Annotated in this window: 53 protein-coding genes (2 of these 53 only partly in view); 27 read left to right on the top strand and 26 right to left on the bottom strand. The window is 64.3% G+C overall.

What is annotated here, in order from left to right; all coding sequences use genetic code 11:
- Nucleotides 1-348 carry the 3' portion of a hypothetical protein gene (locus C489_RS17195; protein ID WP_006432611.1) on the top strand. The gene continues 402 nt to the left of window position 1, outside the view, so only the last 348 of its 750 coding nucleotides appear in the window; its start codon lies off the left edge, out of view; it ends in the stop codon at nt 346-348.
- A gap of 755 nt (nt 349-1,103) precedes the next feature.
- Here the strand turns inward: C489_RS17195 and C489_RS17185 are convergent.
- A complete protein-coding gene (locus C489_RS17185; RefSeq protein WP_006432610.1) occupies nt 1,104-2,684 on the bottom strand; it encodes an FAD-dependent oxidoreductase in 1,581 nt (526 codons plus the stop codon).
- A gap of 216 nt (nt 2,685-2,900) precedes the next feature.
- Here C489_RS17185 and C489_RS17180 point away from each other — a divergent pair, with 216 nt between their 5' ends.
- Nucleotides 2,901-3,503, top strand: coding sequence for an FAD-dependent oxidoreductase (locus C489_RS17180; RefSeq protein ID WP_006432609.1), 603 nt, complete (start codon nt 2,901-2,903; stop codon nt 3,501-3,503).
- A 44-nt stretch (nt 3,504-3,547) separates the two neighbouring features.
- Entirely contained in the window at nt 3,548-3,829 is a 282-nt protein-coding gene (locus tag C489_RS17175; RefSeq protein ID WP_006432608.1) for a ubiquitin-like small modifier protein 1, read from the top strand.
- Nucleotides 3,830-3,861: 32 nt separating this feature from the next.
- Here the strand turns inward: C489_RS17175 and C489_RS17170 are convergent, their stop codons facing one another.
- Nucleotides 3,862-5,529 (bottom strand): aldehyde ferredoxin oxidoreductase C-terminal domain-containing protein, encoded by a 1,668-nt coding sequence (locus C489_RS17170; RefSeq protein WP_006432607.1) that lies wholly within the window; start codon nt 5,527-5,529, stop codon nt 3,862-3,864.
- A gap of 118 nt (nt 5,530-5,647) precedes the next feature.
- On the opposite strand from C489_RS17170, the gene C489_RS17165 reads away from it, so the two are divergent.
- From C489_RS17165 to C489_RS17155, 3 genes are all read left to right on the top strand, one after another.
- The gene (locus C489_RS17165; protein ID WP_006432606.1) at nt 5,648-6,304 is read left to right on the top strand and encodes an HAD family hydrolase; all 657 of its coding nucleotides are present in this window, start codon (nt 5,648-5,650) and stop codon (nt 6,302-6,304) included.
- 86 nt (nt 6,305-6,390) lie between these two features.
- Nucleotides 6,391-7,317, top strand: coding sequence for a hypothetical protein (locus tag C489_RS17160; RefSeq protein ID WP_006432605.1), 927 nt, complete (start codon nt 6,391-6,393; stop codon nt 7,315-7,317).
- 402 nt (nt 7,318-7,719) lie between these two features.
- The gene (locus C489_RS17155) at nt 7,720-8,649 is read left to right on the top strand and encodes a M48 family metallopeptidase (protein ID WP_006432604.1); all 930 of its coding nucleotides are present in this window, start codon (nt 7,720-7,722) and stop codon (nt 8,647-8,649) included.
- A gap of 47 nt (nt 8,650-8,696) precedes the next feature.
- On the opposite strand, the gene C489_RS17150 is transcribed toward C489_RS17155, so the two are convergent.
- Nucleotides 8,697-9,419, bottom strand: coding sequence for a DICT sensory domain-containing protein (locus C489_RS17150; RefSeq protein ID WP_006432603.1), 723 nt, complete (start codon nt 9,417-9,419; stop codon nt 8,697-8,699).
- Between the two features lie 111 nt (nt 9,420-9,530).
- Nucleotides 9,531-9,800: a hypothetical protein gene (locus C489_RS17145; protein ID WP_006432602.1), complete on the bottom strand. Its 270-nt coding sequence runs from the start codon at nt 9,798-9,800 to the stop codon at nt 9,531-9,533.
- A gap of 264 nt (nt 9,801-10,064) precedes the next feature.
- Between C489_RS17145 and C489_RS17140 the strand changes: the two genes are divergently transcribed.
- Entirely contained in the window at nt 10,065-10,649 is a 585-nt protein-coding gene (locus C489_RS17140; protein ID WP_006432601.1) for a GNAT family N-acetyltransferase, read from the top strand.
- 33 nt (nt 10,650-10,682) lie between these two features.
- On the opposite strand, the gene C489_RS17135 is transcribed toward C489_RS17140, so the two are convergent.
- The gene (locus C489_RS17135; protein ID WP_006432600.1) at nt 10,683-10,955 is read right to left on the bottom strand and encodes a hypothetical protein; all 273 of its coding nucleotides are present in this window, start codon (nt 10,953-10,955) and stop codon (nt 10,683-10,685) included.
- 41 nt (nt 10,956-10,996) lie between these two features.
- Between C489_RS17135 and C489_RS17130 the strand changes: the two genes are divergently transcribed.
- The 4 genes from C489_RS17130 (at nt 10,997) to mce (ending at nt 16,117) form a co-directional block, all read left to right on the top strand.
- Nucleotides 10,997-11,341: a hypothetical protein gene (locus tag C489_RS17130; protein ID WP_006432599.1), complete on the top strand. Its 345-nt coding sequence runs from the start codon at nt 10,997-10,999 to the stop codon at nt 11,339-11,341.
- Nucleotides 11,342-11,428: 87 nt separating this feature from the next.
- A complete protein-coding gene (locus C489_RS17125) occupies nt 11,429-13,111 on the top strand; it encodes an acyl-CoA mutase large subunit family protein (RefSeq protein ID WP_006432598.1) in 1,683 nt (560 codons plus the stop codon).
- A 249-nt stretch (nt 13,112-13,360) separates the two neighbouring features.
- Entirely contained in the window at nt 13,361-15,613 is a 2,253-nt protein-coding gene (locus C489_RS17120; protein ID WP_006432597.1) for a PQQ-dependent sugar dehydrogenase, read from the top strand.
- 120 nt (nt 15,614-15,733) lie between these two features.
- On the top strand, nt 15,734-16,117 hold the full coding sequence (mce, locus tag C489_RS17115) for a methylmalonyl-CoA epimerase (RefSeq protein ID WP_006432596.1): 384 nt from the start codon (nt 15,734-15,736) through the stop codon (nt 16,115-16,117).
- Between the two features lie 45 nt (nt 16,118-16,162).
- Here the strand turns inward: mce and C489_RS17110 are convergent, their stop codons facing one another.
- Complete coding sequence (locus C489_RS17110; RefSeq protein WP_006432595.1) at nt 16,163-17,122, bottom strand: hypothetical protein; 960 nt, start codon at nt 17,120-17,122, stop codon at nt 16,163-16,165.
- Nucleotides 17,123-17,257: 135 nt separating this feature from the next.
- On the opposite strand from C489_RS17110, the gene C489_RS17105 reads away from it, so the two are divergent.
- Nucleotides 17,258-17,737 carry a DoxX family protein gene (locus C489_RS17105; protein WP_006432594.1) on the top strand — a complete coding sequence of 160 codons (480 nt, stop codon included), beginning with the start codon at nt 17,258-17,260 and terminating at the stop codon, nt 17,735-17,737.
- Between the two features lie 60 nt (nt 17,738-17,797).
- Here C489_RS17105 and C489_RS17100 read toward each other — a convergent pair whose 3' ends face one another.
- Entirely contained in the window at nt 17,798-18,436 is a 639-nt protein-coding gene (locus C489_RS17100) for a ferredoxin--NADP reductase (RefSeq protein ID WP_006432593.1), read from the bottom strand.
- Between the two features lie 273 nt (nt 18,437-18,709).
- On the opposite strand from C489_RS17100, the gene C489_RS17095 reads away from it, so the two are divergent.
- Both C489_RS17095 and C489_RS17090 read left to right on the top strand, forming a co-directional pair.
- Nucleotides 18,710-20,464, top strand: a complete 1,755-nt coding sequence (locus C489_RS17095; RefSeq protein ID WP_006432592.1) for a 2-oxoacid:acceptor oxidoreductase subunit alpha — start codon at nt 18,710-18,712, stop codon at nt 20,462-20,464.
- Nucleotides 20,464-21,327 (top strand): 2-oxoacid:ferredoxin oxidoreductase subunit beta, encoded by an 864-nt coding sequence (locus tag C489_RS17090; protein ID WP_006432591.1) that lies wholly within the window; start codon nt 20,464-20,466, stop codon nt 21,325-21,327. Before C489_RS17095 ends, C489_RS17090 begins: the two co-directional genes overlap by 1 nt.
- A gap of 148 nt (nt 21,328-21,475) precedes the next feature.
- Here C489_RS17090 and C489_RS17085 read toward each other — a convergent pair whose 3' ends face one another.
- The gene (locus C489_RS17085) at nt 21,476-22,144 is read right to left on the bottom strand and encodes a DUF6517 family protein (RefSeq protein WP_006432590.1); all 669 of its coding nucleotides are present in this window, start codon (nt 22,142-22,144) and stop codon (nt 21,476-21,478) included.
- Between the two features lie 141 nt (nt 22,145-22,285).
- Here C489_RS17085 and C489_RS17080 point away from each other — a divergent pair, with 141 nt between their 5' ends.
- Nucleotides 22,286-23,407 carry a pyridoxal phosphate-dependent aminotransferase gene (locus tag C489_RS17080; protein ID WP_006432589.1) on the top strand — a complete coding sequence of 374 codons (1,122 nt, stop codon included), beginning with the start codon at nt 22,286-22,288 and terminating at the stop codon, nt 23,405-23,407.
- Between the two features lie 593 nt (nt 23,408-24,000).
- On the opposite strand, the gene C489_RS17075 is transcribed toward C489_RS17080, so the two are convergent.
- Entirely contained in the window at nt 24,001-24,567 is a 567-nt protein-coding gene (locus C489_RS17075; RefSeq protein WP_006432588.1) for a type 1 glutamine amidotransferase domain-containing protein, read from the bottom strand.
- Nucleotides 24,568-24,732: 165 nt separating this feature from the next.
- On the opposite strand from C489_RS17075, the gene C489_RS17070 reads away from it, so the two are divergent.
- The gene (locus C489_RS17070; protein WP_006432587.1) at nt 24,733-25,698 is read left to right on the top strand and encodes an NADPH:quinone reductase; all 966 of its coding nucleotides are present in this window, start codon (nt 24,733-24,735) and stop codon (nt 25,696-25,698) included.
- Between the two features lie 109 nt (nt 25,699-25,807).
- Here the strand turns inward: C489_RS17070 and C489_RS17065 are convergent, their stop codons facing one another.
- Nucleotides 25,808-26,200, bottom strand: a complete 393-nt coding sequence (locus C489_RS17065; protein WP_006432586.1) for a DUF7344 domain-containing protein — start codon at nt 26,198-26,200, stop codon at nt 25,808-25,810.
- 129 nt (nt 26,201-26,329) lie between these two features.
- Nucleotides 26,330-27,337 (bottom strand): TIGR04024 family LLM class F420-dependent oxidoreductase, encoded by a 1,008-nt coding sequence (locus C489_RS17060; protein ID WP_006432585.1) that lies wholly within the window; start codon nt 27,335-27,337, stop codon nt 26,330-26,332.
- A gap of 298 nt (nt 27,338-27,635) precedes the next feature.
- On the opposite strand from C489_RS17060, the gene C489_RS17055 reads away from it, so the two are divergent.
- The 3 genes from C489_RS17055 (at nt 27,636) to C489_RS17045 (ending at nt 31,359) form a co-directional block, all read left to right on the top strand.
- Nucleotides 27,636-28,052 carry a hypothetical protein gene (locus tag C489_RS17055; protein WP_006432584.1) on the top strand — a complete coding sequence of 139 codons (417 nt, stop codon included), beginning with the start codon at nt 27,636-27,638 and terminating at the stop codon, nt 28,050-28,052.
- A gap of 189 nt (nt 28,053-28,241) precedes the next feature.
- Nucleotides 28,242-29,666, top strand: a complete 1,425-nt coding sequence (locus C489_RS17050; protein WP_006432583.1) for an FAD-binding oxidoreductase — start codon at nt 28,242-28,244, stop codon at nt 29,664-29,666.
- A 145-nt stretch (nt 29,667-29,811) separates the two neighbouring features.
- Nucleotides 29,812-31,359, top strand: a complete 1,548-nt coding sequence (locus C489_RS17045) for a TrkH family potassium uptake protein (protein ID WP_006432582.1) — start codon at nt 29,812-29,814, stop codon at nt 31,357-31,359.
- 14 nt (nt 31,360-31,373) lie between these two features.
- On the opposite strand, the gene C489_RS17040 is transcribed toward C489_RS17045, so the two are convergent.
- Both C489_RS17040 and C489_RS17035 read right to left on the bottom strand, forming a co-directional pair.
- Complete coding sequence (locus tag C489_RS17040) at nt 31,374-33,212, bottom strand: sensor histidine kinase (protein WP_006432580.1); 1,839 nt, start codon at nt 33,210-33,212, stop codon at nt 31,374-31,376.
- Nucleotides 33,213-33,400: 188 nt separating this feature from the next.
- Complete coding sequence (locus tag C489_RS17035; RefSeq protein WP_006432579.1) at nt 33,401-35,092, bottom strand: thiamine pyrophosphate-binding protein; 1,692 nt, start codon at nt 35,090-35,092, stop codon at nt 33,401-33,403.
- Between the two features lie 128 nt (nt 35,093-35,220).
- On the opposite strand from C489_RS17035, the gene C489_RS17030 reads away from it, so the two are divergent.
- Nucleotides 35,221-36,081 (top strand): UbiA family prenyltransferase, encoded by an 861-nt coding sequence (locus C489_RS17030; protein ID WP_006432578.1) that lies wholly within the window; start codon nt 35,221-35,223, stop codon nt 36,079-36,081.
- 42 nt (nt 36,082-36,123) lie between these two features.
- Here the strand turns inward: C489_RS17030 and C489_RS17025 are convergent, their stop codons facing one another.
- The 5 genes from C489_RS17025 to C489_RS17005 form a co-directional block, all read right to left on the bottom strand.
- Entirely contained in the window at nt 36,124-36,375 is a 252-nt protein-coding gene (locus C489_RS17025) for a hypothetical protein (RefSeq protein WP_006432577.1), read from the bottom strand.
- Between the two features lie 151 nt (nt 36,376-36,526).
- The gene (locus tag C489_RS17020) at nt 36,527-36,802 is read right to left on the bottom strand and encodes an amphi-Trp domain-containing protein (protein ID WP_006432576.1); all 276 of its coding nucleotides are present in this window, start codon (nt 36,800-36,802) and stop codon (nt 36,527-36,529) included.
- Nucleotides 36,803-36,980: 178 nt separating this feature from the next.
- Entirely contained in the window at nt 36,981-38,162 is a 1,182-nt protein-coding gene (locus tag C489_RS17015; RefSeq protein ID WP_006432575.1) for a redox-regulated ATPase YchF, read from the bottom strand.
- Between the two features lie 95 nt (nt 38,163-38,257).
- On the bottom strand, nt 38,258-39,463 hold the full coding sequence (locus tag C489_RS17010; RefSeq protein ID WP_006432574.1) for a hypothetical protein: 1,206 nt from the start codon (nt 39,461-39,463) through the stop codon (nt 38,258-38,260).
- 43 nt (nt 39,464-39,506) lie between these two features.
- Nucleotides 39,507-40,238 carry a GNAT family N-acetyltransferase gene (locus C489_RS17005; RefSeq protein ID WP_006432573.1) on the bottom strand — a complete coding sequence of 244 codons (732 nt, stop codon included), beginning with the start codon at nt 40,236-40,238 and terminating at the stop codon, nt 39,507-39,509.
- A gap of 311 nt (nt 40,239-40,549) precedes the next feature.
- Here C489_RS17005 and C489_RS17000 point away from each other — a divergent pair, with 311 nt between their 5' ends.
- Nucleotides 40,550-40,999, top strand: a complete 450-nt coding sequence (locus C489_RS17000) for a hypothetical protein (protein ID WP_006432572.1) — start codon at nt 40,550-40,552, stop codon at nt 40,997-40,999.
- Nucleotides 41,000-41,070: 71 nt separating this feature from the next.
- Here the strand turns inward: C489_RS17000 and C489_RS16995 are convergent, their stop codons facing one another.
- The 3 genes from C489_RS16995 to C489_RS16985 all read right to left on the bottom strand — a co-directional run bounded on the left by C489_RS16995 (nt 41,071) and on the right by C489_RS16985 (nt 44,117).
- Nucleotides 41,071-41,640: a DUF7344 domain-containing protein gene (locus C489_RS16995; RefSeq protein ID WP_006432571.1), complete on the bottom strand. Its 570-nt coding sequence runs from the start codon at nt 41,638-41,640 to the stop codon at nt 41,071-41,073.
- Between the two features lie 464 nt (nt 41,641-42,104).
- A complete protein-coding gene (locus C489_RS16990) occupies nt 42,105-42,803 on the bottom strand; it encodes a helix-turn-helix domain-containing protein (protein ID WP_006432570.1) in 699 nt (232 codons plus the stop codon).
- Between the two features lie 390 nt (nt 42,804-43,193).
- Nucleotides 43,194-44,117: an HhH-GPD family protein gene (locus C489_RS16985; protein WP_006432569.1), complete on the bottom strand. Its 924-nt coding sequence runs from the start codon at nt 44,115-44,117 to the stop codon at nt 43,194-43,196.
- 141 nt (nt 44,118-44,258) lie between these two features.
- Here C489_RS16985 and C489_RS16980 point away from each other — a divergent pair, with 141 nt between their 5' ends.
- Both C489_RS16980 and C489_RS20960 read left to right on the top strand, forming a co-directional pair.
- Complete coding sequence (locus tag C489_RS16980; protein WP_006432568.1) at nt 44,259-44,582, top strand: hypothetical protein; 324 nt, start codon at nt 44,259-44,261, stop codon at nt 44,580-44,582.
- 70 nt (nt 44,583-44,652) lie between these two features.
- Nucleotides 44,653-47,607 carry a P-loop NTPase fold protein gene (locus tag C489_RS20960; protein ID WP_152423177.1) on the top strand — a complete coding sequence of 985 codons (2,955 nt, stop codon included), beginning with the start codon at nt 44,653-44,655 and terminating at the stop codon, nt 47,605-47,607.
- Here the strand turns inward: C489_RS20960 and C489_RS16975 are convergent.
- Both C489_RS16975 and C489_RS16970 read right to left on the bottom strand, forming a co-directional pair.
- Nucleotides 47,604-49,508: a DHH family phosphoesterase gene (locus C489_RS16975; RefSeq protein ID WP_006432567.1), complete on the bottom strand. Its 1,905-nt coding sequence runs from the start codon at nt 49,506-49,508 to the stop codon at nt 47,604-47,606. The two genes, C489_RS20960 and C489_RS16975, sit on opposite strands and share 4 nt — an antisense overlap.
- A gap of 127 nt (nt 49,509-49,635) precedes the next feature.
- Nucleotides 49,636-50,754 carry an outer membrane protein assembly factor BamB family protein gene (locus tag C489_RS16970; protein WP_049890978.1) on the bottom strand — a complete coding sequence of 373 codons (1,119 nt, stop codon included), beginning with the start codon at nt 50,752-50,754 and terminating at the stop codon, nt 49,636-49,638.
- A gap of 170 nt (nt 50,755-50,924) precedes the next feature.
- Between C489_RS16970 and C489_RS16965 the strand changes: the two genes are divergently transcribed.
- The 3 genes from C489_RS16965 (at nt 50,925) to C489_RS16955 (ending at nt 52,439) form a co-directional block, all read left to right on the top strand.
- Nucleotides 50,925-51,332, top strand: a complete 408-nt coding sequence (locus tag C489_RS16965) for an FAS1-like dehydratase domain-containing protein (protein WP_006432565.1) — start codon at nt 50,925-50,927, stop codon at nt 51,330-51,332.
- A gap of 71 nt (nt 51,333-51,403) precedes the next feature.
- On the top strand, nt 51,404-51,898 hold the full coding sequence (locus C489_RS16960) for a Mov34/MPN/PAD-1 family protein (RefSeq protein ID WP_006432564.1): 495 nt from the start codon (nt 51,404-51,406) through the stop codon (nt 51,896-51,898).
- 103 nt (nt 51,899-52,001) lie between these two features.
- The gene (locus tag C489_RS16955) at nt 52,002-52,439 is read left to right on the top strand and encodes an adenylyltransferase/cytidyltransferase family protein (RefSeq protein ID WP_006432563.1); all 438 of its coding nucleotides are present in this window, start codon (nt 52,002-52,004) and stop codon (nt 52,437-52,439) included.
- A gap of 96 nt (nt 52,440-52,535) precedes the next feature.
- Here C489_RS16955 and C489_RS22280 read toward each other — a convergent pair whose 3' ends face one another.
- The 3 genes from C489_RS22280 to C489_RS16945 all read right to left on the bottom strand — a co-directional run bounded on the left by C489_RS22280 (nt 52,536) and on the right by C489_RS16945 (nt 55,365).
- A complete protein-coding gene (locus tag C489_RS22280; RefSeq protein ID WP_006432562.1) occupies nt 52,536-52,691 on the bottom strand; it encodes a hypothetical protein in 156 nt (51 codons plus the stop codon).
- 125 nt (nt 52,692-52,816) lie between these two features.
- A complete protein-coding gene (gene ilvD, locus C489_RS16950; RefSeq protein ID WP_006432561.1) occupies nt 52,817-54,544 on the bottom strand; it encodes a dihydroxy-acid dehydratase in 1,728 nt (575 codons plus the stop codon).
- Nucleotides 54,545-54,657: 113 nt separating this feature from the next.
- Nucleotides 54,658-55,365 carry a glycosyltransferase gene (locus tag C489_RS16945; protein WP_006432560.1) on the bottom strand — a complete coding sequence of 236 codons (708 nt, stop codon included), beginning with the start codon at nt 55,363-55,365 and terminating at the stop codon, nt 54,658-54,660.
- A gap of 225 nt (nt 55,366-55,590) precedes the next feature.
- Here C489_RS16945 and C489_RS16940 point away from each other — a divergent pair, with 225 nt between their 5' ends.
- Nucleotides 55,591-56,005 carry the beginning of a beta-ribofuranosylaminobenzene 5'-phosphate synthase family protein gene (locus C489_RS16940; protein WP_006432559.1) on the top strand. Its footprint extends 566 nt past the window's final position, so only the first 415 of its 981 coding nucleotides appear in the window; it begins with the start codon at nt 55,591-55,593; its stop codon lies off the right edge, out of view.

The following is a 56,005-nucleotide window of genomic DNA, read 5'->3' as shown; positions in this document are numbered from 1 at the left end:
AGCGAGAACCCGTCGTTCCCGCCGCTGGCGATCGACCCCGACACTGCAATCCTGACCGACGGCGAGCGGACCGTGACCCACGAGGCGGTGCTCGAGGCCGCACGCGGCGTCGTCGAAGCCACCGGCCTCGAGGCGGACGACCGCGTGGTCGTTCGCGCGCCGCTGTCGGACCCCCGCACCGTCGTTGCCGGTGTGATCGCGCCGCTGCTCGCCAAGGGCGTGATCGTGCTCTCGGGCGACGAGGACGAGAGCGACGGCGAACGCGGAACGTACGCCGTCTCGAGCGAAGGAGTTGGGTCGGTTCCGGAACCGAACCGCATTGACCTCGAGTCAGTATCATTCCAGTAGATAGTAGACAGTTTCTTTATTTGGAGCGGTTTCTGAAAGCCGTGATAAGTACAGGGCGTACAAGTATCGCCTATTCCGCTCCCTCACACAGAAAGTCTATACAAATGTGTTGTACATCTCACTACATGCCCTCTCGTCGTGCTATCCTCCGAGCTACGCCCTCTCTACTCGCTGGTGCGTTTTCTGGATGTACCGCCTCAGTTCTTTCTAACCGACATCCTCGTCTCAACTGTATCGAACTGATTAATTTAGACACCCAAGCGCATACCGTTCACCTGCGTGTCGAGTATGAGGATGAAGAAATCCTCTCTGATTCCTATACTATTGATGGCCGTGAAGAAGATGGGCGAACTCAACAACGATGGATCCCACAGGAGTGGCCCGATGAGACGAGACAATTCCGTGTCTATTTTCGGATGGACATGCATTCAGAGTGGGTAACAATCGAATCTGAGGAAGAATTGGGCGAGTATGCTATCCAGATAGCGTATCGGATTGGTTCAGATGGCCACGGTATACCCTTTTGGGAAACACGCGATTCTGATGACGACGAGCGAGATTGTAGCGAATCGCTCGCGAACCCAATCGAAACTGACGGGTGAACCAGTGGTTCGGACTATGTGGTTTCCGTGCGCTATCCACCTATAGCCGGTCATTCGCATCCCAACTTGCCGGATCGGACGATTCGGTTTCGCACCGCCGCCTGAGTGAAGAGAGAATTCAAAACTACTGGTGACGACGACTCGTTCTGGGACTCAAAGCCGTCGATACAGCAGTCCCTCGACGGCGGGCCCCGACAGCACCTCGCCGTCGTGGGTGAACCGCGAGCCGTGGCAGGGACAGTCCCACGTCCGTTCGGCGTCGTTCCACCGGACGAGACAGCCCATGTGCGGACAGGTCGCTGACACGGCGTGGGTCGTCCCGTCCTCGTCGCGGTAGACTCCCAGCGGCTGGTCCGTTCGCCGAACGACACGACCGTCCCCGGGGTCGGGGAACCCGTCCGAACCGCGCGCCTCGAGCGACGCCAGCAGCGACTTGATCCGGTCGCCGACGAAACTGCCGCCGACTTTGGCGTTCTCCTCGAGGAAGCGCTTCGCGGAGGCCGTCGGCGTGAACCGCTGGGGATCGAAGACGTCGGCCCACGGGTTCTCGCCCTCGGTAATGAGGTCGGCGAGGATCATCCCCGCGGCGGTGCCGGCGGTCATCCCCCAGCCCTTGAATCCGGTGCCGACGTAGACGTGCTCGGAGAGCGGATCGATCCGACCGATAAAAGGCACGTCGTCGACCGGCGAGTAGTCCATGGTCGACCAGCGGTACTCGATCGATTCGACATCGAAGTGCGCTCGGGCGAACGCCTCGCAGCGCCGGTAGCGTTCGGAGGTCGCCACCCCGTCGACGCTTGGCTTGTGGCTCTGGCCGCCGACGATCAGGAGTTCCTCCGATTCCCCCGCCTCGTCCGGTTCCGCCGACTCGGTCACCGGATACCGCCGTATCGTCGCCGGCGGCGAGGCGGTGTTGTAGTACATGCCCGCCGGCGGTGAACCGTCGATGCGAACGGCGAGCAGATAGGCTCGGTGGGGATGCATCCGCGCGAAGTAGCCGGCCCGATCGAAGAACGGGAAGTGCGTCGCGACGACCACGTCGTCGGCGACGACCTCTCCCCGCTCCGTTTTGACCCGACACGGCGAGCCGGGTTCGATCTCGAGCGCGCGGGTCTCCTCGAAGACGTAGCTATCCTCGCCGTGGATCTCATCCGCGATCGACAGGAGGTACTTCCGCGGGTGGAACGCCGCCTGCTCGTCGAAGCGGACCGCGCCGTCGACGTCGTACGGCAGCGGCGTCTCCTCGACGTACGAGGCGGGGAGCCCGAGCCGCTGGGCCGCGTCGACCTCGTCGCGAACCTTCGAAACGTCGTCGAGCGAGGCCGCGTAGGTGTAGGCCTCGGTGCGCCGGAAGTCACAGTCGATGTCGAACTCCTCGACGCGCCGCTCGACGGTATCGATCGCCGCCTCGTTGGCCTCGGCGTACTGTCTCGCCCGTTCCTCGCCGAACTCGGAGACGAGCGTGTCGTAGCACAGCCCGTGCTGGGAGGTGAGCTTGGCCGTCGTGTGTCCGGTCGTGCTCTCGATGATCCGATCCGACTCGAGGACCGCGACGGACCGACCGGCCTCTTTGAGTTCGATCGCCGTGCTCAGTCCGGTGATGCCGCCACCGACGACAGCCACGTCGACGTCGAGCCCGTCCTCGAAGGGGTCGTAGTCGGTCGTCGGCGTCGTGGCCAGCCACAGCGACTCCGGATCCGGGGATTCGGGTGCAGGTGCGGTATCGTCCGACATTGGAATCACCGCGTCGAGCTATCCACACTCGGCCCAAAAGGGGTCGGGGGTGAAATCGCTCGCTCGAGCGACCCGCCCAGTCCAGCGATTGGAACCAACTGACGACCGCTGCGGGGGAGCTGACGTGACGAGAAGCGAGAACCGACGAGCAGCGATTCGAGACTGTCTCGATCGCTGTCGGAATTTTTTATCCCGTCGTTCGTGGTCACTGCGCATATGCCAGATGTCGTCATCGTCGGCGGCGGCGCGGCCGGACTGAGCGCGGCGCTTTTCACCGCGAAAAACGACCTCGAGACCGTCGTCTTCGACACCGACGAGACGTGGATGCACAAGGCCCACCTGTTCAACTATCCGGGAATCCGGAGCATCAGCGGCAGCGAGTTCATGGAACTGACCCGTGGACAGGTCAGCGACCGCGGAGCAGACATCCGCGTCGGCGAGGCGGTCATTGAGGTCGAACCGGGCGACGACGGGTTCCGCGTCGAAACCAGCGTTGCGTCGGAGACGCAACGAGCAGACGGCGAAGCCGTCGACGATGACGGCGAGTACGAGGCCGACTACGTCGTGCTCGCGACGGGTGCCGATCGCTCCATGGCCGAGGACCTCGAGGTGGATTTTTCCGACGACGGTACCGTCGACGTGGACCTCGACACGGAGACGAGCATCAAGAACTTGTACGCGACGGGCGCGATGGTCCGGGACGAGGAGTGGCAAGCCGTGATCGCGGCGGGCGACGGTGCGTCGGCGGCGCTCGACATTCTGAGCAAGGAGAAAGGCGAGCACTTCCACGACTTCGACGTACCGGACGACGTGGCCTAAGCTCGCCCCTCGACTACAAGGGACGCCGCGTCGAACGTCACTGTGTGCAACTCGAGTGCGTCTTCTTCGGCCCGTTTCGCGACGCCGTCGGCGAGAAGACGGTCCGGTACGAGACGGACGCCGACACCGTCGGCGACCTCTTGGCCGAACTCGAGGCGGCGTATCCGGGCCTCGAGGGCGAACTCGTGGCCGCGGACGGCGACGGGCTGGCGGGGGACACGGTCGTCACGAAGGATGCGAAGCACGTCGTCCACATCGACGGCCTCGAGACGGCCCTCGAAGACGGTTCCGTGATCCGGCTGGTACCGTCGGTGTACGGCGGGTGAGCGGGCCAGTTCCGAACTGAGTCTCGCTCTCGTCAGTCCGCTGACGGCGCGATCGGCTCGAGGGCCGTGTCCGGAACGATGCCGTCTGCGGTCCAGCCCCGCGCCGCGTAGTACTCGTCGATCGCCGCCTCGAGGTCTGGAATCTTGTAGGGCAGCCCGTCGTCGCTCCGGTCGAACCCCCGCTGGTTGTTGAAGTGGCGCTCGCGGCGAACGGTCCGCGCGCCGATTTCCATCAGATCGGCGTAGTCGGCGTCGAACAGCGTCTCGAGTCTGTCCGGGGTGACGTAGTCGCTGCCGAACGCACAGACGATGCCGGTGTCCCGGAACGCGGAGGCGTTTTCCTCGTGGACGAGTCGCTCGGCCTTCCCGAGGGTGCCCTCCGGATCGAGTTCGCCGCTGTACTCGGGGGTCAGCATGCCGGCGTACATGTGGTCCGCACCGCGGTTCGCGACGGCGTAGGAGAGTCCCTGTCCGTGGAGGACGCGCCCGTCATGGGCGGCGAACTCGGTGCCCTTGACCGTGTAGTTGTCGACGCCGAGGTCGGCGTGACAGCGGTCGACGCCCTCCGCGAGGCGGTCGCCGATCCCCTCACGATACGCGATCTTCTCGGTGAGTTCCCGCGCGAGGTCGGCGTTACCGAACTCGTCCTCGCTCGCGAGGTAGGCCGCGACGGTGACCCCGGCGGAGATCGTGTCCATGCCGAGGGAGTCACAGAGTTCGTTGGCCTTCATCACGTCGACGATGTCCCCGACGCCCTGGCTCGAGCCGAACGCGTAGACGGTTTCGAACTCCGGGCCCTCGGTTTCGACGCCCGCCTCCTCGTCACGCGTCGGGAGCTTACAGGCGTAGGCACACGCCGAGCACGCGCGCTTCTCGTACTTTTTTGCTTCGACGGCGGCACCGCCGATCCGGTCGGCGTGCTCGAACCCGTACTCCTCGAAGTAGCGGGTCGGAAGCGCGAAGTTGTCGTTGATGAACTCAGTGCTGCCCGTCGTCCCCTGCCGTCGCAGTAGGTCGTCCGACTGGGCCGCCTCCCGGTGGATGTCCATCTCCGGCGGGTTCGGGATTTCGACCGAGGGTTCTGCCTCGCCCTCGAATGTGACGAACTTTACATGTTTCGATCCCAGCACGGCACCCAGCCCGCCGCGACCGAACGCCCGCGAATCGAAGGTCATCGCCGAGGCGAACCGGACCCGGTTCTCGCCGGCGGGGCCGATCGCGAGGCAGTTGTCCGGTCCGAGGCCGTGGCGGTCGGCCATGTACTCTGAGGTTTCGGGCACCGTCGCACCCTCGAGTTCGGGTACCTCCTCGAACTCGACGCCGCAGTCGGTGACGTGGACGGCCAGTAGCTCGTCGCTCGTGCCCGCGAGCTCGAGGACGCCGATCCCCGTTCCGACGACGTTTCGCGAGAGGTAGCCGCCGGCGTTGCTCGAGACCAGCCCGTCGGTCAGCGGCGAGAGGGCGGTCATGTTCAGCCGGCCGGTAAAGGACATCCGGGACTGCTGGAGCGGTCCCGGGGCGAGATAGGCGCGGTTCTCGGGGCCGAACGGGTCCGCGTCGAACGGGATTCGCTCGTGGGCCAGCGCCGTCGCGACCGCCCGCCCGCCGACGGCCGCCTCGAGCGTGTCGTCGATGCTCGTCTCGGTCGCCGTTCGGTCGCCCACGTCGACGGTGAGAAGCGGGCCTTTTGCGTGCAACATGGGACCATTCACCACTGGGGATGCCTTAGCTCTGGGCCCCGATCGACACGGAGATCGGGGTCCGCCGTGCCGATGATCTCAACAGAATTATAATCCCGACAGCGATATCTGTGCCAATATGACCTACGATGCGGTCCTGTTCGACTTCGACGGGGTCGTCGTCGAGAGTCCGTCGTCCCAGCGGCTGTCCGCCGCGCTCGGCCGTACGTACGAGCAACTCGGCCGGTCCGAACCGGCGACCGAGACGCTGCAGGCGCTCCTCCGGGGCGACTTCGAATCGATCGCCGAGCGCTGTCGCAGCCTCGGCATCGAGACGAACGCGTTCTGTGCCCAAGCCGCCCGCGAGATGGTTCGTGCCCAGTGTGAGGAAGTCGAGCGCGGGCTGCGTTCTGCCTACGACGATGTTACCGCCGTTCGGTCGCTCGAGTTGCCCCTCGGTATCGTCAGCGACAATCACCCGACCGTGGTCTCGACGCTGCTCGATCGATTCGGGCTGCGATCGCTGTTCGAGACCGTCTACGGCTGTCCGCTGAGCCCCGAGGGGCTCGCCCGGCGCAAGCCCGATCCGACGAACATCGAGACCGCGATGGACTCCCTTGAGGCCGAGTCCGCGCTGTACATCGGCGACCGAGCCGTCGACGTGCGGGCGGCCGACAACGCGGGCATCGATTCGGTGTTGCTCTCGCGGTCCGACGGGGACGAACGAGTCGAGGCCGACATCGACCCGACCTACCACCTCCCGTCGCTCTCGCAGCTTCCGTCCGTTCTCGAGTAGGCCGCGCTTTCTCGCCAGCGAGACCGACGTTCGACGGTGGCAGATTCGTGGCCGCGCTTTTTCCGCTCGCTCGCCGTAGCCACCCTATGGAACCCGACGACACGTGGGCGAGCATTCGGCGGCAGTGTGAGGGCCTCGAGCCGGGCACCGAACTGCTGACGCCGGTCTCCGAGCGGCCGTTCGAGGTCGAGCGGACCGACGACGACCGGATCGTCGTCCGGTTCGGCGATAGCGGCGAGACGCGACCGCTCTGGCGCGAGCAGTTCGTCGTCTTCCTCGAGCAACTCGACGACGGCGAGGTTTCGATCGACCACCTCCAGCCGGGGGTCGAGCCCTACGCTAGCGTCGTGACCCTCGCCGACGAGTACGCTGCCGACGACGAGGTGATCAGGTACGATACCGACGGGAGCGCCGGAGAAAGCCCGTTTCTCGTTCCCGCGGCGGACGCCCGAAACCCGCCCGAACGCGTCCACGACGACGCTCTGTTACTGGCCGCACTGCTCGAGGAACTCGACGCCGACGAGCCCACGGCCCTCGACACCGACTCGCTGACGGACCTCTACGTGCTCGCGTCGGACGTCCAGCACGGCTCCGATCGGGTCCGCCGCTCGGCCCGGGAACCCCTGCTCGAGCGACTCGGCCCCGACCAGGAACTCCACGGGCGCTACGGGACCGTCCGGCGGACGACTCGGGAGCGACGACAGCCCAAAGACGCCGAAACGATCTTCGCCGCCCTCGACGAGCGCGGCATCCCCCGCGAGTGGGTGACGGGCGTCGACCGGGACAAACTAGATGTCGTCCTCGCCGTGACCGACCTCGAGGAGCCCGAGGTCTACGATATCGAGGAAGACGTCTACGTCCAGAAGACCGGCGTCGACGAGGACGAGAAGTACTCGCGACTGCAGGGGATCGCCGACCGGATCGACGACCTCGAGGGTGCCGAAGGCGAGGAGCTACGCGACGAACTGGACGATATCGAAGACCGGCTCGAAGAGGCGCTGTCGGCTGACTGATCGCTCGAGCTGCGATACCGGTCTGTAGCACCCCGAAAACCCGCGGTCGATCGATTTGGTTCGCAGCGTCGGTACGGGCGAGACACATACAACCGGCCCGACCAAGCCACGGCGGTGGCGCGCGCTGTGCTGCGGTTCGCCATCGGCGAACCGCAGGACAACGTTGTGCGAGGGATGAGCGAACGCAGTGAGCGAATCGGCTGGGGAGGGCGTGGCGATTCCCCGTTGCCAGCGCGAGTCGGACACGCATCGTTGCTGGTCTCTCGTCGGCTGCTCACCCGCATCACCCGCTCTCTGACTCACAAAGCCGTCTCGAGCGCCCGTCCGATACCCGTTTCAACCGGCCGCCCGTAGGGCTGCTCGACACCGATGTCTGCTCGTCCCGCGGGGACCCGGCTCCTGATGGCACTGGTCGGCTGCCTGTTGTTGGTGTGGTACCTCGGACTGGCGGCGCTGAGCTACTGGGCGCTGTCGGTGCTCCGGGCCTCCGCGCCCGACCCTGCGACGGCGGTCCTGTTGATCATCGCGGTCGGACTCCTCGGCGGCTATCTCAGCTATCGACTCGGGACGAAACACCTCCTCTCGAGTCTCGAGGCGGTCGAACTGCCGCGTTCGCACGCACCCGGATTCTACCGGCGGATCGACGCCCTCGAGTCCCGGATGAACGTCGGTTCGCCGACGATCCTGCTCGCCCGGCTGCCGATGCCCAACGCCTTCGCGCTGGGCAGCAAGCGAAACGGCGTCGTCGTCCTCGACCGCTCGCTGCTCCGGCTGCTGACCCTCGACGAACTCGAGGCGCTCGCGGCCCACGAACTCGCCCACCTCGAGCGCTACGACGCGTTCGTTCAGACGCTCGCCTACAGCGTCTTCCGGCTCGTCGCAGGACTCGTCTTTCTGGTGTTAGCTCCGTTCTTGCTTCCGCTCGCGGGGATCGCTCGAGCGGTCGCGTGGATCCGCGGCAATCCAGCGTCGTGGTCCCGGACGGCGTTCGGCCGACTGCTGCAGGTCGTCGAGGGCGGCGTCGTGGCCGGGTTTCTCCTCGTGACCCTCGCCGTCCGCGCACACTCGCGCCGGCGGGAGTACGCCGCCGACGACCGCGCCGCAGCGGTCACCGGCAAGCCGGTCGCGCTCGCTCGCGCGCTCCGGACGATCCAGCGCGCCGCCGAGCCCTCGCAAGGATTGCTCTCGACCCTGTACGTCCACACCGAAGAGGACGACGACTTGACGCGACTCCTCTCGACCCATCCCTCGACGGACGACCGAATCGAACGGCTGCTCGAGCAATCCCGACTTGCACGCGAGCACGGGCAGAGAGGAGAGTCGAATCGGTGATATCGAGACGGGGCCACGACCGTTGCGAGTCGCTGCCGCGACGCAACTCAGGCGAGATGCTCCATGCGAGCGATGACGTCGTCGACGACAGCGGGTCGCTCCGTCCAGAACCCGTAGAACTGGTTTGGGCCGCGTTCCTGGGCGAGCAGGACGATTTTCTGCTCGTCGTCACCGTCCCCGTCGTAGGCGACCCACCAGTGGTTGCGGAGTTCCTCGCTGTCGCCGTCGTGAACCGTTAGCTCGAGGTCCGGGAGCGGCTTTCGGTCGGGTTCACCGTAGACGTGCGTCTTGACGGCCGAGGACGCGAGATTCCGGTAGACCTCGGGCTGGTAATCGAGCTTGGACAGCTGTTGGAAGCCCGCGTGAAGCTCGCCGGAACCGGCGTTCCAGGCGCGGAACTCGACGATCCGCGAGGCCATGATCATCCGCTGCTTGTCGTACGATTCGAAGGTGTTGTCCGTCAGTTCGGTGACCACGGCCGGGCGGTCGGCCTGCAGCCCGACGGCCATCGACTCCGTCCAGGCTTGAGCGTAGCGTCGAACGTTCTCGAACGGACTCGAGACGATGTGCCGGCCGTCCGCGCGGAGTTCGACGACGGCGGTCAGGGGGCCGGACGCATCGACGATCTCGAGGTCGACCTCGTGCGGATCGAAAAAGGACTCGATCGCCGCGACATCGACGTCGTCCGCAGGGGGACACACGCGAACCGTCTTCCGATCGGTTTCGGTCCTGTCGATGCGGTCGGCGAGCGACTCGGTGGTGACGTTCACGACCGCTGAATAATCAGTCGACCGGATTGTGTACCCGGGCTACGTTGTTAGGGCGATTTTCGGTTCCCGACTGGCGGAACCGCTCGATCCACGATTGCGGATCGCTCGCCGCTACCGGACGGTAGTCCACCCGCAGTCGACGCAGACGTCTGATTCGCCGTCTGGTACCGTGTATCCGGAACAGACCGGACAGTCAGTTGCGAGGGTGCCGCCGTCGGCGACGACCCGATCCGACGATCGCTCTTCCTCGAGCGAGTCGGGGAGAGACGGATGACACGCCGCACACACGTGCTGGGACCGTCTGTGCGTCATGGTCTCGGTTCGGGTTCGGTGCGTAAAGCGTCGAGCGACCTCGTCGCCGCAGCGTTCGCATTCGGCCATTGTATGATAACAACCAACACGGGGGGTCAAAAGTCTTGCCCATATATTTCCTTCTCCCTATATATTTGGCCTAGTAATGGTCTATATGGGTAGAAAGTAGAACGAATGATGGGATATTATCTCAGTAGTGGCGAAATATCCAAATAGGCATGGGGAGTGGGGCGAGACGTGATCGAAGGCACCGACAGAACGGAAGCAGCGCGCCAGTGACGAGATACTGGCAACCCACAAACCCTTTTGGCTGCACACGTCCTACGTCGAATCATGTACGTGCGGGACGCGAAAAACAGGGAAGAGGTCTGGTTGCTGGATCACATCGAGTCGATGGGACTCGACGAGACGGCGTTTCGCTCCCGCGACTACGTCGTCGCCATCGACGAGGAATCCGGCGAGAAGGCCGGGTTCGGCCGCATCCGCGTCCACAAGACCGACGACGGCGACTCCGTCTGTGAACTGACCAGCATCGGCGTCCTCGAGGGCTGGCGCGAACAGGGCGTCGGGGCCCACATCGTCGAACGGCTCGTCGAGTACGCCGGGGATCAGGGGTTCGAGACGGTCTTCGTCCTGACCGGCGCGGGTGCATACCTCGCCCAGTTCGGCTTCCAGCGGATCGACGAGTCCGAACTGCCGGCAGTCTTACAAGAGCGCCTCGAGGACAAACGGGAGGGCTCCGATCCGGACGCGGTGCCGCTGACGATCGACGTCGACGAGTTCCGGATGCCCGACCGGCTCCGGGAGGCGTTCAAGCGCGCGCCGGAGGGACGCGACGAGACGGGCGACGAGGAGTCGCCGGAGGACTTCGGTATCGACCCCGACTCGGCCACGTACAAGTACGACACGGGCCGGTAACCGATGCGGATGACACCGGTCGTTCGGTCCGCCTCACCGGTCCGACCCCGCTCCGGCGAGTCGCTGGTCGAAGCCGTGGCGGAACGCAACCCAGCCGATTCCCGAGAGGAAGAGCATCGGCGGGAGGATCGCGAAGGCCCACAGCGGGTCCAGTCCCCAGCGCAGCAGGAGTCCGAGGTTCAGCAGTCCAAGGGCCAGAAACGGCGCGACGTAGCGGGCGGCGCGGCGGCGGTCGCCCGTGTCGTCCGCCCGCCTCGACGGCTCCGGCAGCCCCGACTCCGACGGTCCCGACGAATCCCCGGTCATAGACGGGTCGTCGACGCCTCGAGACAAAAGCGGCAGTGGCGATGCGAGTGACAGTCATTACTTCGAACGAATCTGATTCGACGATCGAGGGCGGCGAATCAGCCGACGGCGAGGACGACGCGGTGCGCGTCTGGCTCGTCGAACGAACCTACGGGGACGACGAACTCAATCTCGTCATCCTCGTCTACGCGACCGCAGACGGCAGCCGGTACCACCGCCGCGAGCGAGCGCTCACGAGCTTTACCGGCCCCGCTCGAGAGACGAAGGCGAGTCTCCGGGTCTCGACGGACGCGCTCGGCACCGTCGACGATCCGGCGACGCGGGAGCGCTACGCCGAGGAGGCGTCGCGGATGGCCGACAAACACGACCCCGAGGACACCGTCTGAGACGATTTCCAACGTCCCGGCGAGGCGAACGGGAAAGCTTGACGTGTTCATCAAAGTTGAAGCCCCGGCCGGTCTACGATAACCATAATGTTCGACCCCGATGAACTCGAGGAGATCCGTGCCGGCAAGGCCGAGTGGCACGAGGCCGAAGTCGAGCCGGTCCTCGAGCGGTTCGGCGAGCGCAAGGAAACGTTCACGACTGATACAGGGGGCCAAGAGGTCGACCGGCTCTACACGCCCGACGATGTCGGCGACCTCGATTACGAGGAGGACCTTGGAAACCCGGGCGAACCGCCGTATACGCGCGGGGTCTACTCCACCGGCTACCGTGGCCGGCTCTGGACGATGCGCCAGTACGCCGGATTCTCGACGCCGGAAGATACGAACGAGCGCTATCACTACCTGCTCGACGAGGGCCAGACCGGGCTCTCGATGGCCTTCGACCTGCCGACGCAGATGGGCTATGACTCCGACGCCGCGATGGCCGCGGGCGAGGTGGGGAAAGCCGGCGTCGCGATCGACTCGCTCGACGATATGGAGACCGTTTTCGACGGCATCCCGCTCGATGAAGTCTCGACATCGATGACGATCAACGCGCCGGCGTCGGTGCTGCTGGCGATGTACATCGCGGTCGGCGACCAGCAGGGTGTCGACCGCTCGGAGCTGCGCGGGACGATTCAAAACGACATTCTCAAAGAGTACATCGCCCGCAATACGTACATCTACCCGCCCGAGCCGTCGATGCGGATCATCACGGACATCTTCGACTTTTGTGCCGCCGAGACGCCGAAGTTCAACACCATCTCGATCTCCGGCTACCACATCCGCGAGGCCGGCTCGACGGCCGCACAGGAACTGGCCTTCACGCTTGGCAACGGCATCGAGTACGTCGAGACGGCGATCGAAGCGGGGCTCGATGTCGACGACTTCGCGCCGCAGCTCTCCTTTTTCTTCAACGGGCACAACAACATCTTCGAGGAGGTCGCCAAGTTCCGCGCGGCCCGCCGGATGTGGCACGACATTATCGAGGAGCGGTTCGATCCGGACGACCCCAAGTCCAAACAGCTCAAGTTCCACACCCAGACCGCGGGCTCGATGCTGACCGCCCAGCAGATCGAGAACAACGTCGTCCGCGTCGCCTATCAGGCGCTGGCCGCGGTGCTCGGCGGCACCCAGAGCCTCCACACGAACGGGAAAGACGAGGCCCTTGCCCTGCCGACCGAGGAGTCCGTCCGTACCGCCCTGCGCACCCAGCAGATCCTCGCCCACGAGTCCGGCGCGGCCGACACTATCGATCCGCTGGCGGGCAGCTACTACGTCGAATCGCTGACCGACGACGTCGAGGAAGAGGCCTACGAGATCATGGACGAGGTCGACGACCGCGGCGGCATGCTCGAGGCCGTCGAGCAACAGTGGGTCCAGCGCCAGATCCAGGACACGGCCTTCGACCGGCAGAAGGAAATCGAGGCAAAAGAGCGGATCATCGTCGGCGTCAACGAGTTCGAGGTCGACGAGGATCCCCAGATGGACGTCGAGGAGGTCACCGAGGAAGACCAGCAGCGACAGATCGACAGCCTCGAGTCGGTCCGCGAGTCCCGCGACGACGAGGCCGTCGACGCGGCCCTCGAGGCGCTACGGGACGCGGCACAGAGCGAGCAGAACCTCATGCCGTACATCATCGACGCGGTCAAGGCCTACGCCACGGTCGGCGAGATCTGTAACGTCATGCGCGACGAGTTCGGGGAGTACCAGCCCGGCGGCGCGATGTAGCCCTCGAGGCGACCGGGGTTGGAAATGACGGATCGGCCTGGCTGCTCCCGAACGGCGGCGGCCGTCGATCGCCGGACCGTTCGGTACTGATGAACAGCATGTTAGCGTCGCGTAATATTGTTATGCGTCCCGAGTAAGATCGTTTTACGGTCGCCGCCTTCGTTCGGTTTGTGGACAAGCCACTGTTGAGCGGAGAACTCGAGGGAACGGTCGGTTCCGTTTATTCTCGTCTCACCCGACGGCGCTGTCGTGAGCGATAATCCGACCGAGCGATCGACACCCGTATCGAACGCGACCGAGAGTAATCGAGCGACGTCGCGGCGGCGCGTCCTTCAGGCGGCCGCGGCGGTGGGCGGCGTCGCCGGACTGAGCGGCCTCGGCCTCGCACAGTTCGACTCCCAATCGATCGAACTCGGCGGCGAGGTCAGCGGTTGGCAGGGCGTCGCACCCGAGCCGATCGCGGACGAGACGAACCCGACGCTGGAACTCGAGGAAGGAACCACGTACGAACTCACGTGGGAGAACTTAGACGGCTCCCCGCACAACGTCGTCATCGAGAGCGAGGACGGCGAGGAACTCGAGTCGACCGAGATCATGAGTTCGCAGGGCGAGACCCAGACGCTCGAGTTCGAGGCGACGAGCGAGATGTCGACGTACTACTGTGCGCCCCACCGGCCCTCGATGAACGGCGACATCGAAGTCAGTAGTGGCAGCGATGGCGGAGAGCAGGCGGCCGGCGGGATGGACGGGTTCTTCGAGTCCGGAACGGAGATCGGCGTCCAGACGATCGCGGAAGGCATGACCGGGCCGACGGACATGGCGGTCGCCGACCAAGAGCAAGGGGAGTACTTGGTCGCCGACCAGACCGGCGAGTTGTGGCTCGTTACCGAGGACGGGTTACAGGACGAGCCGTTCCTCGACGTCAGCGATCGGATGGTCGAACTCGGGACCTTCGAGGGCGGCTACGCGGATCAGAACCAAGACTACGACGAGCGGGGACTGCTCGGCGTAGAGCCCCATCCGGACTTCGCGGAGAACGGACGGCTGTTCGTCCACTACAGCGCGCCGCCGAACGACGAGACGCCCGACGGCTGGAGTCACGTCGAGGTCGTCTCGGAGTTTCAGGCCAGCGACGACATGAGCAGTGCGGACCCCGAGTCCGAACGGGTTCTCATGGAGTTCCAGAAGCCCCAGTACAATCACAACTCGGGGCCGATGGCGTTCGGACCCGACGGCTACCTGTACGTGCCGATGGGCGACGGTGGCGGTGCGAACGACAACATGGAGGGCCACGTCGAGGACTGGTACGACGGCAACGAGGGCGGGAACGGGCAGGACGTCAGCGAGAACCTGCTCGGCAGCGTCCTCCGAGTCGATGTCGATAGCGAGGGCGAGGATCGGCCCTACGGGATTCCCGACGACAATCCGCTCGTCGATTCCGAGGAGGCGGCCCCCGAACACTACGCGTGGGGCTTCCGGAACCCGTTCGGCGTCTCGTTCGACAGCGACGACCGGATGTACGTCGCCGACCTCGGACAGGACCTCTTCGAGGAGGTCGACATCGTCGAGTCCGGCGGCAACTACGGCTGGAACGTCAAGGAAGGGACACACTGTTTCAGTCCGGAGACGCCCGGCCAGCCGCCGGAGGAGTGTCCGAACTCGGCCCCCGACGAGCCGCCCTATGACGGACAGGAGTTCCAGGATCCAATCGTCGAGTATCCACACGTCTACGAGGACCAGATCGTCGGTATCGCGATCGTCGGCGGCCACGTCTACGAGGCCGACGGCGTCCAGGAACTGAACGGCAAGTACATCTTCGGCGACTGGACGGCCGATCCCGCCCGACAGAGCCCGCAAGGCCGACTCCTCGCCGCGACGGAGCCAAGCGGTGGCGCGCAGGAGGCAGCCGGCAACGGTGGCGGTAACCAGACCGAAGGGATGTCGCCGGAGGGGCAGGACGTCCCCGAGAACGCGACCGAGGACACGCAGGACGAGCCGATCGCCGACAACGAGACCGGCGACGCGAACGTGACCGCCGGCGAAGGCGGCATCGAGGACGAAGGCTTCGATAACGAGACCGAGGCGGCCAACGAAACGGGAATGGCTAATGAGACGGACGCGGCCAACGAAACGGCTGGCGACGACATGAGCATGGCCCAGAACGGTGGCGGTCTGGAGGTTCCCCGAGACGAACTCTGGGACATGGAGGAGCTACAGGTCGCCGGCACTGAGGACGGCTCGTTCCCCTACTTCGTCCGGCAGTTCGGCCAGGATTCCGACGGCAACGTCTACATCCTCGCGAACCAGGCGGGCGTCCCCGAAGGCGACACGGGCGCGGTCATGCAGATCGTCCCGCCGGGCGAGGGCGACTCCCTGTCGGCGCCTGGCGAGATGGAGATGGGCGGTGACGGCGAGGGCAACGAAACCGCCGGTAACGAAACCGACGCGAACGAGACGGCGACCGAGATGAACGAGACCAACGAGACCGCCGACGACGCCTGACGACTCGAGCAACGAGCGCGGACTCGAGACTTCTTTTTCCGATGCTGTCGCGAGGGGCCGACAGCGGTGCCTCACGAAAAATCACAACAATAACACGGCCGTCGGTCCGAGTAGGGGCCGATGCACTTCGATCACGCCGGCATCGCGACCGACGACGCACAGGACCTCGCGGCGCTGTACGGCGACCTCTTCGGCCTCGAGGTGGCCCACGAGGAGGAGTTCGACGGCATGCGCGTCGTCTTCCTCGACTGCGGCGACGGCTACTTCGAACTGCTCGAGCCGCTCGAGGAGGGGACGATTTCGCGCTATCTCGAGGACAACGGGGCGGGGGTCCACCACCTCGCGCTCGCGACGGACGACCTCGAGGCGGCCCTCGAGACGGTCCGCGGCCACGACGTGACGCTGATCGACGAGGAGCCGCGACCGGGCGCGTGGGGTCACTCGGTGGCGTTCCTCCATCCGCGCGATACCGGCGGGATTCTGATCGAACTCGTCGAGCACTGATTCGGGCCGCCGGAACCGCAACGATTTGCTGCCGGGTTTCGATCGTCAGTCCGCCGAATACTCGGCGACGGTAACCCGCTGCTCCTCGTCGCGGTTCCGATGGGTCACGTCGACGCGGTCGGGATAGCGCCCCGCGAGGTCGATCCGTGCCTCGTAGTCGACGACGCCGAGACAGTCGATGCAGTTCTCCGCTCCCTGTTCGCCGACGGCGACGGGCACGGTGAGCACGTCGCGGCGCTCGTCGTACGTCGCGTCCGCGAGCGATACCTCGTGGCAGGGCGTCGGCGTTCCGATCTCGCCGTCGACGATCACGGCTTCGCCCGCGAATTCGACGGTCGCGCCGTCACGGTCGGTCCGGCCCGCACATACCCCCTCGCCGGCCTCGAGCGATGTATCCGTGACTTCGGGGACCGGACAGGGGATCGAGGCCGAGGTCGATTCGGTCTGCACGCCGGTTCCGCTGAGCGAGATGCTCGTTCGCGAGCGGGTACAGTCGAACGGCCGCCGATCGACGCCGTCGGTCACGGTCGACTGACTCGCGCCGCCGTCGCTACTCGTGATCACCGTAACCGTGTACGACCGCGGCTCGACGAGGACGAGGTGGTGCGTTTCGCCCGCCGCGATGTCGAGATCGCGCTCGAGCAACGCGTCATCGCCTCGGTCGTCGTTTCCGTCGTCACTGTCACCTCTGCTGTCGTCTTCACTCCCATCGCCGCCGTCAGTCGTGATCTCGACGGAGACCGTGCGGTCCGTCTCTCCCTCGTTCCGGAACTCGAGTTCGTGTGGCGGGTGCGCGGCGGGGAACGGCACCTCCTCGGGGTCGCCGACGACGATCGACTCGTCCGCTTCCGATCCAGTGTCTTGGCCCGTTCCGCTGCTCGAGTCGGCGGACTCGTCGTCGGCGGCTGGGCGTTCGGACTGGAGCCGTTCGAACGTCGAACCCGTACAGCCGGCCAGTCCACAGATCGCACCGGTCGTGCCGGCGAGGAGGTCGCGTCGGCGCATACACCATCCCACCACGATGAGGGATAAACACCTTTGTCACAGTTTCTAACCTGTTATTTCCCGCGATTGTCACTGCTCGAGAGACACGCAAATGTCACGGCCGTACTGAAACCCGTCGCGGGCCTACGCCGCCGTATGCGTAGCTCCTTCCAGCGCGAGACGCGACAGGACAGACAGGACAGCGCGGGCGGAACGCTCCATCGAACGGCGACTGACGAGGACTCGATCGCCTCGAGCGGGCCGTTCCGACTCGGACGGGTTCTGTTCGGTGCCGTCCTCGCGTTCATGGCGGTGGACAACCTCCGGAACCTCGAGGAGCGGGTCCAGTACGCCGAGTCGAAGAACGCGCCGATGCCGTCGCTGTCGGTGCCGGCGACGAGCGGCGGGCTCCTGTTCGGCGGGATCGGCGTGGCGCTGTGGCGGGTCCCCGCCGCGTCGGCCGCCGCGGTCGCGGCCTTTTTCGTCGGCGCGACACCGCTGATGCACGACTTCTGGTCGGTCGACGATCCCGAACTGCGACAACAGGAATTCTTCCACTTCGCGAAGAACGCCGCGCTGCTGGGGGCGGCGCTCGCGTTCGTGAAACTGGGACTGTCCGAGGATCCTCGAGAGTAAGAGCGAGTCCGTCCTCGCCGACTCGAGCCCGGCCCGATAGCGGGGCCGCCGGCAGCGCCGTCAGCCGAAGTTCTCGATCAGCGCGTCGTCGGCGTCGCCGCCGTCATCCTCGATCGCGTCGGCGACGGCCGTGACGAAGCCGTCGAAGCCGAAGGCGTACAGCTGGCCGTCCTCGCGGTGGGTCGCGATCGCGTCCGCCAGTTCGTCGTCCGCATCCCCATCGACGAAGACGACCGTCGCACCCGCGTCCGCGAGCGCCTCGAGGCGCTCGGTGTGGGCCGGCTCGTCAGCCTGATAGATCACGACGGCGTCGTGTCCCGCGTCGTGGGCCGCTTCGGCGATCGCGACGGCGGGGCCGACCCCCGGGCCGCCGGCGACCGCGACGACGTCGTCCTCGCCCTCGTAGGTGATCCGACCGAACGGGCCGTCGACGTGGACGGTTTCGCCGCCCTCGAGGGCCGCGAGCCACGGCGAGAGGTCGCCGTCGGGATCGATGCCTACGGTGAGTTCGAACGTTTCACCGACCGACGGCGACGAGAGCGTGTAGTGACGAGAGAGAACCTCATCGTCCGGTGCCGCTCGGAGCAAGACGAACTGTCCCGGCAAGGCATCGAACCCGTCGGGCGTCGCGAGCTCGAGCGTAACGGTATCGGGGCCGACTTCGCTGACTGATTCGACGGTGACTGGCGTCCCTTCCATGTCGAATTCGTTCGGCGGCTGATTGAAAAGGCGTTCCGTTCCGCTACCGGGGACGGGTCGGCTTTCGTACCTATTCGGAAAGCCGAACGGTAACTCGGAAGTCAGTTACAAATTCTCCGCATCACCGTTTCTTTCTGGTAATACCACCACCTCCGCAATTAGTAACGACTAATCGTCGTGTTTGCCTCTGCCGAATATATCAGTCGTCGTCTCAATCGGCCGGTTGGGGTTTCAGAAGCCTTTTCATTTATGGGGGGTAAGGCTCAGGACAACATGGCTGAGGACCTCAACTGGGCGGTCGGAGGCGAGGCCGGGGACGGCATCGACTCCACGGGTAAGATCTTCGCTCAGGCACTCGCTCGAGCCGGACGACACGTATTCACCTCCAAAGACTTCGCGTCCCGAATCCGCGGCGGGTACACGGCCTACAAGATTCGGACCTCCGTCGACAAGGTCCAGAGCGTCGTCGACCGACTCGACATCCTGGTCGCGCTCACTCAGCGAACGATCGACGAGAACTTGGACGAACTCCACGAGGGCAGCGCCATCATCTACGACGGCGAGCGCTCGTGGGACGCCGAGATTCCCGAGGAGATGACGGCGGTTGACGTCCCGCTGAAGTCGCTGGCCGAGGAGGCCGGCGGCGCGATCATGCGCAACATCGTCGCGCTCGGTGCCGCGTGTGAGATCACCGGTTTCGACGTCGAGTACCTCGACGAGGCACTCGAGAAGCGATTCGGCGGCAAGGGCTCGAAGATCGTCGAGAACAACAAGGAAGCCGCCCGCGCGGGACAGGAATACGTCCAGGAGAACTACGACCTGGACCGCCTCGGCTATAACATCGACACGACGGACAACGATTACGTCCTCCTCAACGGGAACGAGGCGATCGGGATGGGCGCGCTCGCGGCCGGCTGTCGCTTCTACGCCGGCTATCCGATCACGCCCGCGACGTCGATCATGGAGTATCTGACCGAACGGATCGAGGACTACGGCGGCCACGTCGTCCAGGCCGAAGACGAGCTGTCGGCGATCAACATGGCACTTGGCGGCGCACGCGCTGGTGCTCGAGCCATGACCGCGACATCCGGCGCTGGGATCGACCTGATGACCGAAACCTTTGGACTGGTCGCGACCAGCGAGACGCCGCTGGTTATCGCCGACGTCCAGCGCTCGGGTCCCTCCACGGGGATGCCGACGAAACAGGAACAGGGCGACCTCAATATGGCCCTGTACGGCGGCCACGGCGAGGTCCCGCGGTTCGTCGTCGCCCCTACCTCGATCACCGAGTGTTTCTGGAAGACGGTCGAGGCCTTCAACCTCGCCGAGAAGTACCAGACGCCGGTCTTCCTGGTCTCGGATCTGGCGATGTCGGTCACCGAGCAGACGTTCCCGCCGGAAGCCTTCGACATGGACGAAGTCGAGATCGACCGCGGCAAACTCGTCGACGAAGACGAGGTCGACGAGTGGCTCGACGCACAGGGTCACTTCCGCGCCCACGCCGTCACCGAAGACGGCGTCAGCCCGCGTGCCATCCCCGGCACGACCGACGCCGCCCACATGTCCACCGGCCTCGAGCACGACGAGCTCGGCCGCCGAACCGAGGAAGAAGACGAGCGCGTCCACCAGGTCGACAAGCGAAACCGCAAGGTCGAGACCGCACGAGAGAACGAGGACTGGGACTACCGCGAGTTCGGTGACCCGGACGCAGACAACCTTATCATCTCGTGGGGGTCGAACGAGGGGGCGCTCATCGAAGCGCTCGATTACCTCAAGGACGACGGGATCGACGTTCGCGTCATCTCGGTGCCCTATATCTTCCCGCGGCCGGACCTGACCGAGGAGATCGAGGCCGCCGAGGAGACGGTCGTCGTCGAGTGTAACGCGACCGGGCAGTTCGCCGACGTGATCGAACACGACGTACTTACCCGTGTGAAACGCATTAACAAGTACACGGGCGTTCGATTCAAGGCAGACGAACTCGCAGACGACATTAGTAACAAACTCGCCGAAGAGGTGCCAGCATAATGAGCTCCGACGTACGATTTACCGACTTCAAGTCCGACAAGCAGCCAACGTGGTGTCCCGGATGCGGCGACTTCGGGACGATGAACGGCATGATGAAAGCCCTCGCGAACACCGGCAACGATCCCGACAACACCTTCGTGGTGGCCGGGATCGGCTGTTCCGGCAAGATCGGGACCTACATGCACAGCTACGCGCTGCATGGAGTCCACGGTCGCGCCCTGCCGGTCGGTACGGGTGTCAAGATGGCCCGTCCCGACGTTGAGGTCATGGTCGCCGGCGGCGACGGTGACGGCTACTCGATCGGTGCCGGTCACTTCGTCCACGCCGTCCGCCGGAACGTCGACATGACCTACGTCGTCATGGACAACCGCATCTACGGCCTGACGAAGGGCCAGGCCTCGCCAACCTCGCGCTCGGACTTCGAGACCAGCACGACCCCCGAAGGTCCCAAGCAGCCGCCGGTCAACCCGCTCGCACTGGCACTCGCCTCCGGGGCGTCCTTCATCGCGCAGTCGTTCAGTTCCGACGCGATGCGCCACGCTGAGATCGTCCAGGAAGCCATCGAGCACGACGGCTTCGGCTTCGTCAACGTCTTCAGTCCGTGTGTCACGTTCAACGACGTCGACACCTACGACTACTTCCGCGACAGCCTCGTCGACCTCGAGGAGGAGGGCCACGACCCGACCGACTACGAGGCCGCCAAGGAAGTCATCCTCGACGCCGACAAGGAGTATCAAGGCGTGTTGTATCAGGACGAAAACTCCGTGCCGTACCACGAACAGCACGGCGTGACCGAGGACATGTCCGAGATTCCCGACGGCGCACCCGAGGACGCGATGGATCTCGTTCGCGAGTTCTACTAACGCCGCTTCGCCGTTCCGCCGTTCGATCCGTCCCTTCTTTCGGCTGGTCTCTCGGATTGAGAGTCGCTGCACTGGGCAAGACGCCTTCGAGAGAACAGAACCGTTCGTCGTCACTACCGACTCGAGACGACGGCGCGCAGGGGACAGGTTAGCTATCGACCGGGTGCTCGACGGACTCCATCAGCACCTCGACGTTCGCGGATTCCTTCGTGTTCATCTTGGGGAGGGTCCCGAGCAAGACGAGCAGATCGTCCTCGTGATCGAACGACGTGATCTTGATCTCGATATCGATCGGCTCGCCCGCGAGTTCCGATTCGCCGATGAACACGTCGGTTTCGCGTGCCCCGTCCAGAATCGAGAGTTCGAACGACTCCTCGTGTTGGATGTTACGGATCTCGCCGCGCTCGCCGTCGATCTGGTTCAGGAACTCCGCGAGCAGTTCCTCGTTCGACATGTCGTCGAGCGGGTTGACCGAGCGGCCGGCGACCTCCATTCCCGGGATCGAGACGGCCGCGAAGGCGCTGCCTTCGCGCTCTTGACCCCTGTATTCGAGTTGCTTGGAGTAGACCGAGGTCCAGATCGACGCCTCCACGTCGCGTTCGATGCCGGCGGGGAGTTCGACGGTGCGATCGATCGTCTCCTCGGTGACCTCTTTCTCGTCGTAGCCGGTCTCCTCGAGGGCTCCGTCGGTGGGTGCGACGCGGTCGGAATCGAACTCGAGCGGTCCGTTGCCGAGCACGAAGTCGAGACAGCCCGCTGTCAGTGCGATCGTCCCGGTCGCGCCCGCGGCGAGCAGCGATCGTCGAGATGTCGTCATTACCCCAAAACTCGAGAGGAAGGGCATATTCCTTGTGGCACTGTTAGTCTCGTAGACAAGAGTCTCACGGCTTCTGATAGCGGATTGACGCGACTGGCGAACACATCAAGAGTTATCGGGGTCGGCAACCCCGGTGTAGCCATGACCGAATTCGCACGCCGAGTCGAGCAGGTGTCGATCAGCGGCATCCGGGAAGTGTTCGAGGCCGCGGGCGACGACGCGATCAACCTCGGGCTCGGACAGCCCGACTTCCCGACGCCGGCCCACGCTCGCCGCGGCGCGATCGAAGCGATCGAGTCCGGGCGGGCCGACGCCTACACCTCCAACAAGGGAATCCGTCAGCTCCGAGAGGCGATTGCGGCGAAGTACGACCGCGACTACGACCTCGAGGTCGACCCCGAAGACGTGATCGCCACGTCCGGCGGCAGCGAGGCGTTGCACCTCGCGCTCGAAGCCCACGTCGATCCCGGCGAGGAAGTCATCTTCCCGGACCCCGGTTTCGTCTCCTACGACGCGTTGACTCACATCGCCGACGGCACGCCGAAGCCGGTCGGGCTCCGGGAGGACCTCACCCTTGACCCGGCAACAGTCGAGGAGAACATCACCGAGGACACGGCGGCGTTCATCGTCAACAGTCCCGCGAACCCGACGGGCGCAGTCCAGAGCGAGGCCGACATGCGCGAGTTCGCCCGCATCGCGGACGAACACGATGTCCTCTGTATCTCCGACGAGGTCTACGAACATATCGTCTTCGAGGGCGAGCACCACTCGCCGCTGAAATTCGCCGAGACGGACAACGTGGTCGTCGTCAGCGCCTGCTCGAAGACCTACTCGATGACCGGCTGGCGGCTCGGCTGGGTCCTCGGCTCCAATCGCCGCATCGAGCGCATGCTCCGGGTCCATCAGTACGGCCAGGCCTGTGCTTCCGCGCCCGCGCAGTTCGCCGCCGAGGCCGCGCTGACCGGTCCCCAAGAGCCGGTCCAGGAAATGGTCGAGACGTTCGAACAGCGCCGTGATCTCGTACTCGACGGGCTGACCGATGCCGGCCTCGAGGTGCCAACTCCCGAAGGTGCCTTCTACGCGATGCCGAAGGTCCCCGACGGCTGGTGTGACGAAGTCCTCGAGCGAGGCGTCGTTGTCGTCCCCGGCGATGCCTTCGGCACGAACGGCGAGGGCTACGCGCGCCTGTCGTACGCGACCGGGACGGAGGAGTTGAAGGACGCGCTCGAGATCATGGCCGACGCGACGCAAGCGGTTCGATAGGACTCGACACGAGGTCGTTCGGTATTCGGACGTTCCGCTGACTGTTACTGCAGATTTCGGCGATCTCAGTATTGCTCCGATCAATCACTTACCATGCGGTGGCGCGCGCTATGGGCCGTCCGAGCGTAAGCGAGGACGGCCGATGATGCCGTGCGAGGTCTTCGCGAACCCGTGAGCGAATGGCCCGGAAGTCGCGACGCGTCTTCCGGTGGATGAGCGAACGAACGCTGTGAGTGAGTGAATCGGTTGGGGAGGACGTGGCGATTCCCTGTTGCCACGGTAGCAGGACACTTGATCCACACATCCCACCGGAATCCACTGCACCATTCTCAGCTGAACTGATCGATGTAGAGTGACGAGAATACTACGGAGTGCCCTCCCATTCTGGCGGCACGGAGTCTCCTCGTCCTCCCCAACCGATTGCGGTCCTCGCTCCCACGGGTCGCTGCGGTCCTCATCCCTCGCACGGCATCATCAGCCGACCTCGCTAGCGCTCGGTCAGCTGACAGCGCGCGCCACCGTCTGTCGACTGCTCAATCGAGACTGTTCCGTTACCATCCAACACTGCATGCCATTACAGATGTCCGTGGGCGTTAGCGCTGTGCTGACGCAAACTCGTCGACGATCGTTTCACAGAACGCCTCGAGGTCCCCCGGATTCCGACTCGTCACCAGTCCGTCGTCGACGACGACTGCCTCGTCGACCCATTCACCGCCGGCGTTGCGGACGTCGGTCTGCAGGCTGTGGTAGGACGTTAGCTGCCGTCCGTCGACCACGTCGGCCTCGATCAGCGTCCACGGCCCGTGACAGATCACGCCCGCCGGCTTGCCGGCCTCGAGGTGCTGTCCTAGGAGTTCGATGCCGGCCTCGTTCGTCCGGAGCGTGTCCGCGCCGACGGTCCCGCCTGGAACGATCAGCGCGTCGTAGTCGTCTACTGAAACGTCCTCGAAGGAGTTCTCGATTTCGTAGCTGTCGCTCTCCTCGAGGTCGTTGTTTACGGTCTGGGCCTCGCCGGGCTCGTCGCCGAGCACGTCGACGGTCGCGCCGGCGTCGGTGACGGTCGCCTTCGGCTCGGTGAACTCTACTTCTTCGGTGCCCTCCGCGGCGAGGAAGATGCCGACTGTGGTGTTCTCGAGCGGCTGCTGATCTGATTCGCTCATATCGACAGGAGGAGGCTCGTGCAGACAAGGATTGCACTTGCTGGTGCAACAGCGGACAGCGGAAGCCGGAATTGCGATGTGACGGGTGGGTGTCGCCTGCAGTGTGGTGTCCGCCCTGCCGTCACGTATACCATTTTACGGTCCCGCTGCGTGCCATCGAGTAGGATGCGAGCTGTACGCCTTCACGAGCACGGCGACGCGGACGTACTGCAGGTAGACGAAATCGACCGGCCGGACCCGGCCGCGGACGAACTACTGGTCGAAGTGGCTTCGGCCGGCGTCAACCCCGTCGATACCTACTTCCGCGACGGGTCGTACACGCCGGTCGACGTTCCGTTCACTCCCGGCGTCGACATCGCGGGCACCGTCGCCGAGACGGGGGCCGCCGTCGACGGCTTCGAGGCGGGCGACCGCGTCTACGGCACCGGCATCGGGAACGGTTCCTCGCAGGGGGCCTACGCGGAGTACGCGACGGTCCCGACCGACCGCGTCGTCCACCTCCCCGACGGCGCGGACCTGACCGAGGCCGGCGGCGCGGGCGTCGCCGCCGTCACCGCGTGGCGCGCGCTGGTCGATCACGCCGACCTCGAGCCCGCGGAACACTGTCTGGTCCACGGCGGCTCCGGTGGCGTCGGGCACGCGGCGGTCCAGATCGGGGCCGCCGTGAGCGCGCGAGTCACCACCACCGCCTCCGAGGAGTACCACGACGCGCTCGCCGACTACGGGGCCGAGACGGTACTCGACTACGCGCGCGACGACCTCGCCGACGCCGTCCGCGACGCCTCGGACGGCGGCGTCGATGTGGTACTCGACCACCGACTCGACGACTACCTGCAGTTCGATGCCGACGTTGCCGCGACCGGCGCACGCGTCATCGGCATCGGGGAAAACAGTCCGGATCCCGGTTTCACGAACGACGGTGCCGCCCGCTCGAAGGATGTCTCCTACCAGTTCATGAGCATGTTCAATACGCCGGACCTGCGCGTCCCGCTGCGCGGCGTCGCCCATCTCATGAACGTCGGCAATCTCTCGATCGATGTCGCACAGTCGTACGACCTCGAGGAAGCACCCGAGGCCCAGCGGGCGGTCATGAACGACAGCTTCCTCGGAAAACTCGTGATCGAGCCCTGAGCTGGACGGGAGCGAAGCCGGCCCGCGCCGAGAGATGGGGACTCACGGATGTCGCTGCCCGAAGCTTGGACTGAGCGAGTCTCCGCCGCTCGAGAAATGTGGTTTGCGATCAGCCGGAGGGCCCCTCGATCGCCTCTCGGCGCTCGAGTAGGGTCCGCCCGCGGTCGGTGAGTTCGATCGTCTCCGTCTCGGTATCGTACTCGACGACCTCGGCGTGCTGCAGCTTCGGAATGTGGGTGTGATGGAGCGAGACCTGGACCGTACGGCGGTCCCGCGAGGAGACATCGCCGTGGTCCGAGATCGCGTTCGGATCCGCGCTGGCCTCCTGGGCGGCGATCTCGACTGCCAGTTCCGTGAGCGTGGCGTCGCCGCCGGTCTCTGCGAGGTACTGCAGCGCCGCGCGGCGTCGCTTGTCGGCCAGCAGATCCATCGCCGTATCGACGGCATCGGCGTCCTCGCCGAACGCGGTGAGGCTCTCCGGCGAGCCTAACAGTGGGATCATACCTCCGATAGGGGCCGGAACGTATATATACAACATGTGAGTCCAATCGAAATACCACGCCGCATGTCACGTCGGTGGTGACAGCGGCCGCGGCCCGACGAGCCGACCGCACGAAGCGACGGCGGGCGATCAGGCGAGGTCGGCGACCGCCTCCATCGTCGTCCGCTTGTCGTCTTCGGTCATCCCGTCGACGAAGCCGACCCGAACGGCGTCGACGCCCTCGATCTCGCCGTAGTCTTCGAGCCACTCGCGGGCCTCGTCGGGGGTGCCCGCGAAGGCCAGTTCGTCGAGGACCTCGTCGGGCAGGGCCGCGGCCATCGCGTCGGTGTCCCGGTCGTCCCAGGCGGCCCGGATCTCCTCGACCACGTCGGGGTACCCCTGCTCGGCGACCGAATCGCCGTAGTAGGGGCCGTAGGCACCGAGCATGAACGCGATCGTCCCGCGGGCCTTCTCGCGTGCCGCCTCGCGGTCCTCGCTCGCGACGCCGCGGACGATCGGCGCGACCCGCAGGTCCGACAGGTCCTTGCCGGCGAGTTCGGCACCCCGCTCTAAGTCCTCGAGCCGCTCCCGAAGCCCGTCTTTCGTGAACAGTTGCGGGGCCCAGCCGTCGCCGAAGCGGCCGGCCATCTCGGTGGCCTTGGGGCCGAGGGTGCCGACGTCGATCGGCGGCGGATTCTCCGAGGGGCCGCGCTCGTAACCCAGCCCGGCGATATCGAAGATCTCGCCCTCGTAGGCCGGATTCCCCTCCTCGTAGACGTTTCGCATGATCTCGATCACTTCCCGGGTGCGCCGGAGCGGCCGGTCGAACTCCTGACCGTGCCAGCGCTCCGTGATCGCGGGCGAGCTTGGGCCGATCCCGAACCGGTACCGCCCGTCGGCGGCCGCCTGCATCGTCAGCGCGGTCTGGGCGAGCATCGACGGCGTGCGCCCGTACGGCGAGATCACGTCGTTGGAGATCCCCAGTTCGTCGGTCCGTTCGGCCGCCAGCGTCAGCGGCGGCACGATGTTCCAGCCAGTCGTCTCGCCGACCGTGATCCGGTCGAAGCCCAGTTCCTCGGCCTGGACGGCCCGCTCGGCGACGCCCTGTGGCCGGTCGTAGTCGCCGAGACGCACCAACAGATCCAGTTCGACGGTCACAGTGCTCCCCTCCGCGATCGCCCTCGAGTCGCGCGATAAACTATCATCATCATTGACAGCGTTATGCACTCACATAAAATTGGACCGTTTCCGTCCGTTCGAGCGAACGGCCTCCACACTGACGGTCCCTCGCCGCTTGCGGCCGTCCGCACACGATTGCCGGGTCGCCTCGCGGTGGGCGTTCCCTCGCCGGCAGTAGACTCGTCGACAGCCGAACGGTAGTGGCGACGCTCGCATTCGCTCGTACCCGGGCCCGAAATCGGAACATTATTTTTTACCAACAGTAAATTTGCTGTCTATGTCGGTCTCGAATTCGGACGTCGACGATCGCGTATTTAAAATAATCGGCGGCGGATCGGCGGTGATGAACGCCGTCGCCTTTACCGCCGTGGGGATGACCGCGCTGGATAGTATCGTCTACGGCGCGATCGCGGGCGTCTTCGCGGGTGCTGGGGCGTCGCTGTTCCTCCCGTGGTTTCTCCGCTTTACCGCCGCCCAGAACGAGGTAGACGACGAGTTGGGATTCTCCGAAACCGCCAGTCGCGCGGGCGGCGGTACACGAACGGGTCTGGTTGGTCTCGGGATGGAACTCGGCGGTATCAGCATGCTCGCTACCGGGTTCGCCCTCGACGAACCGGACCCCCTCCTCGGGATCCTCGTCGCCCTCGCGGTCGCGGTCGTCGTTTCGCTCGCGGCGTCCGTAGTATTCGATTGAGCGTGGCGAGTGCGTCCTCGAGTGTCCGCGCCTGACCGTCCTCGAGTGTCTGCTGACGAATCCATTTGGAACGCGCCACCGCGGGGCGTGATCGCACCGTCGCCCGCGGGCCGTCCCGCGTCGCCGCACCCGCGTTCAGCGTGCGAATCAGTGGGAAACGTTGATACTGCCGGTGACTAACGTGGTGGTATGACACACGACTGTTCGTTCCTCGAGGAACTCGACCTCGCGGACGATCAGATCTCGTTCGCCGCCGGGCGACTGGAGTCCCACGCCACCGATTTCGGGACGGAGCGAACCGACGAGGGGATGCTCCCGGACGCCGTCGTCTGGCCCGAGTCCACGGCCGACGTGTCAGCGGTCCTCGCCGCCGCGACCGATCGCGGCGTTCCGGTGACCCCCTATGCCGCGGGCACGGGACTCGAGGGAAACGCGGTTCCGGCCCACGGGGGAATCAGCCTCGATCTCACGCGCATGGACAGCGTGGTCGACTACCGACCCGACGACTTCCAGATCGATGTCGGCCCGGGGATCATCGGCTCGGACGTCGACGAGCACGTCGCCGGTGACGGACTCTTCTTCCCGCCGCTGCCCTCCTCGGGCGATATCTCGACGATCGGCGGGATGATCGCGACGGACGCGAGCGGCATGAAGACGGTCCGCTACGGCGAGATCGCCGACTGGGTGCTCGGTCTCGAGGCGGTGCTCGCCGACGGCACCGTCATCGAGACGGGCTCGCGAGCGAGCAAGACCTCGAGCGGCTACAACCTGACCGACCTCATCGTCGGCAGCGAGGGCACGCTGGCGGTGGTCACCGAAGCCACGCTGGAACTCGCGGGCCGCCCCGAGCAGATCCGCGGCGGCCGGGCGATCTTCGAGACCCTCGACGACGCGGCCGAGGCCGTCTTCGACACGGTCCGGACCGACGTCGGCGTCGCCCGGATCGAACTCGTCGACGGGCTGAGCGCGACGATGGCGAACGACTACCTCGGCAGCGACCTGCCCGACGCGCCGATGGTCTTCCTCGAGTTCCACGCCAACCACGGCGTCGACGAGGAGATCGACCTCTGTCGGACGATCTTCGAGGACCACGATGTCGACCGCTTCGAGATGAGTGATGACGACGCCGAAATGGCGAAGCTCTGGAAAGCGCGCCGGGAGATGGCCTACGCCGTCTCGAGCTACGATCCCGACCTCGAGCCGCTCCATCCCGGCGACGTGACGGTCCCGATCAGTTCCTACCCCGAGGTCGTCCGCGAGACGAAACGGCTCGCCGACGAGTGCGATCTCCTCGTCCCCTGCTACGGCCACGCGGGCGACGGCAACCTCCACTACGGCGTGCTCGCCGACCCCGACGACCCCGAACAGGTCGAGCGCGGGAAGGACCTGTACCGGACGATCGTCGAACTCGCGATCGAGTTGGGCGGGACCGCGACGGGCGAACACGGCATCGGCGAGGGCAAACAGACGTACCTCAAGCCGGAACACGGGGCCGGCGCGGTCGAGACCATGCGGTCGATCAAGCGGGCGCTCGATCCGACCGATACGCTCAATCCGGGGAAGATCTTCCCCGAGACGGCCGACGGCGAGCGGGTCCAGGGACTCGAGCGGTAACTGACCGGGCGCGACTCGGCCATCTCTCCCAGTACTCGCTCGCGGCCGAGACGCAGTTTTTATTGCCAAACGCCGAATGTGTCGGAGATAGCGACCGTTCCGTTAGTGTTGCAGCCGTTCGCTGTCCGACGCATAACTACTACGTATGTCACTCAGGATTCACGTCGACGTTCGATCCAGTTGTAGCCTCCTCGGGACGGTGCTGAAGTATCTCTCCCTGACGCTCCTGTTTCCGACGGTCGTCGCGCTGTACTACCGGGAGTCCCCCCTGCCGTTCCTGGTCGCACTCGCCGTCGCAGTCGCCGTCGGCACGGGACTCGAGCGCCTCGAGACGGACCCCGAACTCGAGCACCGCGAGGCGTTCCTGATGGTCGCGTTGACGTGGCTCGTCGTGCCGGCCGTCGGGATGATCCCGTATCTCGTCGCCGGCACGGGGACGATCGCCGATCCCGTCAACGCGCTGTTCGAGAGCGTGAGCGGCTTTACGACCACCGGCGCGACGGTCATGGGCGAGATTTCCGTCGACACCCACTCGCATTCCGTGATGATGTGGCGACAAGTCACCCAGTGGCTCGGCGGGATGGGCATTCTCGTGCTCATGGTCGCGATCCTCTCGGAGCTCTCCGTCGGTGGGACACAGCTCATCCGGGAGGAATCGCCGGGTATTCAGGTCGAGAAGCTCACGCCGCGGATCAAGCAGACGGCGCGGGCACTCTGGCTGCTCTACGCGTGGTTTACCCTCGCCGCCGTAGTCGTCTACTACGGGCTCCAACTCGTGGGACTCGCCGAGAACATGACGTTTTACAATGCCGTCGCCCACGCGCTTACGACCCTACCGACCGGCGGGTTCTCTCCCGAAGGGCGCAGCATCGAGGCCTTCAAACCGATCGTCCAGTGGGCGGTCATGCCCTTCATGATCGTCGCCGGGGCGAACTTCGCGCTCTACTGGTACGCGTGGCGCGGCCGGCCCGAGCGCCTGACCGGCAACGCCGAGTTCCGGTCGTACCTGCTGTCGATGGGGATCGTCGGCGGCCTCCTCTCCGTGCTGTTGTTCCTCGGCGTCGGCCTCGCGACCGTCCCCGAGGGCGTCGCCGCGATTCCGGGCAGCCTCGAGCGCTCGCTTCGCCACGGGCTTTTCCAGACGCTCGCGATCGTGACCACGACCGGCTACGCCAGCATGGACTTCAACACGTGGAGCGAGTCGGCACAGGCGATCCTCCTCTTCGCGATGTTTCTGGGCGGCTCCGCGGGCTCTGCGGCCGGCTCGATCAAGATCGTCCGCTGGTACGTCGTCGGGAAATCGATCCGGCGCGAACTGTTCAGGACGATCCATCCCCAAGCCGTCCGCCCGGTCCGAATGAGCGGGTCCGGGGACGTCGTCGACGAGGAGACGATCCACAGCATCTTCGTCTTCATGGCGCTCTTCCTGACGCTGTTCGTCGTCTCGACGGTGGTGCTGTTCCTCGACGCCCACCGGACCTCCGGCCTCTCGCTGTCAGCGCTTGAGGCGACGAGCGCCACGATCGCGACGCTCGGAAACGTCGGCCCGGGCGTCGGCGTCGTCGGGCCGATGAACAGCTACGAGTCGTTCTCCGACGCCGCGAAGCTGTACATGGTCTTTCTCATGTGGATCGGTCGGCTGGAAATCCTCTCCGTGCTGGTCATCCTGACGCCGGCGTACTGGCGGTCGTAGCGCCGATTACTCGGTCACTCGCGGTCGTCGGCGGGAGCGGTCGATAGCCGGTCTTCCGACGGTTGGTTCTCCGACGGCCGGTCCGCTGACTCCGGCGGCGACTCGGCACCCGCCACACCGGTGATCTCGAATCTCGCGCCGCCGGTCGCGGCCTCGGTCGCCGTCACGGACCACCCGTGATCGGCACAGATATCCGCGACGATCGAGAGCCCGAGCCCCGTCCCGCGCTCGCTCGTCGTGTACCCCGCCTCGAAGACCGCCGCCGGATCGCCCTCGAATCCGGTCCCCGAATCGGCGACGTAGAACCCGTCCTCGAGCGTCCCGACCGTGACGGTGACCGGCGTCTCATCGCTCGCCCCGCTCCCGTCCGATCGCAGCTCTCGAGCCGGCGATCCGTGATCGATCGCGTTTCGAAACAGGTTCTCGAGCAACTGTCGGAGCTGCGTTCGGTCCGCCTCGACCGGTCGCTCGCCGTCGATCGAAAGGGTCGCCCCGTCGGTTTCGACCGTCGACCACGCTTCGGTCGCGACGTCGGCGAGCGCGACCGGCCGCATCTCGAGTGCGGCCCGCCCCTCCCGAGCGAGCGCGAGGACGTCGTCGATCAGTCGCTCCATCCGCTCGTGGGCGGCTGCGATCGTTTCGACGTGGTCCGGGTCGTACTCCTCCTCGAGCAGTTCGAGATACCCCTTCGAGACCGAAAGCGGGTTCCGCAGGTCGTGGCTGACGACGCTCGCGAACTCGTCTAACTTCCGGTTTTTCCGCTCGAGTTCGCGTTCCCGGCGGACTCGCTCGGTCACGTCGTGGACGACGATGGTCCAGCCCATCGAGCGGCCGCGGCCGTCGTCGATCGGCGCGGCGGCGAGTTCGTAGTGGCACCGATCGCCGCCGTCCGCGAGCGAGAACTGCGCGGCATCGCCGTCGGTCTCGGCGGTCGATTCCTCGCCGCGTTCGTGACGCTCGGCTGCGCCGATCACCGCGTCGAAATCGATCGGCAGGACGGAGTCGATCGGCTCGCCGACGAGTTCGTCGCGGCCGAAGCGAGACCGCGCGACCGGGTTACTGTCGACGATCTGCCGGTTCGAGTCGACGACGAGGACACCGTCCTCGAGGTTCGCGACGACCTCGTTCCTGGCGATCGGCGTGATCTCGAGGAGCCGGTAGCGGTAGAGACCGATCGTCAGCGCGAGGCCGGTGACCGTCAGGCCGATCGGCGTCGTGCCGATGATCTCGAGCGACGACGACGCGACGACGGCCGTCGCCCACGGGACCGCGACCGCGATCAGGACGGCGAGCCCCTGCCAGCGGTGGAGGCGGTTGCTCCGGACGACCAGTTCCAGGACGATAATCGCGGTGGCCGCGAGACAGAGCGTCGCGTACCCGAGGTGGGCGAACAGCCCGAGTGCTGGCGTCGCGGTGGCGACGGTCGCCGGCTGCCCCCACGGGATATCCAGCGCGACCGCCGCCTCGACGGACGTGCCCCACAGGACCCCCGTCCGGTTGTTTACTGCCAACAGGCCGATCATAACGGCCGGCTCGATCGCGAGCAGCCCCAGCCGACGGCGGGTGAGCCACCGATCCCTGCCCGTGTACTCGAGGGCGAACACGAGAAACAGCGTCGGGATGACGGCGGCGGGCAGCCACTGGAGGTCCGCCCAGCGGGCCTTCCAGACGAACGCCGTCGATTCGATCTCGAGGACGTGTGCGCCCAGCCAAACCGCGACGCTCGCCATGAGCGCGGTCAGGGGAACCGAGCCGGCGGCTGGCCGCGACCGCGACGCTGCGACTGCGGTTCCGACGGCGACGACGAATGAGAGTAACAGGACGACGCTGTAGGGGTTGATCACCCAGCCCATCCGTGAATACGTACTCTGCGGAGAGGATATCCAAGTGTCTACCGGCCGCGCGGTGGCGAATCGGCCGGATCGACGGCCGGAATCGCCGAGGGGTCGGCGGCGGTCTCATACGGTTTACTGTACGTCATTTCCGGCGCAACCGCCACCCGGGTGGCGGTTGCGCCGGTAAATCGTTACAGCAATCCGCATCAGTCGTGGACCAACACGTCGAGCACGTCGGGACCGTCGCGTTCGAGGGCGTCTGCGAGACGCTCTTCGATCTCGTCGGGCGTTTCGATGCGTTCGGCACGAGCGCCGTGGCTCTCGGCGTTTTTGACGAGGTCGACGGCGGGGTCGAAGTCCATGCCGACGAAGTCGTAGTCGGCTTCCTCGCCGCCCATGATCTTGAGCGTGTTGTCCTTCAGGATGCGGTAGTTGCGGTTGTCCGAGATGACGACGGTGAGATCCAGATCGTAGCGGGCGGCGCTGTAGATCGAGTGGGGATAGTACTGGTAGGAGCCGTCCCCGATGAAGCCGACCACGTCGCGGGGATCGTCTCGCTGTTCCTCCGCGACGGCGGCACCGACCGCCGCCGGCAGCCCGTAGCCGAGCCCGCCGCCCTTGTTCGACATGTACTGCTCCGGCGCGAGATCCCACCGCACCAGCATGGCGTACTTCGAGGTGACGCCCTCGTCGACGATGGCCGCGTCGCCCGCCACCCGCTCCATGGCGTCGACCAGTTCGGCCTTCGAAGAGCGGGGGTCGTCTGCCCCGTCGCCCTCGCCGTAGCTGGCCATCTGGGCCTCGACAGTTTCCTTGACCTCGGCGACGGCCTCGAGCCGGTCGGCGACGACATCGTCCGAGAGCCGCTGCTGGACTCGCTCGGTGAGCCCCTGTAGGACCAGCCCCGGATCGCCGATCACGGCCGCGTCGGCGGGCTGGTTCTTGCCGACCTGCCAACTGTCGTCGCTCAGGTGGATGCAGGTCGTGTCGGAATCGACCAGCGCCTCCTCGTGGCGGGTCAGCGTCGTGTTCGTCGAACAGCCCGCAAAGAGGATCGTGTCGGTGTCCATCAGCATCGACGCCAAGTCCTCGTTGGTCGGGAGGTAGGAGACCCACTGCTCGTGGTCCGTCGGGAAATCGACTTCACAGGAGAGAATCTCGCCGTGGACGCGAGCCCCCGTCGCTTCCGCGAGTTCGACTGCCGCGGCGACGGCGTCGGCACCCGAGCGGGCGACGTGATCGCCGACGACCAACACCGGGTTGTCCGCATCGACCAGCAGGTCCGTCGCGCGCTCGAGTTGGGCGGGGTCGCCGCTGCCGGCGTTGGGAATCGGGCCGAGCCGTTCGGGTTCGGCGTCGGTTTCGGCGAGCATCACGTCCAGCGGCAGCCCGAGGAAGACCGGGCCGGTCGGCGGCGTCATCGCGACTCGGAACGCCCGCCGGAGCATCGTCGGCAGCGCCGAGACGTCGAGTACCTCGTCGGACCACTTGCAGAACTGCCGGGCCATGTCCGCGAGGCGACCGGAGAGGATCGGCTCCTCGTGGCGGAAGTCCGTGCTGTGATTGCCCGCGGTCACGACCAGCGGCGCGCCGGCGATCTTGGCCGCATAGAGGTTGCCCAGCCCGTGGGCCAGCCCCGGCGCGATGTGGAGGTTCGCCACGCCGACCGGCGTGATCGACTCGTCGTGATGGGCGTGATACCGCCGGCGCTGGGCGTAGCCGCCGGCCATCCCGACGGCGATGTCCTCGTGGAGCCCGAGCCGGTACTCGAGGTCGCTCTCGCCGATCGCGTCGACGATCGGCAGTTCGGTCGTCCCCGGGTTGCCGAAGACGTAGTCGACGCCGTAGGCTTCCAGAGCGTCAGTGAAGAGATCCGCACCGGTGTAACCATCCGTCATGAACCCTCGTGGCACGGCACAACACATCAAATTGTGTGTTTCGGAAGCCACCGGCGGGGTCCCCGATCCGTTCCAGCGCGTGCGGTCCCGGCCCGGGTATTATACAGCAGTTCGTTGTCACTCAAGGCATGCCCCTCGCGAGAGACGGGACGGGTGTCGGCGCGACGGCTCGAGCGCTCCGGTCACAGGTCCATCCCGTCTTCATGACGCCGCCGCTGGCCGCGTCGCTGTTCGGGGCGATCCTCGCGGGGAGCGTCGACCCGCTGCTCGCCGCGGTCCACGTCCTCGCGATGTTCGCGGCGGTCTATACGGCCCACGTGAAAGACGGCTACGTCGATTTCCACGTCCGCGGCGAGGACGACGACCATCCGCTGACCGCGACCGGCTGTCGAGTCGCACTCGCGCTGTCGACGACGACGTTCGCGCTGTGCTGTATCGCCCTCGGAGTGCTCGTCGGCCCGTTCGCGGTCGCGCTGACCATCCCCACGTGGCTGATCGCTTACCACCACGCGCCACAGCTCGATATGAATCCCGTGACGGCGACGACGGGCTACCCGCTCGGTATCGCCCTGTCCGTGCTCGGGGGATTCTACGTGCAGGCCGGGACGATCACCGCCGTACCGCTGGGCTTCGCCGTGGTCTTCCTCGCGCTCCTCTCGGGGATCAAGGTAATCGACGACGCGCAGGACTACGCGTACGACCGGTCGATTCAGAAACGGACCGTCGCGGTGGCGGTCGGCCCCGACCGCGCCTACGGCGTCGCCTACGGGCTGATGGCCGTCGCCTTAGTCGCCGTCACCGCCTTCGCTCTCGCTCGCATCTTCCCGCTGACGGCGCTGCTCGCGGCCGTCGCGTTCGCCGCTGTCGCCGTGATCGCACGGCGGGCGGATCCCGAACTCGCGACCATGTTGCTCATCCGCGGCTCCTACGTCTTCCTCGCCGTGCTCGTGGCCGCCGTTCGATTCGACCCGCTCGCCGCGCTCGTGTGAACGAGGTGGGGGCGTCGACCGCCGCCGAAAATCGAGCCGAGCTTACAGCGATTCCCGGTAGCCACACCGGGGGCAGTACATGCTCCCCGCCTTGATGAGCGTGTAGCTCTCATTACAGCGGCCGCACGGACAGCCCACCGAGACGCCGATTTCGCTCCCGAGCGCGGCGACCGTGTTCTTCAACTGCCGTTGCTGGTACTCGGCCGCCTCGAGGCGGTCGCTCAGGGAGGCCAACTGCGCCGGGATCGTTCGATCTCGCCGGGGCTGTGAAACGCGGGTCGGGTGGGGTGCCATGAGCCGCCTACGTCGCCAGCGACGAAAAACTACTCTCTACCCGACAGCGGCCGTGAAACTACGAAATCCTGTCGGATCGGTTCCGGGCCGAGCCATCGCTGACAGCGGTTCGTCCGGATGCTCGACCGCTCGAGCAGCCGGTCGTCGGTCGCTATTCGGCCTCGGCTTCCGCCGATCCCTCGGAGACGTTCGGCGGTTTCCAGTCCAGCTTGACCGTCACCGTCTCGCGGTTCCCGCGCAGGATCGACGACCGCTCGCGGACGCCGACCTCGTAGGCGATCGACTCCGACGGCCGCAGATCGACCGTCTTGTTCCCCGTTCGAACCGTCGCCGGTCCCTCCCCCTCGAGTTCGTCGGCCAGCGCCCGGAGCTGTTCGGCGGCCTCTTCGCGGGTGACCTCGTCGGCGGCAAGGGTCTTGTCCACCATGGGACGATCAACCACGCTATGCCAAATAAGTCGTCCGCCTAACGACGTATCGGAGGAATATTTGAACGCATTTCTGAATTTGGAGCAGAATATAACTATTTGTTCTAATTCAACTTCGCGTACCGGTTTCCGTCGAGGAGACTCGAGACTGAACGACGAAAACAGCCTCCGGCCGCCGTCACGACGCCGTGCTGACGATCTTGATCACGTCGCCCTCCTCGAGTTCGTACTCCTCGCCGATCTCCCGGTTCGACTTGGCGTTGACCGCGTGCAGGTAGCCGTCGCCGATGTCGGAGTGGACGCTATAGGCGAGATCGACCGGGGTCGAGCCATCAGGCAGCAGGAAGGCGTCGGGGAGGACGTTGCCGCTCCCGTCCGACCACTTCGAGGCGTCCTCGACCGGGTAGGCGGTGAGGTGATCGAGCAGGTCGTAAACCGCGTGGTCGAGCGCCGTCTGGACGCCCGTGCCGTCCCATTCGGCCATCGTGTCCGCCAGTCCCTCGAGGGCCTCGCGCTGGGCGTCGTTGACGTCGTCGCCGATTGCGATCGTCTCGTCGCCGGGATCGTATTCGATGAGGCCGTTGTCGGCGGCCCGGCGGAGCGCGAGTTCGCCCTCCGCGGTGGTCGGGATCACGGGCTTGTCGAGTTCGAGCAGGCGCTCGACGTTCTCCTCGGGTGCCACGTCGATCTTGTTCGCGGCGACGACGATCGGCTTGGTCCGCCGGCGAACGTCGCGTGCGAGCGCCTCGCGGTGTTCGTCCTCCCACTGGATGGGGTCGTCGGGGTAGTCGAGATCACGGAGGGTCATCGCGATCTGTTTCGGAGACGCACCGAAGCCCGAGAGCATGTCCGCCAGCGCCTCGTCGATGTCGAAATCGGGCGAGCGGGACTTTCGCTCGACGGATTCCCAGTTGTTCTCGACGATGCCGGCCAGCCAGAGGTCCATCTCCTCCTCGATGAAGTCGATGTCCTCGAGCGGGTCGTGGTCGCCGATGTCGACGGGTTCGCCCTTCTCGTTGGTACCGCCGGAGGCGTCGACGACGTTGACGATCACGTCCGCGTTCGTGAGTTCGTCGAGGAACTGGTTGCCCAGCCCCTTCCCCTCGTGAGCGCCAGGGACGAGCCCCGCCACGTCGAGCAGTTCGATCGGGACGTAGCGCTTGCCGTCCTCGCAGTTGTCCGCGTTACAGCGCTCGTCGCGCTCGAGGCAGGGACAGTCGGTCCGGACGTAACTCACTCCGCGGTTGGCGTCGATCGTCGTGAACGGATAGTTGGCGACGTCTACCTCCGCCATGGTCGCCGCCGTGTAGAACGTGGACTTGCCGGCGTTCGGTTTCCCGGCAAGTGCGATCGAAAGCATGCCTTCCGGTAGCGCCGTCCGGAGGAATTGTCTTTCGATTCGCCCGACCTCGCCGACCGCACGACCCGCTCGAGCGGCCGGCAGTCCCGCGAACGCTATCTCGTCCCCGGCTCGAACGACTCGAGGAGCACCGCCGCTTCGCGGACACCCTCCTCGAAGACGGCATGGTCGGACGCCGAGACGCGACCGGTCCGGGGGTTCCAATCGACGGCCCGAATCTCCGCTAACTCGGGCAGCGTCGCGTGTCGCAGTCCGATCGCGACGGCGTCGGCCGAGCCGTCGACGTGATACGAGACCGCGCGGGCGAGGGCCTCGACCGATCGCTCCGCGCCGTCCCACTCGTGGTACAGGACCGCGAGGGCGATGCGGGCACGCTCGCGTTGGAGGACGCCGAGGACCGTCTCGGCCGTCGACGGCACGGCCGCGACGGCCTCGACGCCGGGATCCCGCGCCGGCGTCGGCGACTCGAGCGGATCGTGCGAGCCGACGGCATCGGCGGACGCGTCGCGGACGGACGGCTCGAGCGCGTCGGGGACGGTGCCCTCGATCGCAGTCCGTTCGGACGGCCCCACGGGCCGTGCGGGAGCGCCGGTCCGCCCGCGCGGATCGACGTCGGCCCAGAGCGGAGTCGCTGTTCGCGGTTCTCGAGTGCTCGTCGTGCCGGAATCCGCCGACGGAGCGGTTCTCGCCGCCGCAGTGGTGGTCGGTAGTTCTGGGATCGGCGGCCCGTCGATCGGCGATTCGAGTGCGGCCGACTGGACGACAGTGGACGTCGTCGATTCGCTCGAGGTCCCGACTGTCGCCGCCGCGTCGGATGGGGCGACGGGGGCAACCGGTGCCGGCAGTTCGGCTCCGGCCGCTCCCGGCGAGCCGCTCGAGCCGATCGATTCGTCGGGCAACTCCCGCACGGCGCTCACGAAGCCGGTCGCACCGCCGACGCCGGCAAGCGTCGTCGTCAGCCCCAGCGGGTCGCGGATCACACTGCCCTCGAGAGTGACGTAGCCCGTCAGCCAGAGCGCGAACGCACAGGCGAGGACGATCCCGACCGAGACCTGCGTCACGGCTCGCCAGCGATCGGTCGACGAGACGTTTCGGTCGGCCAGCCAGTAGCCGCCGGTGGCCAGGCCGGTCGGGACGAGCAACGAGAGGAACAGTTCGACCGCGACGAGCGGCTGGGCGGCCGGCGCGGCGAGCGTCTGGACGATGCCGGCAATCGAGAGACCGAGACCCATCGCGACGATGGCCGCAGTCGATCCCACCCGCTCCTCGGGCTCGAACTGCGCGGCGGTCACGTAGCGCATACCCGTCCGTTTCAGAGACGGTTATATAAATCGAATTGTCAACTCAGAGCTCGACAGCCATCATCACCTCGTCGACATAGTGGCCGTCGAGTTTGTAGTGATCCTCGCGGATCGCTTCGGTCTCCCAGTCGTGTTCCTCGAGGAACGCGATCGCCGCCTCGTTGGTCGAGGGCACGCTCTGGTAGACCTTCTCGTAGCGGTTCGCACCGGCCCACTCGAGGCCACGCGAGAGGAGGTGCGAACCGATGCCGCGGCCGCGGTACTCCTCTAAGACGCCGACGGTGAGTTCGGCGGTGTGGCTCAGCTTGTCGATCTCGGGCGCGTGGAGGTGGACCCAGCCGACGACCTCGTCGTCGACCGTGGCGACGAAGAACATCCGGGACTGGAGTTCGTTGTGCCGGAGCAAGGCGTTCTCGTGGTCGATCTCGTCGGCGACGCTCTCGGCTTCGATGTACGTCTTCTCCGCTGTGACCTGCCGGATCGCGCCGACGATCCCCGCCAGATCCTCCTGTCGCGCCGGCCGAATGTGAAACTCGAGGTCGTCGGCGAGATACTCTTCTTCGGCACCCGCATCGATCGTGACTCGCAGTTTTCCGTCGGCTTCCTCGAGTCGGCCGTCCCGTTTGAGGATCGCGACGTGATGGCGGAACCTGCTCGAATCGAGGCCGAGTCGGTCCCGAGTTTCCGCGGGGTCGACCGCGCCGTGGCGCTCGACGTACTCGTAGATCCCTTTGCGGTCCGCGTGACCGAACTCGAGCGTCTCAGTCGATTCCATGTCGTATGGTACCGCCCAGCAATACATAGTTCTTGGCTGGCCCACCGCCTCGTCGCGACTGGCGGGTCTTCCGGTACTTCCCGGTGTTCCACTCCGAAATTCCCCAGTGTGATGCTCGGAGTTCGCTCGTTCCGAGCGCGTTGCGAACGTGATCGGCTCGAGCCGAGACCAACGCCCTCCGCCTCGCTGTTGTCGGCTCTTAAGGCGACAACTGGTACAGGCGGGGGACCTTCCGCCGGGAACGCATCGACTCCGGATGCGAGATGAGCGCCCCAGCCGGCCGACGCCGGCAGTGTGCATCTCGCGTCGCAATGATCGGATCGAACGTGGTGGTTGCTGGCTGTGCGCTCGCCCTCGCGGTAGCGGTCGGACTGGTGGCCCACGAGTGGACGCACGCGGCGGTCCTTCGACTGGCACGCGTCGAGTATTCCGTCTCCTATTTCCCCGGTCGCCCCGACGGGGTCCTCGCCCTCCTGACGACCCGTCCGTGGGCCGCCGTCTACCCCCGTCCGACCGGCGGCGAACCGCCGTGGACGCTTCGCCTCGCGGCGCTCGCGCCCGCCCTCCTCGCGGTTCCCGTCTTCGGACTCGCCGCCGCCGGCTACGTGACGACCGACACGCCGGTCGTCGCCGCGGCGGCGATCGGCTGGCTCGCCTGCGCGCTCCCGAGCCCGCAGGACTTCTCGGTCGCCTTTCACGCCCATCGGCTCCTCGAGCGGTCCCCCGAGCCGAACGCGGCAGCCCCCTCCCGCGCCGACTGACGGTCGTCGCTTGGCTGCCGGTTTCGAATCCATCGCAACCGCTCGGCAGGAACTCGCGGAGCGGGAACTCGTTATCGACGGGACACGCCGGCCGACCACGCGTATGCGCCCGTGACGACCGCGAACGAGGCGAGGACGAATCCCGCGCCGATCAGTCCGGATACTGGGACGAGTCCGGTCGCGATCGCTCCGACCGCGAGCGTACAGAGTGCGGCTGTCCCAACGTATCGCCGGAGCCACGGGTCGGGCGAGTCGGCCTCCCGAGCGGGCTTGAGGTACGCGTCGAGTTGTGCGGTCAGCGGCGTCGCTTCGACCCTGCCGCGGTCCTTGTCGTAGTCGACGATTCCGTGGTTGTCGAGTTTCGGCAGGTGGGACTGGTACAGCGAGATATAGACGCGCTGGCGCTCGCTCGAATTAAGCTGGTCGACGGTCGTCTCCTGTTCCCACGCCGCGACCTGTTCGGCTAGTTCGCGCAACCGGACCGGCCCGTCCGCTGTGCGGAGGTAGCGGAGCACGTCTCGACGGCGCTTCGTCTGCAGAAGGTGATAGATATCGTCCAGCGAGAGATCCGACGGACCGGCGTTCGTATCGGACGCTCGAGGCGGCTCGTCGACGCCGTCCGTTCGGCTGCGTCCGATCACTTCAATTCTCGCCTGACTGTATTCTCGTCCAACAGATAAAACTAGGCACTGGCTCGGCGGGTTCAGCCGTCGGAAAAGCCGATTTGGGGCCTGAGACGGCCCGTCGGTGGTCCGATTATCGAGCGGCCACACAGCCACGAATGACCGCGAATCGGTAGTTGCGTCCGGGTGATCCACCGGCGCTCACAGCGACGTACGGTGCGTCGGTCGGCACCACGCCGACGTTCTGTTATTGGCGTGTCCAGTAATAAAGCTAGTCCTTGACTCAAATAGCTCCAATAGTGGCGCAAAAGGGACGAATATACAGGGCAGATACGTCCAATCGTTAGTCGGATGTCCACTATGGTCTGGGTAGGAGAGGGAAAGAGTAGTGGATGGTCGAACGGGAGAGTAGAGCGGTGACGCGGTCCCGGTACACGCTCAGGCGTGTGACTTCTTCCTCGAGTCGCTGAGACGCGGTCGACTCACGGATCGATCTCCATCGGCGCGGTCCGATCGGTTAGTTCCGCACTGACGAGGGCGGCGTGGCTCCGCCGGAGTCGCTCGGAGAGCGCCTGATGTGACACGTCTAGCTCCGCGGCCAACTCCTTGAGTGTCACTCCTCTGGGAACGTCGAAGTAGCCGAGTTCGTGGGCCTTGTGGATCGTTTCGTACTGCGTCTCCGTCAGGGGCGTCCGCGCGCTCGCGAGGTCGTTGACTCCGCTGATTCGGGTGACGTCGGCCCCGAACTCGTACTGCTCGAGCAGGTCGTGACACGCCGAGACCGACTCCCGATCGTGAAAGAGCAGTTTCACCGCCCACTGGCTCTCACGGCCCCGCGCCGTCAGGATCGCGCCGTCGTTTTCGGTCACGATCTGCTCGAACAGTTTCACGCCGTCGCCGAACTCGAGGCGGAACAGCCAGCGGTCGCGTTGGCTGAACGCGGTTCCGTCGTCCGTCGAGGACTTCCCGGTGTCGTCGGCGACGCTCGCGATCACGTCGACCGACGGATCCGCCTCGAGCGCCCGGCGAACGCTGTCGCGGTCCGAGCCGCTCGTCCAGACGAGCGGCGGCGAGCCACCGATCATTCCGCCGACCTGAAACTCGAAGCCCGACGCTCGATCGAACGTGCGAGCGAGTCCGAGCCGATCGGCCGGAATCCCGAGTTCGACGACTGTGGTCATCACCAAAGCCCACCACAGAGACGTATAGACGGATTTGGTTTCCGGTAGCCTTTCCCGCCACCCAATTCCGGTGACTCTCACTCTCGACCGACGGTTCACTGCAGTAATCTTTCGGTCCGCGAGGACCGAACGACCTGCCGCCGATCGGGAGTGTTCTCAATCCGTGCAATTCCCGGACAGGTACAAGTACCATCGCCATCTTCTTTCGGCCGGTCATCGATCGAAACTGACCGACAGGGAATGCACGGCGACCGCCGCCCGCTGTCTTCGCCGGTGCAGTCCGAGACGGCTGCACGCCCAGCGGCGGACTGATTTCGCTTACTGTAGAAAACGGGTTTTCGACTCGAGAGAACACGGCAGCCGGAATTGACTCGCCGATGAACCGCTCCGTTAGCGCTGGAGCCGTGCGACCGGCTCGGCTCCGCCGTCGTCGAATTCGACCAGCCCGTCCGACTCGAGGTCGGTCAGCAGGCCCGCGAGCCACTCGCGGCCGTACTCGCCGTCGGGGGTATAGTCGACTCGGATGCGGTGGCCGAGGGTATCGAGCTCGAGTTCGTCGTACTCCCGGAGGGTGCCGATCACGCGGCCACGGAACTGCCGGCGGCTCCCCTCGAAACTCGGCTGGGTCGGCACGTCGGGGGCGGTGAAGTCGCCGCTGGCGTAGGCCCCACACCACTCCCGCCACGGGCAACCGGCCGCGTCGCACTTCGGCGTCTGCTCGCAGGCGACCCCGCCCAGTTCCATGATCGCGTTGTTCCAGACCCGCGAGCGCCCCGCCGGCATGAGATCGCTCGCGGCGTCCTCGAAGGCCGCGTCGTCGTCCGGCACGTCGAATGCGCGGTAGAGCACTCGTTTGACGTTCGTGTCGACGACCGCGTCGCCGTTGTTGAACGCGAAACTCGCCACCGCGTTGGCGGTGTACGGACCGACGCCCATCAGCTCCTGCAGTTCGTCGGGCGTGTCGGGGAACTCGCCGTCGTACTCCTCCTCGACCTGGCCCGCCGCCTCGTGGAGGTACTTCGCCCGGTTGTTGTATCCCAGACTGTGGTCGGTCCAGAACCCGACGACGTCCGCGCGGTCGGCGTCGGCCAGTTCGGCGGTGGTCGGCCACCGCTCGAGGAAGCCCTCCCAGGCCTCGACGACGCGGCCGAGTTGGGTCTGCTGGCTCATGACCTCGCTGACGAGGATTTCGTAGGGGTCGTCCGTGCGTCGCCACGGGAACTCGCGGTGGTCGTCCTTGTACCACGCGAGCAGCGCCTCGCGAACGCCCTCGAGATCGTCCGGCAACGCCCACTCCTGGGCCCCTGTTGTCATCGGCGAGGATTAGGGAACCGACGGTTTATGAGTGATGGTCCGCGGACGGCGAACGGATTCGATTTCGGCCCCGCATAGCCCGCCCAGACGCGTTCGGACGACCACGAAAGGCCTATCCGACCGGCTCGAGTCCCCTCCCGTATGAGCCTCGACGATCTCAACGATGACGTGACAGCGTCGTACACCGATATCGGCGACGAGTTGTCGCTGTCGCTGGACCGCGAAACGCGCAACGAACTCGCATTGCTCGAGGCCGCCCTCGAGCCCGAGGAGACGGACGAACTCGTCCGGCGGGCGATCCACATGCTCTTTCAGTCGACCGTCGACACCGGCAAGTTCGACTTCCAGCTGCGGTCGGCCTACGACGTGACCTACGACGAGTACCTCTCGGGGATGACCTTCGAGGAGATGACCGGTGCGGACCAGTATCCGTCGATGGACGACGAGCGCCGTTATCAGTTCTAAACCCAAATCAGCATCTATAACCGGAAAATGTTATGTATGACGAGTACAGTGAGTAAAGTCAGTATATTTAATGAATGTAGCCGACACAAAATCAGACAAATCAGACTCTGAGTCGTCTACATCGAAGATTAGTGCACTTAACGATCAACCGTCTGAAGAAGACTATCTAGGATTTGATGAATATGTGGGGGTGATTAAAGAATTTCTAATAAAATCTGAAGAATCATTCCCACTTACAATGTCTGTGGAAGGAGAATGGGGTACGGGAAAATCGTCTTTTATGAAGCAGTTAAATGAAGAATTGGCTGAATCTGATGAGACAACAGTCCAGTTTAACCCATGGCGATATGAGAATAAAGAAGCTCTATGGGCCTCTTTTGCACAAGTATTTGTTAGTGAAGTACGGTCATCGAAGTCTCGAAAGAATCGACTATGTGGAGATATTAAATTACTTTCGAATAGATTTGTGCGAGATGCGAAAAAGACCAAATTAATAAGGTCTATTTTGACACTATTTGTTGTTTTGGCGCTAGCAATAGTATCTATATTAGTTCTTATCTCATCTTATCCAATTCCAATTCCAATTGATTTAGGACAAAGAACAAGATTGGTAGAAATTCTCGTTGGGAGTAGCGGTATCATTGCAGCACTCCTGGGTGGTTTAACTGTTATCGATCAAGTTCGCAGTCAATTGTTGAACCCACTCCATCCAAATCTGCAAGAGTATGCGACAAATCCAGAATATGAGGATAGGTCAACGTTCCTTAATGAATTTCACGACGACTTCGATCGTATCTTAGATTCATATATTGGTGATGATAGTGTCTACGTGTTTATTGATGATCTAGATCGTTGTAAAGTTTCTAAGGCAGCACAATTAATGCAATCAATAAACTTAATGTTGACTGACGACACACGGATTGCCTTTGTCATTGCTTTAGACCGAGAAAAAACTGCTGCAGGGCTTGCCGCTCAATATGAGGAATTGCTTCCGTATCTCAACCGAGAAGATACACCAATAGCAGGTGAGAACGCTTCAAAAGAAGACAAAGATGCATATCATCGCGGAATTCGATTTGGTCATCAGTATCTTGAGAAGTTCATCCAGATTCCTGTTATTGTTCCATCAGCTCAAACCAACAACATTAAGCACCTTATTAATAAAGAACAAGAACCTAATCGCGGGACTAATAGAAATAAAATAGAAGAGGATTTGTTAAAATACCATTCAGAAGTTCTAGATGAAGTTATAGATATGGTTGCACCTTGCCTCAATCATAATCCTAGGAGAATTATACGTTTTATAAACCTTTATCGACTCCGATCACTCTTAGCATATGAGATGGGGATGGTACAATTCTCTGATGGAGAATACACAAATGATAGTCTGACGCTGCAACAATTGGGGAAGTTTGTAGCTATTAGCCTACATTCTCCCCGTTTACTTACTCAATTAGATTCATATCCTGATGGACTCGCCAATCTTGAAAAACATGCCCTAGGTAATTATAATGAGCAAGATATTAAGAAAGAAATCCAGCCGTGGACCCAAAATGATGAATTGACGACATTGCTCAGATATGGCTGTAGTGATGACAGGAGTATGCCTAAATATTCTGTTCGTGATGTTGATGTAGAAAAACTGCTCTGGGTTTCACCACGCACTGATCAACCAACAAAAACAGAGGATCAAGACACATTAACAGATGAAGAAAAAGTGTCTGAATTGGAAGGATTATATTCAAAATTGAATGAAAATGGATTCAAATGGCTTTCAGAAAACGACTTTGAGTCTTCTATTGATCATACTCAATGGGGGAATGGTCCGTTCTCTTTTGCAGAAATTGCTTCAGGTATAACTCTTGATCGGCCATATATAGATGATAATAGTAGTGAGCCTAAAAGGAAGGGTCAGCTATTCAATACGTTGTTGAATGGAGATAGCGTGATACTTTCCGGCAGATCTGGATCTGGTAAAAGCACAACTTGCCGTTTTCTTGCTTATGAATGGTATACATCAAACGAAACCGGAGATGTACTTTATAGAAAAGAAAATAATATTGAGAATATCACTAGTAATAAAATTAATATACTGAATGAGTCAATAAGTAGAGCTAAAGAACAAGACAGTAGCCCCATGCTTATCGTTATTGAAGATCCCTTTCAGACCCATATATCAGGAATTTCTGAGTTGATCTCAAGCTATAGTACTGATACGGACGTTTGCTTTTTGCTTGAGGGTACCGAAGGAAAATATGAAAAAGTAACAGAAAATGATGAGGCCAATGATCTGCCGGATCTTCTAACCGAGTGGATTGGTACACAATCAAACCTAACAGAATATTCAATGCCAGATCCTAGTATAGATGAGATTATGGAAATTGTCAACCATCTCGAAAAAGTGACTGATGAAGATCAGTGGATTACTCTAGACCAAGTTAGGACTGCGTTTAAAATAGAAGAAGAATTAAAAGAAAATCCTAGTCTGAAAGATCATCTAAATAGTCTTGGTTTGATTGATGGAAATAAAAACCAATATAGCACGATAGAAGACAACCTACATGAAAAATTAGATATAAAGAGGGAGATGGGCGATATTAAGGGAGTGGCAGAATTATTGAATAAATTAGGGCATATTTGTAGATCAACTGGAAGATTAGAAGAGGCACTCAGTTTTTATAGAAAAAGCCGCGAATGCCATATAAAGAACGAAAATCATATTGGGGAGGTTAATACTCTCCATAATATTGGGCTAGTATATGAGAAAATTGAAGATCTAGAAAAATCCCACGCCTCATATAACAAGGCACTCGGTATTTGTGAGGAATTCGACCTGGAAGAACGGAGAATTGATCTGTTAATGAGAATGGTAGTACTATATGTGCGGAAAAACGATATTAATGAAGCAATCCAATGGTGTGATTATGGTTCTTCATTAGCTGAAAAATCTAGTCTTGATTTAAACAAGGAAGAGGTCTGGTTTACTAGCCGAAAAGCCAAACTCAAGAAACAACTCGGAACTTAGTCGTCGATCGGGGCCGCACTCGAGAGCGCTTCGTCGATGTCGGCCTCGGCCATCTTCTCGACCAGGGCGTCGATCACTTCCTCGCGCCGGCCAGTGACGAACTTGATCGAGCCGACGACGAGGTGGCCGCCGCCCGAGACGCCGCCGCCGGCGATCTCGGCCTCGAGTTCGGAGACCATGTTCGGGATGTCGAGTCGGACGCCGTCACTGCGGAGTACGGCGAAGTCCGGGCCGTAGCCGACCGTGATGACCGGGTCGCCGGTCTCCTCGATCTTGCGGTCGTGGATCTCGCCCGTGGTCTTCCCCGGCGCGGGGTAGGTAAACCGGTGGGCGTAGTTCTCGACGTCAATCCGGTAGAGGTGAGCGCCGTTCTCGAGGGTTTCGTGTTCGAGGTGGGGCATCGCGGCCTCGAGTTGCTCGTCGACTTCCTCGCGACCGCGGTCGGCGAAGAAGTCCACGAGTTCGCGGTGGCGCTGTTCGTCGTCGCCGTCGACCTGCAGCAGGTCCTGAATCAGCTGGTCGCCGGAGTTGTAGCGCAGCCAGAAGGCGGCGTAGTCGAGCGCCTCGCTGACGTCTTGCAGGCGGTCCTCGTCGTAGCCTTCCGCGGCGGCGAGGTCGATGTAGTCGTCCATCGCGTCGGCCTTCGAGCGATCCGAGAGGCCGGCGACGGCGGGAACGTGGCGGAGTTCGTCGCCCAGATCGGGGTAGATCATCCGCGCGAGTTCGACACAGAGCATCCCGGTCGTGATCCGGTAGTCCTCGTCGTGGAGGTAGGGATTGACGTGGGCGTCGAGCAGGTCCTCGACCGCCTCCGGGTCGGGGTGGTGGTGGTCGACCGTGACGATCGGGATGTCGTAGTGGGCCAGCGTCTCGTAGGCCGGGACGTCCTCGGCCGTCGAGCCGTTGTCGAGCATCAGCAAGAGCGGGAGTTGCTGGCCGTGTTTCTCGCGGTCCTCGAGCGCGAAGTTCAGGTCCCGCGTGGCGTCTTCCATCTCGTAGAACGGCGCTTTCGCCGGCAGCCGCTTGATGAGGTGCCGCGGTGCGTCCTCGTCTTCGTGGACATCGGCGATAAACCGCTGGAGCGCGATCTGGACGGGGACCGCGGCGCACATTCCGTCGCCGTCGGCGTGGTGGCGCACGCGGATCGGCCGCCCTTCGAGGACCGTTCGGCGGAGCAGTCGGGCGACCTCCTCCAGATCCGGGCGGAGCTTCTCGAAGGCCGGCCAGTCGATCAGCGGCTCGACGTCGTGGGGTTCGGCGCGGGCGTCGAGCGCGTCCTCGAGTCGCTCGCGGGCGTCGGCGGCGTCTTCGCCCTTGAGTTTCGAGAGGCCGTCGACTTCGATCTGGACCGAGCCCTCGCGGTGTTCGGGCGCGCCGGTGACCCGGACGACGTCGCCGACCTCGATGGTCGGGTAGGCGCGGACGCCGGCTTCTTCGAAGGCAGCGCAGGGAACGACGCCCTGCTCGTCGGAGACGTGGAAGATCGTCGGGCCGCCGGTCTGTTTGACCTGCGTGACCGTTCCTTCGAGGTGGATCTGCTCGCCGATGGCGCTCTCGAGGCGGTCGGTCCCGGTCAGCGAGTAGTCGTGGCCGACCGTTTCAACCTCGTAGTCATCGATGTCGGCCGGCTCGAAGGCCATGTCGCCGTTTTCTCTGACACTCTCGAGTTCGACGACGAGTTCGTCGCCGACGGCGAAGGTGCCCTCGAGGACGGATTCGTGGACGAGTCCGGAGACGGAATCGGAGAGATCGACGAAGACGCCGTAGTCGACGATACCGTTGATTTCGGCGAGATAGTAACGGCCTTGCTCGACATCGTCGGCGGTACAATCGGAAGCGAGATCGTAGACGACGGAATCCCCGTCGTCTGCGCCGGGTTCCCCGGCGGAGTCACGCGTCATCTTGATTCGCTGTTTGAGGCGGTCGCGTATAACCCTTGTCAAGAAGCGATGGGGACTCGTGAGAGTCGATCGCTGGTCCACGCAGTCGGATCCTGCTGATCGGTGTCCCAGGAGACGACGGGACCTCTCACTCAGGAGGAGACAGGGCCCAAAGCGTTCCCTCGGTGGTCTGGGCGAATGCTTGTTTGCCGGCGGCACCGAGTCTGAAATCCTTCGTCGGGAGTGAAGTCTCGTATCGGTCGAAAAACGACGCACCATTGGTCCACGTTACGGTTCCGTCGTCCGTCCCGACGACGAGCGTTGCCGTCGTCGATGCGGCTTGAGTAACTGGCGCGTCGAACCGTATTTCGTACCATTCGCTGCCGTCTTCCAACGAGAGTTCATACACTGTTCCGAACATGTCCGACGGCGCGCTGTCCGTCGACTCCGCGACGAGCAACGACGACTCGGTCGCGCGGACACCTGTGATCTCGGCACCTCGGCCGAACGGAGTCCGCCACCGAGCGGCACCGTCTGTCGCGTCGAGTGCGACGACATCACCGCTACCGCCGACGTAGATCGCGTCGTCGACTGGAACTGGACCGACGGCGGTCGCCTCCCACTGTTCCGGTCGCCAACTCCACGAGGCCGTCCCGTCGGTGGGCGAGATCGCAACGACCCCGTCTACATCACCGAAATAGACCGCACCATCGTCGGCTGCCAACTGATCGTCCGGGGCGGCGACGACAGTAAAATCCGTTTCGGCGATACGGGACTGTTCCCATCGAATCGATCCGTCGGCCGTTTCGAGCGCGGCGAGGCCACCGTTTGCAGTATACAGCGTTTCGTTCGCCACTGTCATCGCCGACGAGAGAGTGGCGACGGTCTGTGTCCACCGTTGTGCACCCGTCCGAGCATCGAAAGCGAGGACCCGCGACTGATTCGCGCCCCGTTTTTCACCGACGTATACGGTACCGCCGGCAGCGACGAGACCGGTCATCCGTCCGAGCGCGTGTTCCCACTGCTGGTTCCCCGTTCCGGTATCGAAGGCGATCAGGCGACTCTCCTCTAAATCTCCGTTATGGCGGCCACTAGCGACGACGACTCCTTCGGTAGCGACCGGTGGTGCGGGAATTCCCGACTCCGGGACTGGGGCTGACCAGTCAGTCCCAGCCGGATCGCGAAAGCGAGGAAACGATGCACAACCGGCGCTAACGGACGGCAAGACGCCGACGGCAGTAGCGAGAACCGAACGGCGAGAGGGCATAGCTCGATGTTGATTAGGGGATCAATATGTCTTTTGAACGAGTGAACTGGAACTAATAAAACGGATCGGATTGCCTACCACCGCGAACGAAAATTGCCGGGGCGATCCGCAGTACCAGTTTCGCTATTGACGACCAGAAGTTATAGGATCGGCCACAAAAGCATCCGCTCATGGACGTTTCACACCCGCCCGAGGAGGGCGACGAGTACACCGTCGAGCGGACCTTCGATCACGAGGATGTCCGAGAATTCGGCGAGCTATCGGGCGATCAGCAGCCGATCCACACCGAGCCGGACGAGGCGGGACGACTGACCGCACAGGGGTTGCTCACCGCAACGCTGCCGACGGAGATCGGCGGCGAACTCAACTACATCGCCCGCGGGATGGAGTTCGAGTTCGCCCAGCCGGTCCACACCGGCGAGCGGATCACCTGCACCTGTCGCCTCGAGTCGGTGACCGAACGCGACGAGTACTACGACGTCCAGAGCACCGCGGTCTGTACGAACGAAGACGGCGAGGACGTCCTGTGTGCCGACGTCGACGGCATCATTCCGAAAGACGCCGTTCCGGACGCGTAGGGCCGTGGGTGCCGGTCGCGGCAAACCGGCGCATCGGAACGTTTAGCAACCGCAAGACCGCAGGTGGGACTATGGGGTTGTTCGACGCGCTGTTTCGCTCGAGCGAGATCCTCGGCATCGCCGAGGAAACCCTCGAGTTCGCCCTCGAGTCCTCGGAGGCGACCCACCCGAACGAGTACATGGGATTTCTCCGGGGGACCGAGGCCGAACGCCTCGATCTGGACCGAGAGGGGCTGGTCATCACGGATATCCTCGTGGTGCCCGGCACCGAGTCCAACAGCGTCAGCGCGACCGTCAAGACGAACCAGATTCCGAACGACGTGAAGGCACTGGGGAGCATCCACTCCCATCCAAACGGCGTTATTCGCCCGAGCGACGCGGATCTGGACACGTTCGGCCGGGGCAGCGTCCACGTCATTATCGGCGCGCCCTACCGCCGGACCGATTGGAAGGCGTTCGATTCGCAGGGGAAACCGACCCAACTGAACGTGATCGACGTCGACCTGCCCGAGACCGACGACTTCTTCGATTTCACACAGGCGGATATCGACGAGGAACTGCGATGAGCCACCCCTTGTCTCTCGAGACGATGCTATCAGTGACTACCGCACGACCGACGACGGGATCGCCACGGAAACCACACGCCGCCGGATCGGACGCGAGGCGACCATGAGCCGGACGGTCATTGCCCAGGGAACCTTCGACATCCTCCACCCCGGCCACGTCCACTACCTCGAGGAGGCCGCCGCGATGGGCGACGAACTCCACGTCATCGTCGCGCGCACGACCAACGTCGACCACAAGGCGGCTCCGATCTGTCCGGCGAGTCAGCGCCGGGACATGGTCGCGGCGCTCGAGGCCGTCGACGAGGCCCGACTCGGCCACGAGGAGGACATCTTCGTGCCGATCGAGGAGATCGATCCGGACGTGATCGCGCTGGGCCACGACCAACACCACGACGACGCGGCCATCGCGGCTGAACTCGAGTCCCGCGGGATCGACTGCGAGGTCCGTCGGGCGAGCGCTCGAGAGGCGGGTGACGACGCCGACGAACAGCTGCTTTCGACGCGGCTGATCATCGATCGGATCCTTGAGCGCCGCGGGTGAGCCGTCGAAAGAGGAGAATCGGCCCACCCACTTCGCGAACGACGGCATCACGAAAACTCGTCACTGGGGCTGGTTCGGCTCGATCGCTCGCATCGATCAGTTCTCGAGGATGACCGGCGGTGGCAGCCGGAGCGAATCGACCGTATGTCCCGTCTCGACGAAGTGCTCGATCGCCTTTTCTGACACCTCCTTTTCGGTGTAGCCGTCGGCAGTACTGATCTGCCAGTCACACTCGAGGCAGTATTTACACATTCGTCTATCTAGCTGGTAGTCGGTCACATAGGCGGGAAAGACTCGTGCAGGAAATCGAAGGGAGGGAGTTGCGAACCGTCACCCGTGAGCGGGTGAATCGACCGGTTCGGGCGCGTGTCAGTCAGCTAGTCCTCTTTGACGCCGGGGTTCGTCACCGCGCCGTTTGCCGCCGAGCCGAACGCGTGGCCGAACTTCGCCAGCACGCCGGTCTCGTAGTTGGGGTCGGGCTGCTCCCACTCCTCGCGGCGGGCCTCGAGTTCCTCTTCGCTCACGTCGACCGCGAGGGTCCGGTCCTCGATGTCGATGGTGATCACGTCGCCGTCCTCGATGAGGCCGATGGGGCCGCCGGCGAACGCCTCGGGGGCGACGTGGCCGATCGAGAACCCGCGGGTCGCACCGGAGAAGCGGCCGTCGGTGATGAGCGCCACGTCTTCGGCGTGGCCCTGTCCGGCGACCGCGCTCGTGACGCCGAGCATCTCCCGCATGCCGGGCCCGCCCTGTGGCCCCTCGTTGCGGATGACGATCACGTCGCCGCTCTCGACGTGTCCCTCTTGGACGTACGCCATGGCGTTTTCCTCGTTCTCGAAGACGCGGACGGGGCCTTCGTGGTGGAGTTCGTCATCGCCGGTGACCTTGAGGACGGAGCCGCCGGGCGCGAGGTTGCCCGTCAGGATGCGGATCGCGCCCTGTTCGTCTTTGGGCTCGTCGACGGTGTAGAGGAAGTCCACGTCGAGTTCTTCGATCGTCGGCGGAGCGAGCGCCTCGAGTTCCTCACCGATCGTGTTACCGGTGACAGTCAGCGCGTCGCCGTGGAGTAGGTCGGCCTCGTAGAGGGCGTTCAGCACGACCGGGACGCCGCCGACCTCGTGGAGGTCGTTCATGACGCGAGAGCCGCCGGGCTGGAGATTCGCGATCTTCGGGGTGCGCCGGCTGATCTCGTCGAACTCCTCGATGGAGAGATCGACGCCGGCTTCGGCGGCCATCGCCAGCAGGTGAAGGACGGCGTTGGTCGAGCCGCCGACGGCGACCTGCAGCGCGATGGCGTTCTCGAATGACTCCTTGCTGAGGAAGTCGGAGGGCTTGCGCTGTTCCTCGACGACCTCGACGGCGAGTTCGCCGGCCTCGCGGGCGACGTCGTAGCGCGAGTCGGCCTCGGCGGGCGGGCTGGCACTGCCCAGCGGCGCGAAGCCGAGCGCCTCGGAGATCGAGGCCATCGTGTTGGCGGTGAACATCCCGCCACAGGAGCCCGCCCCTGGACAGGCGTTGCGCTCCATCTCGTCGAGTTCCTCGCTTTCCATCTCGCCGTCGGCGACGGCACCGACGCCCTCGAAGAGGTTCTGGACGGTGACTTCCCTGCCCTCGTGCTCGCCGGGCATGATCGAGCCGCCGTAGAGGAAGACGCTGGGGAGATCCGTTCGGATCGCGGCCATCATCATGCCGGGCATGTTCTTGTCGCAGCCGCCGATCGTGACCAGCCCGTCCATGCGCTCGCCGAAGGAGACCAGTTCGACGGAGTCGGCGATGAGTTCCCGAGAGATCAGCGAGGCCTTCATCCCCTCGGTTCCCATCGAGATGGCGTCGGAGATGGTGATCGTCCCGAACTCGATTGGCATCCCACCGGAGTCGTCGATCCCCTCGAGTGCGGCGTCGGCGACGTCGTCGAGGTGGACGTTACACGGCGTGATGTCCGCGGCCGGGTTCGGCACGCCGATCATCGGCGAGCCGAAGTCCTCGTCGTCGAAGCCCATCGCGCGGAACATCGCGCGGTGGGGGGCCTTGTCCGGACCTTCCGTCACTTCGCGGCTCCGCAACTGCTCGTCTTTTCCGTAGTCGAACTCGTCGTCGCTGCTCATGGTCAGACCTTGCGTCGGAGGGGTATAAGTCACCCTTTCTCGGCCAATCGTTCGTGGCAGTTTCGTCCAGGCGAACAAGTTCGGGCGATGGCCGGGGATTGTCGTTCGCGGCGTCAGAAGTAGTCTCGAGTCGGCGACGAGCCGGGCAGCGCGTACTCGAGGTAGCCGACGAGATAGGTCCAGAAGAGCCGCGCGTAGCCGACTCGGCCCTGCCGGCGGGCCGACGTTTCGACGGGACAGGTGTGATCGTAGACGACCGGCCCCTCGCGCGCGAGCCGCAGAGAGAGGTCGGTGTCCTCGAGAAACCGTAAGTCGTCGTCGAACCCGCCGATCGTCTCGAACGCCGTCCGGCGAACGCTGCAGTTACAGCCCGCCTGCTGGACGAACCCGACCGGCCAGCAGGCCCGATACCACCAGTCCGAGAGGACCCGAAAGAGCGCGCGGTGACGGAGCCCGCCCTCGAGCGGCCGGAGCGGTCCGCCGACGCCGACGACCTCGGGAGCGGCGTAGTGGCGGTAGTGGCGGCGCACCCACCGGGGCGGAACGACCGTGTCGGCGTCGGTGAACAACACCACCTCGCCGCCGGCGACCGCCGCGCCCAGATTTCTGGCCGGCCCAGGACCCGCCCGGCGGTCATCGACCAGTACTCGGTCGACCGCCGGATGCGCTCGAGCGACGCGCTCCGTCGTCGCCCCGCTCGCGACGACGATCACCTCGAGCCGCCCGTTGAAGAGCTGGGCCGCGAGCGAGTCCAGCGTTCGCTCGAGACGGGAGCCCTCCTCGCGGGCGGGAACGACGACCGAGGCGTCGGCTGCCGACATCGTCGAGGACTGTCGGGACGAGCGATATAACCGCTGTGTCTGTCGACCGCGGCGCGCGGTCACACTGTGGTGACGCTCGCATACGGTCTCCGGTACGTCATTGCCGGCCCAACCCCAGTGCGGTCGGGGGTGGGCCGGTGAACCGTTACAGCAACCCGTATCAGTCGTTGCCACCGTCGAAATCCCCTTCCCGAGGGGATGCATAGCCCGGCACGATCACGATCCATGATGACCGCGACCGTCAGCGCGGGCGCGCGGCTCCACGTCGGCTTCCAGAACCTCTCGCTCGCTCGCGAGCGGCTCTACGGCGGCATCGGCGTCGGGCTCGCGGAACCGCGAGCGACCGTTACGGCTGAGCCCGCCGCCACCGTCGAGGCTGCCGATCCGCTGATTCGGACATACGCACGCCGCGCCGTCGACATCCTCGAGGTTCCCGGCGTCGCGGTCGAACTCGAGGAGTCCCTGCCGCGCCACGTCGGGCTCGGCAGCGGGACCCAGCTCGCCCTCGCCGTGCTCACGGCGACGGCGCGGGCCCACGGCCTCGAGCCGCGAGTTCGGGAGCGCGCGCCAGCGATGGGCAGGGGCGGTCGTAGCGGCGTCGGCGTCGCGACCTTCGAGGGCGGCGGCTTCGTCGTCGACG

Origin of the sequence: Natrinema versiforme JCM 10478 (genome assembly GCF_000337195.1) — an archaeon.
Classification (GTDB): Archaea; Halobacteriota; Halobacteria; order Halobacteriales; family Natrialbaceae; genus Natrinema; species Natrinema versiforme.
Note: the sequence above shows the minus strand (reverse complement) of the source record. Positions and strands in the feature narration are given on the sequence as shown.

What these genes read in the sequence shown, in the direction of transcription:
- C489_RS17185 (WP_006432610.1), bottom strand. Translation starts at nt 2,684, where the DNA reads ATGTCGGACGATACCGCACCTGCACCCGAATCCCCGGATCCGGAGTCG.
- C489_RS17180 (WP_006432609.1), top strand. Translation starts at nt 2,901, where the DNA reads ATGCCAGATGTCGTCATCGTCGGCGGCGGCGCGGCCGGACTGAGCGCG.
- C489_RS17170 (WP_006432607.1), bottom strand. Translation starts at nt 5,529, where the DNA reads ATGTTGCACGCAAAAGGCCCGCTTCTCACCGTCGACGTGGGCGACCGA.
- C489_RS17165 (WP_006432606.1), top strand. Translation starts at nt 5,648, where the DNA reads ATGACCTACGATGCGGTCCTGTTCGACTTCGACGGGGTCGTCGTCGAG.
- C489_RS17160 (WP_006432605.1), top strand. Translation starts at nt 6,391, where the DNA reads ATGGAACCCGACGACACGTGGGCGAGCATTCGGCGGCAGTGTGAGGGC.
- C489_RS17155 (WP_006432604.1), top strand. Translation starts at nt 7,720, where the DNA reads ATGGCACTGGTCGGCTGCCTGTTGTTGGTGTGGTACCTCGGACTGGCG.
- C489_RS17145 (WP_006432602.1), bottom strand. Translation starts at nt 9,800, where the DNA reads ATGGCCGAATGCGAACGCTGCGGCGACGAGGTCGCTCGACGCTTTACG.
- C489_RS17140 (WP_006432601.1), top strand. Translation starts at nt 10,065, where the DNA reads ATGTACGTGCGGGACGCGAAAAACAGGGAAGAGGTCTGGTTGCTGGAT.
- C489_RS17135 (WP_006432600.1), bottom strand. Translation starts at nt 10,955, where the DNA reads ATGACCGGGGATTCGTCGGGACCGTCGGAGTCGGGGCTGCCGGAGCCG.
- C489_RS17130 (WP_006432599.1), top strand. Translation starts at nt 10,997, where the DNA reads ATGCGAGTGACAGTCATTACTTCGAACGAATCTGATTCGACGATCGAG.
- C489_RS17125 (WP_006432598.1), top strand. Translation starts at nt 11,429, where the DNA reads ATGTTCGACCCCGATGAACTCGAGGAGATCCGTGCCGGCAAGGCCGAG.
- mce (WP_006432596.1), top strand. Translation starts at nt 15,734, where the DNA reads ATGCACTTCGATCACGCCGGCATCGCGACCGACGACGCACAGGACCTC.
- C489_RS17110 (WP_006432595.1), bottom strand. Translation starts at nt 17,122, where the DNA reads ATGCGCCGACGCGACCTCCTCGCCGGCACGACCGGTGCGATCTGTGGA.
- C489_RS17105 (WP_006432594.1), top strand. Translation starts at nt 17,258, where the DNA reads ATGCGTAGCTCCTTCCAGCGCGAGACGCGACAGGACAGACAGGACAGC.
- C489_RS17100 (WP_006432593.1), bottom strand. Translation starts at nt 18,436, where the DNA reads ATGGAAGGGACGCCAGTCACCGTCGAATCAGTCAGCGAAGTCGGCCCC.
- C489_RS17095 (WP_006432592.1), top strand. Translation starts at nt 18,710, where the DNA reads ATGGCTGAGGACCTCAACTGGGCGGTCGGAGGCGAGGCCGGGGACGGC.
- C489_RS17090 (WP_006432591.1), top strand. Translation starts at nt 20,464, where the DNA reads ATGAGCTCCGACGTACGATTTACCGACTTCAAGTCCGACAAGCAGCCA.
- C489_RS17085 (WP_006432590.1), bottom strand. Translation starts at nt 22,144, where the DNA reads ATGACGACATCTCGACGATCGCTGCTCGCCGCGGGCGCGACCGGGACG.
- C489_RS17080 (WP_006432589.1), top strand. Translation starts at nt 22,286, where the DNA reads ATGACCGAATTCGCACGCCGAGTCGAGCAGGTGTCGATCAGCGGCATC.
- C489_RS17075 (WP_006432588.1), bottom strand. Translation starts at nt 24,567, where the DNA reads ATGAGCGAATCAGATCAGCAGCCGCTCGAGAACACCACAGTCGGCATC.
- C489_RS17070 (WP_006432587.1), top strand. Translation starts at nt 24,733, where the DNA reads ATGCGAGCTGTACGCCTTCACGAGCACGGCGACGCGGACGTACTGCAG.
- C489_RS17065 (WP_006432586.1), bottom strand. Translation starts at nt 26,200, where the DNA reads ATGATCCCACTGTTAGGCTCGCCGGAGAGCCTCACCGCGTTCGGCGAG.
- C489_RS17055 (WP_006432584.1), top strand. Translation starts at nt 27,636, where the DNA reads ATGTCGGTCTCGAATTCGGACGTCGACGATCGCGTATTTAAAATAATC.
- C489_RS17050 (WP_006432583.1), top strand. Translation starts at nt 28,242, where the DNA reads ATGACACACGACTGTTCGTTCCTCGAGGAACTCGACCTCGCGGACGAT.
- C489_RS17045 (WP_006432582.1), top strand. Translation starts at nt 29,812, where the DNA reads ATGTCACTCAGGATTCACGTCGACGTTCGATCCAGTTGTAGCCTCCTC.
- C489_RS17040 (WP_006432580.1), bottom strand. Translation starts at nt 33,212, where the DNA reads ATGGGCTGGGTGATCAACCCCTACAGCGTCGTCCTGTTACTCTCATTC.
- C489_RS17035 (WP_006432579.1), bottom strand. Translation starts at nt 35,092, where the DNA reads ATGACGGATGGTTACACCGGTGCGGATCTCTTCACTGACGCTCTGGAA.
- C489_RS17030 (WP_006432578.1), top strand. Translation starts at nt 35,221, where the DNA reads ATGCCCCTCGCGAGAGACGGGACGGGTGTCGGCGCGACGGCTCGAGCG.
- C489_RS17025 (WP_006432577.1), bottom strand. Translation starts at nt 36,375, where the DNA reads ATGGCACCCCACCCGACCCGCGTTTCACAGCCCCGGCGAGATCGAACG.
- C489_RS17020 (WP_006432576.1), bottom strand. Translation starts at nt 36,802, where the DNA reads ATGGTGGACAAGACCCTTGCCGCCGACGAGGTCACCCGCGAAGAGGCC.
- C489_RS17015 (WP_006432575.1), bottom strand. Translation starts at nt 38,162, where the DNA reads ATGCTTTCGATCGCACTTGCCGGGAAACCGAACGCCGGCAAGTCCACG.
- C489_RS17010 (WP_006432574.1), bottom strand. Translation starts at nt 39,463, where the DNA reads ATGCGCTACGTGACCGCCGCGCAGTTCGAGCCCGAGGAGCGGGTGGGA.
- C489_RS17005 (WP_006432573.1), bottom strand. Translation starts at nt 40,238, where the DNA reads ATGGAATCGACTGAGACGCTCGAGTTCGGTCACGCGGACCGCAAAGGG.
- C489_RS17000 (WP_006432572.1), top strand. Translation starts at nt 40,550, where the DNA reads ATGATCGGATCGAACGTGGTGGTTGCTGGCTGTGCGCTCGCCCTCGCG.
- C489_RS16990 (WP_006432570.1), bottom strand. Translation starts at nt 42,803, where the DNA reads ATGACCACAGTCGTCGAACTCGGGATTCCGGCCGATCGGCTCGGACTC.
- C489_RS16985 (WP_006432569.1), bottom strand. Translation starts at nt 44,117, where the DNA reads ATGACAACAGGGGCCCAGGAGTGGGCGTTGCCGGACGATCTCGAGGGC.
- C489_RS16980 (WP_006432568.1), top strand. Translation starts at nt 44,259, where the DNA reads ATGAGCCTCGACGATCTCAACGATGACGTGACAGCGTCGTACACCGAT.
- C489_RS20960 (WP_152423177.1), top strand. Translation starts at nt 44,653, where the DNA reads ATGAATGTAGCCGACACAAAATCAGACAAATCAGACTCTGAGTCGTCT.
- C489_RS16975 (WP_006432567.1), bottom strand. Translation starts at nt 49,508, where the DNA reads ATGACGCGTGACTCCGCCGGGGAACCCGGCGCAGACGACGGGGATTCC.
- C489_RS16970 (WP_049890978.1), bottom strand. Translation starts at nt 50,754, where the DNA reads ATGCCCTCTCGCCGTTCGGTTCTCGCTACTGCCGTCGGCGTCTTGCCG.
- C489_RS16965 (WP_006432565.1), top strand. Translation starts at nt 50,925, where the DNA reads ATGGACGTTTCACACCCGCCCGAGGAGGGCGACGAGTACACCGTCGAG.
- C489_RS16960 (WP_006432564.1), top strand. Translation starts at nt 51,404, where the DNA reads ATGGGGTTGTTCGACGCGCTGTTTCGCTCGAGCGAGATCCTCGGCATC.
- C489_RS16955 (WP_006432563.1), top strand. Translation starts at nt 52,002, where the DNA reads ATGAGCCGGACGGTCATTGCCCAGGGAACCTTCGACATCCTCCACCCC.
- C489_RS22280 (WP_006432562.1), bottom strand. Translation starts at nt 52,691, where the DNA reads ATGTGTAAATACTGCCTCGAGTGTGACTGGCAGATCAGTACTGCCGAC.
- ilvD (WP_006432561.1), bottom strand. Translation starts at nt 54,544, where the DNA reads ATGAGCAGCGACGACGAGTTCGACTACGGAAAAGACGAGCAGTTGCGG.
- C489_RS16945 (WP_006432560.1), bottom strand. Translation starts at nt 55,365, where the DNA reads ATGTCGGCAGCCGACGCCTCGGTCGTCGTTCCCGCCCGCGAGGAGGGC.